Source organism: Cohnella sp. GbtcB17, from assembly GCF_019091135.1.
Taxonomy (GTDB): Bacteria; Bacillota; Bacilli; order Paenibacillales; family Paenibacillaceae; genus Cohnella.
The window spans coordinates 86,468-139,289 of record NZ_JAGXJW010000016.1 but is presented as its reverse complement, the minus strand read 5'-3'; the positions used below and the strand labels follow the sequence as shown (position 1 = coordinate 139,289).

42 protein-coding genes (1 of these 42 only partly in view) are annotated in these 52,822 nt (G+C 59.7%); 27 read left to right on the top strand and 15 right to left on the bottom strand.

The window, feature by feature from the left end; genetic code table 11:
* The 7 genes from KVT38_RS11255 to KVT38_RS11225 form a co-directional block, all read left to right on the top strand.
* Positions 1-596, top strand: a 596-nt coding sequence (locus tag KVT38_RS11255) for an MFS transporter (protein ID WP_217593811.1), incomplete at its 5' end; no start/stop codon positions are given.
* A gap of 85 nt (positions 597-681) precedes the next feature.
* Entirely contained in the window at positions 682-1,656 is a 975-nt protein-coding gene (locus KVT38_RS11250; RefSeq protein WP_217593810.1) for a DUF1835 domain-containing protein, read from the top strand.
* Positions 1,572-2,648: a helix-turn-helix transcriptional regulator gene (locus KVT38_RS11245; RefSeq protein ID WP_217593809.1), complete on the top strand. Its 1,077-nt coding sequence runs from the start codon at positions 1,572-1,574 to the stop codon at positions 2,646-2,648. The genes KVT38_RS11250 and KVT38_RS11245 overlap by 85 nt, the downstream gene beginning before the upstream one ends.
* A 190-nt stretch (positions 2,649-2,838) precedes the next feature.
* The gene (locus KVT38_RS11240; RefSeq protein WP_217593808.1) at positions 2,839-3,303 is read left to right on the top strand and encodes a GyrI-like domain-containing protein; all 465 of its coding nucleotides are present in this window, start codon (positions 2,839-2,841) and stop codon (positions 3,301-3,303) included.
* Positions 3,304-3,437: 134 nt separating this feature from the next.
* The gene (locus KVT38_RS11235) at positions 3,438-6,701 is read left to right on the top strand and encodes an immunoglobulin-like domain-containing protein (protein ID WP_217593807.1); all 3,264 of its coding nucleotides are present in this window, start codon (positions 3,438-3,440) and stop codon (positions 6,699-6,701) included.
* Between the two features lie 191 nt (positions 6,702-6,892).
* Positions 6,893-8,626 carry a sensor histidine kinase gene (locus tag KVT38_RS11230; RefSeq protein WP_217593806.1) on the top strand — a complete coding sequence of 578 codons (1,734 nt, stop codon included), beginning with the start codon at positions 6,893-6,895 and terminating at the stop codon, positions 8,624-8,626.
* Positions 8,623-9,735, top strand: coding sequence for a response regulator (locus tag KVT38_RS11225; protein WP_217593805.1), 1,113 nt, complete (start codon positions 8,623-8,625; stop codon positions 9,733-9,735). The genes KVT38_RS11230 and KVT38_RS11225 overlap by 4 nt, the downstream gene beginning before the upstream one ends.
* Positions 9,736-9,801: 66 nt before the next feature.
* Here the strand turns inward: KVT38_RS11225 and KVT38_RS11220 are convergent, their stop codons facing one another.
* The gene (locus KVT38_RS11220; RefSeq protein ID WP_217593804.1) at positions 9,802-10,380 is read right to left on the bottom strand and encodes a TetR/AcrR family transcriptional regulator; all 579 of its coding nucleotides are present in this window, start codon (positions 10,378-10,380) and stop codon (positions 9,802-9,804) included.
* A 144-nt stretch (positions 10,381-10,524) separates the two neighbouring features.
* On the opposite strand from KVT38_RS11220, the gene KVT38_RS11215 reads away from it, so the two are divergent.
* Both KVT38_RS11215 and KVT38_RS11210 read left to right on the top strand, forming a co-directional pair.
* Positions 10,525-11,367, top strand: coding sequence for an SDR family oxidoreductase (locus KVT38_RS11215; protein WP_217593803.1), 843 nt, complete (start codon positions 10,525-10,527; stop codon positions 11,365-11,367).
* A gap of 71 nt (positions 11,368-11,438) precedes the next feature.
* Positions 11,439-12,476: a GNAT family N-acetyltransferase gene (locus tag KVT38_RS11210; RefSeq protein ID WP_217593802.1), complete on the top strand. Its 1,038-nt coding sequence runs from the start codon at positions 11,439-11,441 to the stop codon at positions 12,474-12,476.
* A 68-nt stretch (positions 12,477-12,544) separates the two neighbouring features.
* Here the strand turns inward: KVT38_RS11210 and KVT38_RS11205 are convergent, their stop codons facing one another.
* From KVT38_RS11205 to KVT38_RS11175, 7 genes are all read right to left on the bottom strand, one after another.
* Positions 12,545-14,209, bottom strand: a complete 1,665-nt coding sequence (locus KVT38_RS11205) for a DUF6138 family protein (protein WP_217593801.1) — start codon at positions 14,207-14,209, stop codon at positions 12,545-12,547.
* Between the two features lie 24 nt (positions 14,210-14,233).
* The gene (locus KVT38_RS11200) at positions 14,234-15,655 is read right to left on the bottom strand and encodes an HD-GYP domain-containing protein (RefSeq protein ID WP_217593800.1); all 1,422 of its coding nucleotides are present in this window, start codon (positions 15,653-15,655) and stop codon (positions 14,234-14,236) included.
* Between the two features lie 105 nt (positions 15,656-15,760).
* Complete coding sequence (locus KVT38_RS11195; RefSeq protein ID WP_217593799.1) at positions 15,761-16,603, bottom strand: DUF817 domain-containing protein; 843 nt, start codon at positions 16,601-16,603, stop codon at positions 15,761-15,763.
* Positions 16,600-16,827: a helix-turn-helix domain-containing protein gene (locus KVT38_RS11190; protein ID WP_217593798.1), complete on the bottom strand. Its 228-nt coding sequence runs from the start codon at positions 16,825-16,827 to the stop codon at positions 16,600-16,602. Before KVT38_RS11190 ends, KVT38_RS11195 begins: the two co-directional genes overlap by 4 nt.
* A 10-nt stretch (positions 16,828-16,837) precedes the next feature.
* Positions 16,838-17,311 carry a DUF2975 domain-containing protein gene (locus KVT38_RS11185; RefSeq protein ID WP_217593797.1) on the bottom strand — a complete coding sequence of 158 codons (474 nt, stop codon included), beginning with the start codon at positions 17,309-17,311 and terminating at the stop codon, positions 16,838-16,840.
* A gap of 163 nt (positions 17,312-17,474) precedes the next feature.
* The gene (locus KVT38_RS11180) at positions 17,475-18,236 is read right to left on the bottom strand and encodes an SDR family oxidoreductase (protein ID WP_217593796.1); all 762 of its coding nucleotides are present in this window, start codon (positions 18,234-18,236) and stop codon (positions 17,475-17,477) included.
* A 19-nt stretch (positions 18,237-18,255) separates the two neighbouring features.
* Positions 18,256-18,624: a MerR family transcriptional regulator gene (locus tag KVT38_RS11175; RefSeq protein WP_217593795.1), complete on the bottom strand. Its 369-nt coding sequence runs from the start codon at positions 18,622-18,624 to the stop codon at positions 18,256-18,258.
* 263 nt (positions 18,625-18,887) lie between these two features.
* Here KVT38_RS11175 and KVT38_RS11170 point away from each other — a divergent pair, with 263 nt between their 5' ends.
* From KVT38_RS11170 to KVT38_RS11160, 3 genes are all read left to right on the top strand, one after another.
* Positions 18,888-19,235, top strand: a complete 348-nt coding sequence (locus KVT38_RS11170) for a YciI family protein (protein WP_217593794.1) — start codon at positions 18,888-18,890, stop codon at positions 19,233-19,235.
* Positions 19,236-19,241: 6 nt separating this feature from the next.
* The gene (locus tag KVT38_RS11165; RefSeq protein ID WP_217593793.1) at positions 19,242-20,465 is read left to right on the top strand and encodes an RNA polymerase sigma factor; all 1,224 of its coding nucleotides are present in this window, start codon (positions 19,242-19,244) and stop codon (positions 20,463-20,465) included.
* Between the two features lie 162 nt (positions 20,466-20,627).
* Positions 20,628-21,575 (top strand): SGNH/GDSL hydrolase family protein, encoded by a 948-nt coding sequence (locus KVT38_RS11160; RefSeq protein ID WP_217593792.1) that lies wholly within the window; start codon positions 20,628-20,630, stop codon positions 21,573-21,575.
* Between the two features lie 432 nt (positions 21,576-22,007).
* Here the strand turns inward: KVT38_RS11160 and KVT38_RS11155 are convergent, their stop codons facing one another.
* Positions 22,008-22,958, bottom strand: coding sequence for a DJ-1/PfpI family protein (locus KVT38_RS11155; protein WP_254639148.1), 951 nt, complete (start codon positions 22,956-22,958; stop codon positions 22,008-22,010).
* Positions 22,959-23,039: 81 nt separating this feature from the next.
* On the opposite strand from KVT38_RS11155, the gene KVT38_RS11150 reads away from it, so the two are divergent.
* The 5 genes from KVT38_RS11150 (at position 23,040) to KVT38_RS11130 (ending at position 30,224) form a co-directional block, all read left to right on the top strand.
* Positions 23,040-24,788, top strand: a complete 1,749-nt coding sequence (locus tag KVT38_RS11150) for a sensor histidine kinase (RefSeq protein ID WP_217593791.1) — start codon at positions 23,040-23,042, stop codon at positions 24,786-24,788.
* The gene (locus KVT38_RS11145; protein ID WP_217593790.1) at positions 24,785-26,368 is read left to right on the top strand and encodes a response regulator; all 1,584 of its coding nucleotides are present in this window, start codon (positions 24,785-24,787) and stop codon (positions 26,366-26,368) included. Before KVT38_RS11150 ends, KVT38_RS11145 begins: the two co-directional genes overlap by 4 nt.
* A gap of 328 nt (positions 26,369-26,696) precedes the next feature.
* Positions 26,697-27,617, top strand: a complete 921-nt coding sequence (locus KVT38_RS11140) for an ABC transporter permease (protein WP_217593789.1) — start codon at positions 26,697-26,699, stop codon at positions 27,615-27,617.
* Between the two features lie 16 nt (positions 27,618-27,633).
* Positions 27,634-28,566, top strand: coding sequence for a carbohydrate ABC transporter permease (locus KVT38_RS11135; protein ID WP_217593788.1), 933 nt, complete (start codon positions 27,634-27,636; stop codon positions 28,564-28,566).
* 62 nt (positions 28,567-28,628) lie between these two features.
* A complete protein-coding gene (locus KVT38_RS11130) occupies positions 28,629-30,224 on the top strand; it encodes an ABC transporter substrate-binding protein (RefSeq protein ID WP_254639147.1) in 1,596 nt (531 codons plus the stop codon).
* A gap of 66 nt (positions 30,225-30,290) precedes the next feature.
* On the opposite strand, the gene KVT38_RS11125 is transcribed toward KVT38_RS11130, so the two are convergent.
* Together KVT38_RS11125 and KVT38_RS11120 are read right to left on the bottom strand one after the other, a co-directional pair.
* Entirely contained in the window at positions 30,291-31,406 is a 1,116-nt protein-coding gene (locus KVT38_RS11125) for a response regulator (protein WP_217593787.1), read from the bottom strand.
* 7 nt (positions 31,407-31,413) lie between these two features.
* A complete protein-coding gene (locus tag KVT38_RS11120) occupies positions 31,414-33,147 on the bottom strand; it encodes a sensor histidine kinase (protein ID WP_217593786.1) in 1,734 nt (577 codons plus the stop codon).
* A 199-nt stretch (positions 33,148-33,346) separates the two neighbouring features.
* Here KVT38_RS11120 and KVT38_RS11115 point away from each other — a divergent pair, with 199 nt between their 5' ends.
* Positions 33,347-37,408 (top strand): S-layer homology domain-containing protein, encoded by a 4,062-nt coding sequence (locus tag KVT38_RS11115; RefSeq protein ID WP_217593785.1) that lies wholly within the window; start codon positions 33,347-33,349, stop codon positions 37,406-37,408.
* Between the two features lie 121 nt (positions 37,409-37,529).
* Here KVT38_RS11115 and KVT38_RS11110 read toward each other — a convergent pair whose 3' ends face one another.
* Positions 37,530-37,949, bottom strand: coding sequence for an SRPBCC family protein (locus tag KVT38_RS11110; RefSeq protein ID WP_217593784.1), 420 nt, complete (start codon positions 37,947-37,949; stop codon positions 37,530-37,532).
* Between the two features lie 134 nt (positions 37,950-38,083).
* Here KVT38_RS11110 and KVT38_RS11105 point away from each other — a divergent pair, with 134 nt between their 5' ends.
* From KVT38_RS11105 to KVT38_RS11095, 3 genes are all read left to right on the top strand, one after another.
* On the top strand, positions 38,084-38,677 hold the full coding sequence (locus KVT38_RS11105; RefSeq protein ID WP_217593783.1) for a TetR/AcrR family transcriptional regulator: 594 nt from the start codon (positions 38,084-38,086) through the stop codon (positions 38,675-38,677).
* Between the two features lie 7 nt (positions 38,678-38,684).
* Positions 38,685-39,146 carry a DUF2269 family protein gene (locus KVT38_RS11100; RefSeq protein ID WP_217593782.1) on the top strand — a complete coding sequence of 154 codons (462 nt, stop codon included), beginning with the start codon at positions 38,685-38,687 and terminating at the stop codon, positions 39,144-39,146.
* Between the two features lie 145 nt (positions 39,147-39,291).
* On the top strand, positions 39,292-41,916 hold the full coding sequence (locus KVT38_RS11095) for a glycoside hydrolase (RefSeq protein WP_217593781.1): 2,625 nt from the start codon (positions 39,292-39,294) through the stop codon (positions 41,914-41,916).
* A gap of 945 nt (positions 41,917-42,861) precedes the next feature.
* Here the strand turns inward: KVT38_RS11095 and KVT38_RS11090 are convergent.
* The gene (locus KVT38_RS11090; RefSeq protein WP_217593780.1) at positions 42,862-43,956 is read right to left on the bottom strand and encodes an NAD(P)H-dependent flavin oxidoreductase; all 1,095 of its coding nucleotides are present in this window, start codon (positions 43,954-43,956) and stop codon (positions 42,862-42,864) included.
* 247 nt (positions 43,957-44,203) lie between these two features.
* Here KVT38_RS11090 and helD point away from each other — a divergent pair, with 247 nt between their 5' ends.
* The 3 genes from helD to KVT38_RS11075 all read left to right on the top strand — a co-directional run bounded on the left by helD (position 44,204) and on the right by KVT38_RS11075 (position 49,081).
* Positions 44,204-46,621 (top strand): RNA polymerase recycling motor HelD, encoded by a 2,418-nt coding sequence (gene helD, locus KVT38_RS11085; RefSeq protein WP_254639146.1) that lies wholly within the window; start codon positions 44,204-44,206, stop codon positions 46,619-46,621.
* A gap of 184 nt (positions 46,622-46,805) precedes the next feature.
* The gene (locus tag KVT38_RS11080) at positions 46,806-48,491 is read left to right on the top strand and encodes a methyl-accepting chemotaxis protein (protein WP_217593779.1); all 1,686 of its coding nucleotides are present in this window, start codon (positions 46,806-46,808) and stop codon (positions 48,489-48,491) included.
* Positions 48,492-48,616: 125 nt separating this feature from the next.
* Positions 48,617-49,081, top strand: a complete 465-nt coding sequence (locus KVT38_RS11075; RefSeq protein WP_217593778.1) for a hypothetical protein — start codon at positions 48,617-48,619, stop codon at positions 49,079-49,081.
* Between the two features lie 124 nt (positions 49,082-49,205).
* On the opposite strand, the gene KVT38_RS11070 is transcribed toward KVT38_RS11075, so the two are convergent.
* Positions 49,206-50,060: a hypothetical protein gene (locus KVT38_RS11070; protein WP_217593777.1), complete on the bottom strand. Its 855-nt coding sequence runs from the start codon at positions 50,058-50,060 to the stop codon at positions 49,206-49,208.
* 308 nt (positions 50,061-50,368) lie between these two features.
* Here KVT38_RS11070 and KVT38_RS11065 point away from each other — a divergent pair, with 308 nt between their 5' ends.
* Positions 50,369-50,866 carry an RNA polymerase sigma factor gene (locus KVT38_RS11065; protein WP_090116672.1) on the top strand — a complete coding sequence of 166 codons (498 nt, stop codon included), beginning with the start codon at positions 50,369-50,371 and terminating at the stop codon, positions 50,864-50,866.
* Positions 50,847-51,728, top strand: a complete 882-nt coding sequence (locus KVT38_RS11060) for a DUF5666 domain-containing protein (RefSeq protein ID WP_217593776.1) — start codon at positions 50,847-50,849, stop codon at positions 51,726-51,728. Before KVT38_RS11065 ends, KVT38_RS11060 begins: the two co-directional genes overlap by 20 nt.
* 41 nt (positions 51,729-51,769) lie before the next feature.
* On the opposite strand, the gene KVT38_RS11055 is transcribed toward KVT38_RS11060, so the two are convergent.
* The gene (locus tag KVT38_RS11055; RefSeq protein WP_217593775.1) at positions 51,770-52,171 is read right to left on the bottom strand and encodes an exosporium protein C; all 402 of its coding nucleotides are present in this window, start codon (positions 52,169-52,171) and stop codon (positions 51,770-51,772) included.
* A 152-nt stretch (positions 52,172-52,323) separates the two neighbouring features.
* On the opposite strand from KVT38_RS11055, the gene KVT38_RS11050 reads away from it, so the two are divergent.
* Positions 52,324-52,822: the 5' portion of a GNAT family N-acetyltransferase gene (locus KVT38_RS11050; RefSeq protein ID WP_217593774.1), read on the top strand. 20 nt of this gene lie beyond the right edge of the window; the window shows 499 of its 519 coding nt (coding positions 1-499); the start codon lies at positions 52,324-52,326; its stop codon lies off the right edge, out of view.

The window sequence follows — 52,822 nt, the reverse complement described above, 5'->3', positions numbered from 1 at the left end:
GTCATCTTCTCGGGTCGAACGGAGCGCTGCTTCTGACGGGGCTGGTGATGGACGGGGCGATGCTGCTGCTGCCGCTGTATTACCAGCAGGTGCGCGGCGTAGGCGTGCTGGATACCGGACTGCTGCTCATTCCGCAAGGGCTCGGCATGCTGGCGACGCGGAGCTGGATCGGAAGGCTGGCGGATCGGATGGGCTCGCGCAATATCGTGCTGCTGAGCCTGGCGGTGACGGCGATCGGCACGATCCCGTTCGCGCTCTCCGGAGCGGAGACGAACCACGTCCTTCTCGGCATTGCGCAGTTCGTGCGGGGCGCGGCGTTGAACGGCATTTTTATCCCGATCATGGTGTCCGCCTATGCTGGACTCAGCAAGGAGCAGATCCCGCACGCAAGTATCTCCACGCGGATCTTCCAGACGATCGGGGGCGCCTTCGGCTCGGCGATTCTGGCCACCGTCATCGATCACCGGATCAGAAGCGCGGCGGTATCCGGCATAGACGCAGTCGCTCACGCTTATCAGGCCGCGTTCTGGTGGTCGTTCGGGTTCACCGTGTTGGCGCTCGTCCCGGCCTTTATGCTGACGAAGGTCAAGAAATAAAGACGAAACGGAAGGAGCGGGCCTTCATTTTTTAACTCGGTAGTATACACTGGACTTAAGAAGGAACCGAGAAGGAGGCGCCGCCATGCTCCACATCGTCAACGGCGACAGTGTCGGCGACAAGCTGCGAAAAGGGAATATCCGCGGCGATATTCTCGTCTGGAGGGAAGTGTATCCGGCAGGTCCGACATTCGTCAAAATGGAGGAGCCTCGCGCCAGAACGGCCAGGGCGGCCTATTTGGAGAAAGCTATGGGCATTCCGGCAGACGAATATGCGGCAGCCTGCGAGTCTCAGGAGCAAACCCTGCGCAGCTTCCGCCAGTACGACGAGGTCGTGCTTTGGTTCGAGCATGATCTGTTCGACCAGTTGATGCTCGGGTATTTGCTGCATTGGTTTTCGCGGCAGGAGCTCGGGCATACGAAGCTCCATTTGCTTTGCATCGGCGCCTATCCGGGCATCGAACGGTTCCATGGCTTGGGGCAGTTGACGGTGGAGCAGTTGGAGACGCTGGGAGGTACGTGGAAGAGAATCGGACAGCGGGAGCTGGAGACGGGCAGAAGGATCTGGGAGGCATACGCATCGCCGAATGTAGAGGACCACGCAGCCATTCTTCAGGAAGACACGTCGGCGCTTCCCTTCGCTCAGGCGGCTTTTGAAATGCATTTATCCCGCCTGCCCTCCGCCGAGAACGGGCTTGGCATCATAGAGCAGACTGTCATAGAGCTTGTCCGGGACGGGACGGATGCGCCGCTCGAGCTGTTTAGGGAAGCGGGAGACCGATTATGTTTGCTGGGGATGGGCGATCTGGAATTCTGGTATCGGCTCAGGAGGATGGCGGAGCAGCCCGCCGCGCTAATCGAAATATGTCAACCTCATGCGCTGCCCGGCGATCGCGACAACGTCGTCGCATTGACGCCAAGAGGGCGGGATGTCGCAGCGGGCGTACAGGACGGGCGTTTAAAAGTTAAGGACGAATGGTATGGCGGTCTGCACCTGAACGACGATCTGACCTGGCGTTGGGACGCGGGGCGGAAGCGGTTAACGACGCAACAGCCATAAAAGGAAGGAAGAGACGCCGCATGGCCAAATGGGACAACATGCTGTCCATGCTCTGGATGCTCCGGGACGGCAGGAAGCTCACCGCCACGCAGATCGCGGACCAGCTCGAGATCAGCGTCCGCACCGTGTACCGGTATATCGACGCGCTGGGCGCAAGCGGCGTGCCGGTCGTGGCGGAGTCGGGTCATGATGGCGGCATCCGCATTTTGGACAGCTTCAAGGAGACGCCCTTGTTCTTCAACGCCTTGGAGCTGAAGGCGCTCGTGGATGCGTATAAATTCGCGCTGGGAGCCGGTTATCCGTACGCGGAGGAGTTGGAGAGCGCGCTGAAAAAGGTGGAGAACGGGCTGCAGGCGGACCAGCTTCAGGAGCTGTCCAGCCGGACAGGCGGCCTGGACGTGATCGCTCCGGCGCGGCCGCCTTCCGTCGTGGCGTCGTTAAGGGACCTGGAGCAAGCCGCGGAGGAAGGACGCACGGTCCGACTCGCCTATCGCAAAGCGAACGCGGAACAGAGCGACGAACGCGAAGTCGATCCGTACGGGCTCGCCTACGACCGCGGCGAATGGTACGCCGTCGCGTATTGCCACAGGTCGCGGGAGACGCGGACGTTCCGCGTGGACCGCATCGAGAAGCTGGAGCCGACTCAAGCAACGTTTGAAAAGCCGGCGCGCTTTTCCGCGTCCGACTACTTCCGCGACCAGTCGGAGCGGGAGCGGGATGCGGACGGACCGCTGACGGTCCTCCGCATCGAAGGAGAGCCGGACGCGCTGAACGCCGCGTGCGACCACTGGCATCTGCGGCACTACTTGACCGAGCGGACCGACCGGGATGCGCGTTTTCTGCTCGACTGGCCGACGATGAACAAGTATCTTCCAATGTACCTGATGACGTTCGGAACGAACATCCGCATCAAGGAACCGCTGGAGCTAAAGCGCAGCGTGCAAGAGCTGGCATCGCGGATCGCCGCGCATTACGAAGCTGACGCCGATTGAAGCTTGGGTCCCTTTCTTCTACCCGCCGCGGACTTGCCCGCGAGCTGATGACCCTTGCAGTGAGTTCGCGATCTGCTGCATGCAGAGAAAACGCTCCATCGCCGGAGCGTTCTTTTTAATTCCACTTTACGCCCATTCATACATTCTGTTATCTTTAATGTATGTATTTACCAAATGGGGAGGCTTTGTCATGAGTTCATACCTGGTCGACGTCGTAGAAAGAACAGAGACTCTTCTTGTGGGGCTATCCGTCGTGGAGAGCCTGAATAAGATGATGGAGACGACGATCGGCGGGAAACTGCGGGAGGAATTAGAGCGCCGCCAATCCGAAGTGGAGAACAGGGCAGGCTCCGGCATGTATCTCATTCAGGTTTATCCGACGGACGGACATTGGACGCCGGATGTCCTGTACCGGCACATTTTTGCCTACGAGGTCGAATCGTTCGCCCGGATCCCCGCGGATATGGTGAGCTACACGCTGCCCGCCGGACGGTTCATCAAGGTCGTACACAAAGGCCCCGAGTCTCAGATCGGTGAGACGTACGGCTTTATCAACGATACATACGGCGTAAGGCCCATCGATATCGAATATTGGAGCGACATTCATACACTGGAGAACGAGGATAGCCAGATCGAAATCTACGTCCCTCGTTAGCGAAGGATCAAGGGAGCTGCTGCGGCAGCTCCTTTTCGCTTCCTCCCGGGACGCATTCTTTCAGAATTCTTTCATGACGCTCTGTTAGGCTAGATAGAAAGATTGCCGAAGCAGGAAGGGAATGGGGAGTTGTAATGAAAAAAAGGCTGTTGATTGTTTTAGCCGTGTTGCTTGCGGCTTTGCCCTTGGCAGGCTTACGTCCGTTAAGCGTTCAGGCGGCGGGCTATGCGTTTGCGGGCGGGGGCGACGGTACTCCGGGGAATCCGTACATCGTGCGGACGGCTGAGGATCTGGATCATGTCCGGGACGATCTGACGGCCAGCTACAAGCTCCGGGCCGATATCGATCTGTCCGCCTACGGGAATTGGACGCCGATCGGCGATCCTGACATATTTAGCGGAACTTTCGATGGTGACGGTTATCGAATTACGGGCATGACGATTCGGTCATCGGCGGATTCTATCGGCCTGTTCGGATACGTCGACGGCGCATCCGTGAAAATCGAGAACGTTCGTCTAGAACAGGTGAACATTGAATCGACGAGCATTTTCAGCAATGTAGGAGCGCTTGCGGGTTTGTTCGGCAAAGGATCGATCGATCGCGTTTCGGTATCGGGATCGATATACGGCGAAGGATTTGCTGTCGGCGGCCTGGTCGGTCAAATAGATTTTGGCTCCATGATCGCGAACAGCGACGCGCATGTTCAATTGAGTTCGCACAATACGTTTAGGTTCGCAGGCGGACTAATAGGCGGAATGGCAGTCGGCTCCAAAATCGAGCAAAGCTATGCGACGGGCGACGTGTCGGCTACAGAAGGAGCCGGCGGCCTGGTTGGCGAGGCTCGCGGGTCGATCCTCAACAGCTATGCAACAGGCGAAGTACGGAACACCGGCACGATTGGCACCATGTCCGGCGGGCTGGCCGGACTTGCCAGCATAGGCGGTACTGTAGACAGCTACGCTGTAGGCAAGGTTGACCCGGGTGCGATCTACGAAGGCGGCTTGGTCGGTAGAAGAGAGAATTTTCCACTCTTCAGCGTGACGAACTCCTACTGGAACGCGAGCATAAATCCCGCACTCGCGACGATCGGCGGAGAGCCGGGGACGGACGGCGCCGTCAGCGAAGCCGATTTGAAGAAAATGTCCACCTATACGGGATGGGACCCGGCGATCTGGGGAACCCAGGAAGACGTGACCTATCCGCATTTAAAAACCTTTATCCCGATGGTGCGCGTTGAGGAGATCGCGCCCGTCTACAATCTTTGCGCGGGCGGCAACGAGATTGCGGTATCCGGGTATGTCCGGGACGGCAGTGTCGGAGAGCCCTTGAAGATTCGCTACGCCATCAAGGACGCTGCCAACGTCACGGTCGAAGATGCGGTGTACGATTTGGATGCGACAGGCGACAACCAGGCTTTTCGCTGGTCGATGTTGCTCGACGGGAGCGTCTATGCTGACGGAACCTACACCTTGACCGTAGAGGCAGCGGACAGTGTCACAGGCCACGAACAGTTGAAAATCGCAACGTTCGTCGTAGATTCGACCCCGCCTGCGATCACCCTTCGGGACGGCGACCTGCTGGAGGTCGAGCGCAACCACGCATTCACGGATCCCGGCGCGACCGCCCTGGATGCGAGAGATGGCGATCTAACCGCCGATATTAGGGTCAGCGGCGTGGTGGGTACGTCCGAGTTGGGTACTTATACGCTTACGTATGCGGTCACCGATGCGGCGGGCAATACGTCGACCAAGACGCGAACCGTTAAAGTGGTGCGCAGCCTTTACCCCAGCCTTTTGCTGAACGGCGATTACAACATGCAAATTGAGGTCGGCGACCCATTCGACGATCCGGGAGCGACCTCCTGGGACGAGACGGAAGGCGACTTGACCGACCGGATCGTCGTCAGCGGCAGCGTGGATACGACCCGGGTCGGCACCTATCATATTCTGTACGAAGTGGCGGACAGCACCGGGCATGGTTCCAATACGACCCGAACGGTCGAGGTCGTCGACACGAAGGCGCCAGTGCTTGCGCTGTTAGGCGCGGACCCGCTTGAACTGGAGGTCGGCTCCTCGTTCGCCGATCCGGGAGCGACCGCGTTGGATGCGGTGGATGGCGATCAGACCGCCGAGATTGCGGTGAGCGGCACCGTAGACGCGACCAAGACGGGCACCTACACGCTCACCTACCGGGTGAGCGACGCGTCCGGGAACGAGGCGACCGCGATCAGGACAGTCAAGGTCGTCGACACGAAGGCGCCAGTGCTTGCGCTGTTAGGCGCAGACCCGCTTGAATTGGAGGTCGGATCCCCGTTCGCCGATCCGGGAGCGACCGCGCTGGATGCGGGGGACGGCGATCTGACCGCAGATATCGAGGCAAGCGGTACGGTAGACGCGACAAAGGTCGGTAGCTACACGCTGACGTACAGGGTGAGCGATGCGTCCGGGAACGAGGCGACCGCGACGCGGACGGTCAAGGTGGTACAGCCGCCAGCGCAGCCGCCTGTACAGCCAAGCGCCCCCCAACTCAGCGGCAACGCCGATCTGGCGAGTCTGAGCCTGACGGCAGCCGGCGAACCGCTGGCGCTATCTCCTGCCTTCGCGCCGGGCACGAAGTCTTATGCCGCGGAAACGACCGGGGATCAGGTCGTGCTGGTTGTGAAGCCGGCACATCCGATGGCGGCGGTCAAGCTGTCGGGGGAGCGGATCGGGGAGACGACGCCCGTGCCCCTGACGATGGGTGCCAACGTGCTGACGATTACGGTTCAATCGGAGGCCGGCACGGTTCAGACCTATACGGTTACGGTTAACCGGTTGGCGCCGGACACGACTGTGCTGCCTCCGGCATGCGCATTCCAAGACATCGCGAATCACTGGGCCAAGTCTGAGATCTGCGAAGCAGCGGCGCTCGGCATCGTGGAGGGCGTCGATGCGTATACCTTCGTTCCCGACGGGCTCGTCACGCGCACTGAATTTGCGGCCATGCTGCTGCGGGCGCTGGGGATCGACGTCGACCGTGCAGTCCAGGATATAAGCGGTCTGCCCTTCGACGACCGGGCGAGCATTCCCGCGTGGGCGCGACCCGACGTCAGAGCGGCAGTGGAGGTCGGCATCCTGGACGGCTATACCGACGGTATGCTGCGGCCCGTGCGAACGGTAAATCGCGCGGAGATGGCGGCGATGGTGTCCAAGTACATGAAGTGGACGAACCACGCCGCGGCAAGCGTTCCATTTGCGGACGACGCGCGGATTCCCGCCTGGGCCAAGCCGTACGTCGAAGCCGTCCGCGCGAAAGGGATCATGTCGGGCCGGGCTGGTCAGCTGTTCGTGCCGGACGGCGTGACGACGAGAGCGGAAGCGGCCGTCGCGCTGTTGCGCCTCTGGCATTCCATCCACTAACTTCATAGAATAGAATGCCGGTTAGGGCCGGCTCGCATGTCACGCAATGACATGAAGAGCCGGTCTTTGTCATGCTGCCGGAAGGATATGCGCGGGTTGCGCGCGCTCTGTCCGTATACTATATTGAGAGAAATGGATAAGACTACCGGCTGCCTTCTCAATCTCAAGCCCAAACAAAAGGGATCCGCCGCATGAATTCACTCGCCGAACTTGTATTGATGATCGCCTCGGCGATCATGACGGGCGTCATCTTCTATTTCGTATACGGATTCAGAGAAGAGCGCGGCGTGCGCTATCTGCTCGGCCTGATCGCGTGCCGGCTCGTCTTTTCTGCCGGCGTCATCCTGGAGAAAAGCAGCGAGCTGTTGCCGGAAAAGCTGGTTTTTCGTCATATGCAGTCTACGGCGACCAACTTGATCGTTCCTTTCTTTCTTCTGTTCGTATACGAGCTGGTCGGCCGCGACAGGCTGGCCAAGACGCGTTGGAAAGTCGCGATGTTCGCATTCTTTGCGCTCTGGTCCACGCTGTCGTGGCTGGATCACTGGCTTCATGTGATTTATCGTTCGACCGCGCTCGAAGGCGGCCAACTCATCACGGTTAAATCGCCGTATTCCGCCGTTTTCGGGCTCGTCTGTTACGCCATTTTGGCCGTGTGCCTTTATTTTTTATTCCAATATTTACGGAGCATTCGCGGCGACTTTCGCAAGCCCGGGCTGTGGGTGCTGTTTCTGAGTACGTTTCCGATCGTGCTGGAGATTGGAAAATGGATCCGGCCCGACTGGTCGTCCTGGCTGCTGCCGCTATCGGTCTACTGCGGATTTACGGGGACGTTGATGCTGGCGATCATGCTGCGGATCAAGTTTTTCTCCACCGTGCCGATCGCAAGAAATATCGTGCTCGATACGATTCAGGAGAGCATCGTGATCGCGAACGCTTCCGGCAAAATCGTCGACAGCAACGCACAGGCTGCCAGATGGTTCTCGCAGATGGGACATACCGGAATCGACGGCCGGACCTTGACGGAGCTGCTCGCCCCTTGGCCGGAGTGGCTGAAGCTGTGCGCTTCTATGACGCAGGGGCGCGCGGAGGTCGCCGTCATGCTGGACGGGCAACGAAAAGCATACAGCGTAAGCGTGTACCCGCTTCGCGTGCTGCGCAAGCAAGAGCAGGGCAGCATCTCGCTGATCGTCGACATTACCGAGAAGGAACGTCACCTGCAGGAGATCGCGGAGCTGAACCGGCTGAAGGACCAGCTGTTCACGATCGTGTCGCACGATATTCGCAGCCCGCTCGCCCTGCAGTTCCAGCTTATCGAGCTGCTCGAGGACGAGATCGACGCCGTTCATCCCGATCACCGCGAGATCGTAGAGAAGCTTGGCGAGCAGATTCGCCATACGCTCGGCATGACGAACAACGTCCTGGAGTGGTTCCGCAGCCAGCGGGAAGACATGGCGCTTCATCCGCAGCCGCTCGGGTTGTCCGAAGTGGTCGAGGATGCTTGCCAGCTGTTCCGACTCCACAGCGAGGCTAAACGCATCCAGGTCTCCCATTCGATCGATGCCGATATCCTTGTGCACGCCGACCGGGAGGCGCTGGGGCTCGTTCTTCGCAACTTGCTGTCCAATGCCATCAAATTCACGGGTCCGGGCGGGTCCGTTCATGTGGACGCCCGGCGATCGAAGGACATGGTCGTCATATCCGTACGCGACACCGGCGTGGGCATGAGCGAGGAGCAGGCGCATCGGCTATTCGAGGACAAGCAGATCCGCTCGCTGCCGGGCACCTCGGGAGAGAAGGGCTCCGGTCTCGGATTGCTCGTCAGCCGGCAGTTCGTGCAGAGAAGCGGCGGGACGTTGTGGGCCGAAGGCAAGCCGGGGCAAGGAAGCGTATTTCACTTCACCATGAGGGGCGGCGCGGCGGGATGAGAGTGCTCATCGTGGACGACGAACCGGCCATGCGGCTCGCGATGAAGCGGCTGCTGTCGAAAGTGGAAGGCGTTGCGCTAGCGGGCTGCTTCGAGAGCGCGGAGGGCGTACTAGACCTCGTCCGCGAGGGGAACGTGGATCTTGCTTTCCTCGACATCCGGATCGCCGCGGACGACGGGCTGGCGCTTGCCCGCAGCTTGCGCGCGGCTCGCGCCGATCTCGATATCGTGTTTACGACGTCGCATGCGGATTATGCCATTGAAGCGTACGACGTTTATCCGCTCGATTATATGGTGAAGCCGATCTCCAGAATCCGACTGGAGCAGACGATTGCCAGAGCGGCCGGCAAGCGCTATACATCCGCAGGCGAGGCGGACGCGTCTTCGAACCGGCTGACGGTTCGCGGTCTCGGTTGCCTGGAGGCCGGCAGCAAGCAGGCGGGCGCCGTGAAGTGGATGTCCAAGAAGAGCCTGGAATTGTTCGCCTATTTGCTCGTCCATCGCGGCCGCAGCGTCGCAAAGGTTCGAATTTTGGAGGACATCTTCTCGAACATGCCTCTCAAAAACGCGGAAACGTATCTTCATACGGCCGTCTATCAGCTGAGAAAGGCGCTCTCGCCGCAAGGCCTCAAGGACATGGTCGTCTCGGCGCAGGAGCAGTACAACCTGGATCTGGAGCAAGCGGACGTCGACTTTATTCGATTCGAGCAGGGCGTCCGGCGATTGTCCGACATCGACGGGACGAACGTAGCGGTAGCCGTCGAGTTGGAGAAGCAGTATGCGGGCGGGCTGTTCGAGAACAAGTCGTACGCATGGGCGATAGCGGAGCGCGAGCGGATGGCGATCGTGTACGGCGCCTTCGCCAAGCGGCTGGCCGGCTGGCTGATGGGCCGGGAGCGATACCGTGAAGCGGCGCAGATCGCGCGGAAAGTCGTGTCCCACGATGAATTCGACGAAGACGCGAATTTGCTGCTGCTGCATCTGTTCGGCGCGATGGGCGATAGGCAGTCCTTTCACAACCACTACGCGCATTACGCGCAGCTGCTGCTTCAGGAGCTTGGGCTGCAACCCTCGGAGAAGGTACGGCAGCTTTATGAGCGATACGCATGATCTCCCCCTCGCTGGTCGAGGGGGTTTTTTGTCATGTACGCGCAGGCGGCTTCAAAAGAGCGCCGTTCAGTCCGTCGGATGGTCCGTCCGAATCAACCGCTCGACGGCGCCGGCGACGGACGCCCGCAAGGCGTCCCGGTCCTTCGCGGCTTCCGGATTAAGCGAAGGGCCGAAGGGATTCGTCGAGGCCCATGAGGTCGCGATCGTCATGATGGCCGTTAGCAGAAAAGGGGGCGGTAGCGTCGATGCTATGCGTCCGGCGCTTTGCGCCTCGCCGATTTGCCGTATTTTCTCTTCATGGGCGGATTCCCGTTGGGGCGGATTGTCCGTCTTCTGCTCCAGGTTCGCCCACATCAACAGCCGCATGACGTCGGAATGCGTCATCGCAAAGTCGAATACGTTGACCGCGAATTCGGGGAGACGGTCCGGCGAGAACGGAATTTCCTCGAACGCGCGCTCGAGGTTTTTTTGCAGGACGGTCGTAAAGAGGATTTCTTTGCTCTCAAAGTAGATGTAGATCAGGTTCTTATTGCACCCGGCGGATTTGGCGATGCGATCGACCCTGGCGCCGGCTATGCCATAGGTGGAGAACTCCTCCATTGCCGCGTCCAGGATTCGCTCGCGCGAGGCTTCGGCATTTCTCATTTTGCAATCATCCTTACCTTATATGGGACCTGCCCCTTCGTTCGTGGATAGTATACCACTTGACTAACCGGTTAGAACATTTTATATTATAACTAACCGGTTAGTTATATATAGATCGGAACCCAAGAAAGAAGGTTATCAACGATGGCACAACGGACTTGGCTGATCACGGGAATCAGCAGCGGCTTCGGCCGGCATATGACCGAGCAATTGCTGGAGCGGGGCGACCGCGTCGCGGGCACGGTCCGCAATCTACAGGCGGCGGACGATCTGAAGGCGGCATACGGCGATCGGCTGTGGGTCGCGAAGCTGGACGTGACGGATACGGCGGGTATTTATACGGTTGTGAACAAGGCATTCGAGCAGTTAGGCCGCATTGACGTGGTGGTCAGCAATGCGGGCTACGGGCTGATCGGCGCGGCGGAGGAGTTGACCGACGAGCAGATTGTCCATCAGATCAACACCAATCTCGTCGGCTCCATCCAGCTGGTGCGCGCTGCGCTGCCGCACTTGCGCGCGCAGGGCGGCGGTCGAATCATTCAGCTCTCTACGGTAGGCGGCCAAGCCGCTTTCCCGGGAGGCTCCTTGTACCATGCGACAAAATGGGGGATCGAGGGCTTTGCCGAAGCCGTGATGCAGGAAGTGGCGCCGTTCAACATCGGCGTGACCATCGTAGAGCCGGGCGGAGCGCGCACAAATTTCAGGCATCACAGCTTGAAGCTGGGGCCGCGGATGGAGGCCTACGATATCTCTCCGGCTGCGGGCGCGAGGCGGATCGCCGAGGATAAGACAGCCGTATCGATGGGAGACCCCGGGAAGATGGCCAAGATCATGATCGACAGCGTCGACCAGCATCCGGCGCCGAAGCGGATCGCGCTGGGGAGCGACTCCTACCAGGCGATCCATCGTGCGCTCACCGGCCGTCTCGCGGAGCTTGAGGCGCAGCGGGAGCTCGCCTTCTCGACGGATTTTCCAAAGGGGCAGTGACCTTCTAATCGGATTTTCCGGGACAATTCCGGTAAGGACATGCTATGCTGGATAAAAAAGGCGGAGAGCGCATGATAGAGCGTTACGAGCTGCGTCCTTTGAAGGTACCTGAAGATTATGAAGGTTTGGCGGCGCTGTTGAATACCTATTTCTCTGAGCCGATATCCGCCGAGCGCCTGAAGGAAGACGATGCGAACCTGTATGAGGTCGGACATACGTATATGGACGACAACGGGCTGCTGGCCGGCTATGACCGCACGCGCCATGTCGCCGTCGCCGAGGACGATCGGATCGTCGGCTATGTCTGGTCGTGGCGGGCGCCCTGGACCGAGTCGGGTTATCTTAACAACACGGTCGTCGTGAACAAAGAATATCGCGGAAAAGGGATCGGCAGCCAGCTTCTTCGTCATCTGGTGCAGTGGGGCGAAGGGCTGGGCGCCGTCAACCTTGTTTCGGAGATCTGGGACGACGATTCGGGGGCGCGCGCCTTCGCCGAACGGAACGGATTCGCGGTGGAAAGGCATGCCTTTCAATCCGTGCTGGAACTCGAGACCGCGAAGCCGGAAATCCTGAACGAGACCGGCCTGTTCGAGCGGCTCGAAGCGGGAGGTATCCGCATCCGGACCTTTGCGGAAGAAGGCGAGACGGAAGAAAACGAAGCAAAGATCTATCAGGTGTACCTGGAGACGCTCGCCGATATTCCGGGATTCATGGGCGAGGTGCCCGACCGGGCGGAATGGACGAAGTGGTACTTGCGGGTCGAGGGTTACGCCCCCGAACGGGTATTGCTCGCGGTGGACGTGAAGGACGGCCGGTACATCGCCGTATCGAATATTCCTTACAAGGAAGCGACCGGCGGGATGTATCACGAATATACCGGCGTCTGCCGGGAATACCGGGGCCGCAAGATCGCGCAAGCGCTGAAGATCCGCGCCGTTCAACTCGCGAAGCGGCATGGCGCCGCCTACTTGAAGACGGACAACGATTCTTTAAACGGTGCGATCCTTAAAGTCAATCAAAGCCTGGGTTATATGCCGCTGCGGGGCTCCTATCGCATCGCCGGAGACCTTCGGCAGGTCAAGGAAGCGATCGCGAATCATGACAAATAAAAAACGGCTCTTCGGACGGGCGCGCGCACAGCGTTCGCCAGAAGAGCCGTTTTTCGTTTGCTGGAGTCTTATCCGAGAAGCGCCGACAAACGCGCGAGCCCCTCCTTCAAGGGCGGCTGCGCTTGCCGGACGGCTTTGGCCAGCTTGTCCGCGCTGCCGAAGATCCGGCTCAGGGCCATCTCGCGTTCATGCCGCTTTTTATCCTGCAGGGCTTGCGCCAGCGCTTCGGCCAGCTCGGGACGGTCGATGCCGATGTTTTTGACCGGCGTCGCATCCTCGTTGCCGGCCAGCAAAATGGCGACGAGGACCGGCATCAGTTCGGGCTTTACGCCATGCGCATCGACGAACGCTTTGGCATAACCGTCCTGCGCCATCTGATGCTCCGTGTCCACCAGCGTCATGTAACGGCAGACCAGCGGGAAGTAAGATTCGCTGTACAAGCCGAGTCCGAAAACGGCGTAGGTGCCCGGCATGACCGACTTTTCGCTCGGTTCCACGTCCCGATACCAGGCGAATTCCTCCATGGCCGCTTCTGCATATTCCGCCAGCTTGGGGTAGAGTCCGGGATAGGTCAGCGCATTGGCAAAAAACTGATGCAGCTTCGACTTGGCCAGCTTCGGCATCGGCAGCGCATGCTTTTGGGTCGTTTTTAACTTCAGCTCGTAGCCCTTCGGAAAACCCTGTCGCAGGAGGCCGATGATGTAGTCCAACGCCTCCTCGTACGCTTTCTCCTCTTCGGAGCGGATACGGATCTCGATCGTCTGCGAGATGTCGTTGCAGCTGCAGTCGACCTGCGCACCCCGATACGCGCTCTCGAATTTGCCGCTTCCGATCTTCATGTACTGCGAAGCCTGATCCGAGCCCAGCCGTTCCGCCAGAACCAGATAGCGCTGCCGGGTGTCCGGCTCAATCGCCCCGACCTTCAAAGCGGCATAAAGGAAAAAGTCCATCTCGGCATCGTCCACGGCTTGTCGTTCCGGTTCAGCCTTCAGCTGCCAATCGTGCCCGTAATCGTCGGCGCCGATAAAGTACCGCGGCAGAAAATCCTCCCGCGCCCACGCCTTGAAGGCCGAACTATATTGACCCACCCACTCCTGCAGGCGCTGCGGGTAGGGCTGCATCTTATTGGACAGACGCCGGAGCAATGGATCGATCTCGGACACCCGCTGCGTCGTCAGATCGGGATTTACGAGGTGATGGGCGAAGAAGAACAAGTCGCTTGGCTTCGGCAGCACGGGCGGCTCGGATTTAATCTTCGTTTCGATAAAACGGTCCAACGACGTTCGAAGCGCTTCGAGCTTAGGCTGATTGACGAGGTGGCGCGTCAGCTTCCGTTCGGCATCGCTTTGCTCGAATTCGAGTACCAATTCCATCCGGTAATCGAAGAAGCGGGGGCCGAGCTCCTCCGAGCGGAACAGTCGATCTACGCGCTCGCACAGCGCGGGGAAAAACGCTTCGGTCAGCAGCTCGCCGGTCAGCTCCGTCATGTAAGACCCCGCTTCGATCGTGTAGGAGCTGTCGCTCCAGGAGAACGGTCTTTCCACGTCGATATAAAGGGTCCCGTATTCCGAACGCTCGACCCGTTTTCTCCAAGCGACTCGCAAATAATCTTTGATCCCCGCCTGCAAGGCGCTGAAGTTCTTAATGCCGTCGATCCTCGCACGCTCTCGCGCATAGATGCCGGCGATTTCCTTCCATACGTCATGCAAAAGGGCTTCTACAGCGTCGTTCATTTTGCTCCTCCCCCGAATTTAAGGTTACTTGGCGCCGCTTCCTTCAGGAACGAACAATTCGCCGCGCTCGCAAAGCTTGACGAAGGCCGAGACGCAATCGGGATCGAAGTGCGTGCCGCTTCCCTCGACGATGACTTGCAGCGCACGCTCCTGCGGCCACGGCTCGCGATAGGCTCTGCGCGACGTCAATGCGTCGTACACATCCGCGACGGCCAGGATTCTCGCGGGCAGCGAGATCTCCGTGCCCTTCAGCTTGTCCGGATAGCCCGTGCCGTCCCACTTTTCGTGATGGTGTCGGATGACGGACAGCTCCTCGGTCATGAAGCCAATATACTTGCACATCTCGTAGCCGGCCACCGGATGCTGCTCGATGATGAGCCGTTCGTCCGGATCCAGTTTTCCCGGCTTGTACAGAATCTCGCTCGGCGTCTGCGTCTTCCCGACGTCGTGAATGAGTCCGCCGCGGGCGAGCGCCAGCAGCAGCTCGGGATCGAGCTTCATGGCTTGGGCCAGCTGCACGCCGTACATCGCGACGCGATAATTATGGCCCGCCGTATAAGCGTCCTTCGTTTCCGTGGCCGCGATCAATTCCTGCATGCTCCCGGAGATGCTGATGCGCAGCGGACCTTGCGACGAACGGCGGTCGCCCTGCTGGACAGTCTGCGTCACGGCGACGTTCGACCGATATTGGGCGATGATGCCGTACAGCAGCAGGAGCGCGGACGCAGCGAGGACGACATGGTACAGCCACCAGGCCAGGGTCCACATCATCGTGCTGATCATGAAGCATTCCGTGATCGCCAGCAGTACCGAGCCGAAGACGATGGCGGCATGCAGAGGAAATTGGACGATCCGGAATTGCCGGTAATACCGGATAGCGGCGAACACGTACAGGAGGACGGTAAGCGCGGCCATGACATAATTCAGCGGCTCGATATCGATCGGAATGAATTCGGAAAGGTCGGGATTCACCAGTGCAACAACGTTCAACAGAACGATCAGCGTTACCCAGCCGACGACGATGCGCCGCCGATGCTTGGACAAGAGCCGAATAAAAGGTTGGTCCGAAGACAGCGTGGAGAGAAGGATCCAGGCCGAGCAGGTCGTTAACGCGATTTGCGAGGCGACGCCGGCCAGGTGGTATTGGTCGTCGATAATGAACCCAGGCGTAGACAGCGCGTGAATCAGAAAAAAACCGTTCAGCGAGAAGATGGCCAGCGCCAGCATGAGGACGCTCATGTCCCGCAGCCGAATCCCCGTCCAGCCCAGGACGATCGCGCTGATTGCCAAAGCCAGAAGCGTCGGTGAAATGACGTAAAAGTGGAAACGAGGCAGGTCCCACATCTTATCGTGGCCTGGAAAAGAGGCCAGATAGGCGTAGGCCAGGAGGAGAACGACGGACGTTATCGACATGGTGCTGATTAAAACGCGGGGTGAACGCGGCATGGTCGTTCCAACCTTTCCAATTTAAGCTAACTTCCTTCGCCTATAGCCAAAATTCGACACCTGCGTGTTGAATCCTGCTGTAGGCGACGGCCGTTAGCGTATAAATCAGAAGGCAGAATAGCGGTCGCCGGGAGCTTCGGGAAGCCGCCGACCCTTGTACAGCTTCAGCGAGGCGACGATGAGAAAACTGATGATGACGAGCAGCAGCCAGGAGCTGATCTTGCCCAGCGAGACGAGATGCCAGGCGCCGGATTGGTTCGGATATTGCCAGGCGCTGAAGAAGGTGGCGACGTTCTCGGCGATCCAGATAAAGAAGCCGATCAGCGCGAAGGAGAGGACGATCGGCATCCGATAGCGGCGGCGCCCGACTTGGTAGGTCACCCAGGCTCGCCGAAATACGATGAGCACGAGGGCGAACAGACACCAGCGAACGTCGATCCAATAATGATGCGTAAAAAAGTTCAGGTAAATGGAGGCGGCAAGCGGGACGGCCAGCCGGAGCGGCGGCCAACCTTCCAGACGAACCTGCATACGCCGCCATGCTTGGCAGAGGTAACTGGCTACGCTGGCATACATGAAGCCGCTGTAAAGCGGTACGCCGCCGACCTTCGTCCAGCCCTCTTCGGGGTAGGACCAGGACCCCATATGCACCTTGAACAGCTCCAGCGCGAGGCCGATCAAGTGGAAGACGGTGATCACCTTCAGCTCGTCGCGTGTTTCGAGTCCGGCGAGCAGCATCCAGGCCTGCATGGCCAGACAGATGATCAGCAGCCAGTCATAGCGAGGCAGCCACGGCAGGGAGAACTGCTGCGTCACGGCGAGGGAGACGAAGATGACGACGGGAAATACGCAGGATAGCGACTGCACCCAGCCGAACCGCACGAGCTGCCGCAGAACGCGGGGAATGCCGACCGAGTCGGCCGCTCTTCTCAGGCTTAGAAGATTCATCGCCCGTCCTCCTCCTCTTCATCGTCGACGTATTCGAGCAGGTCGCCGGGCTGACACTTCAGCGCCTTGCAGATCGCCGCAAGCGTCGAGATGCGGATCGCCTTCGCCTTCCCGTTTTTGAGGATGGACAGGTTGGCCATCGTGATCCCGACCCGCTCCGACAGCTCGGTCACGCTCATTTTCCGCTTCGCCAGCATGACATCGATATTGATGACAATAGCCACATCGTTCACCTCAGATCGTTAAGTCGTTTTCCGATTTTATATCGATGGCGTTCTGGAGCAGCTTCTGAAGCACGGCGGCAAAGACGGCGATCACGAATGCGGCGAACGCAACGACGAGACCGATGGCTAGGACGCCCGGCGCGTCGTCTTGATCGGCGATCCGGTAGAGAAACGGCAGGCAGGCGACATACAGGAGGCTGATCGCGCATGCGCAGTATTTGATGACGTGGAGCGCTTTGACGGACAAATCCGAGAAGGCGCTGTTGTCGTCGATATAGCGAAGCAAGCGCAGCGCCTGGAACAGCGCGGCAAAAAAGGGAATCGCCGAGGCGTACATACCTATGAATATAGGCAGATAAATCGACTTCGGATAATTCGCGGCCGCTTCGTCGAAGATCGAAGGCAGCCCGAAGAAGCACAGGGCAAGAACCGCAATTCCGATCAGGAATACGACCGCTCTCAACATGAGCGTTTTTCGTTTCATTTCCAGCACCCCGCTTAAGTATGGTGAACTGATCGTAGCATGGGATTTATCGTTTTACAATAAATTTATTTCGAATAGCAGTACATATTTGCTGATAAATGAAAACACCCAACCGCTCCGGCGCGTGCCGGAGAGCTGGGTGTTCGAGTGGACGAGGTCCGCCTTATTCAATCGCGCTTTTCGTCGCTTCATACATCTTTTCCGCGTATTGGTCGATCTCGTCCCGCGACATGCGCAGGCGGGCAACCGAGGTGCCGTAGCCGATCTCCGCCAGCCCGGCTTCAAGCCCCTGGAATATGCCGTCCGCGAAGGCATCGAGCGGTTCGCCTTGAACGTGCAGCCCGGTGCCTCCCAGATCCGTATTGACGGCAGGCGGCGCGACCTCGATCACCTCCACGGAGGTGTTCGACAGCTGAAGCCTCAGGCTCATGGTGAAGGAATGAAGCGCCGCCTTCGACGCCGAATAGATCGGCGCGATCGCAAATGGCGTAAAGGCCAGGCCGGACGTCACGTTGATGATCGCCGACGCATCTTTGGCCGCAAAAAACGGGGCGAACAGCATCGAGAGGTGAAAAGGCGCCTCGATGTTCGTGGCGATCTCCTGGCTCAATGCGGCCCAGTCGTTTTTCGCATCGGCCTTCAGCACGTTGAAGCGCAGCTGGATGCCTGCGTTGTTCACCAATACGTTGACTTCCGGATGTTCCATGGTTACCCATTCGAACAGGGCCGTACGCTCCGACTCGATAGCCAGATCGCATACGCGAGTGATGAGGTCCGGGTATTTCTCCTTCGCTTGCCGCAGCGCTTGTTCGCGTCTGCCGCAGACGATGACGCGGTTGCCCGCCTTCAGGAAACGCTCCGCAAAGGCGAGGCCGATGCCGGCGCCGCCGCCCGTGATGAGTATCGTATTGCCCGACAGTTTCATGCGCGTTCCTCTTCTCCGTTTATTTTTTTCCGAGCTGCCTGGCGTACCGTTCGATCTTGTAGTCGATGCCCTTCAAGCTTTCCGTCATCAACGCGATCTCGTCCAGCACCGCTTGCTTGTGACGGTTCATCATCTCGAGCCGGCGTTCGAGCGTACTCTCGCCCTCTACGATCCAATCCACGTATTGCTTGATGTCGCTGATGGGCATATGCGTATTTTTCAAGCACATCACGGTGCCGAGGAGCGCCATCTGATCGTCCGAAAAGATTCGTCTCCCGGCCTTGTCGCGCTCGAGTAACGGCAGCAGTCCCATTTTCTCGTAATAGCGGATCGTAGAGTCGGGAATATCGAGCGCGGCCGCCGCTTCCCCGATGGAACGGTACTTCATTTGGAGGCCTCCAAATTCATTCGATTGAGTCGACAACTATAGGATACGACTTGAACTATGGTTTAAGTCAACAGGGAGGCCGCATTGTGGAGGATTGCTGTTAAGCGTTTTGCTATACTAAGGGAAAATTCGACGGCGGATGAAGGACAACGCGGCCAACAAACTTTTTCCGATCATTTTTTTTCGGACGTGTAGAAATCGTGCGATCCGAAACGACAAGATGATGTATCCCAAATCCAACGATCTATCAGGAGGCTTATCTTATGAATTACACGTTAATGTTTTATGAGTCGCAGGAGGACTTCGCTGCCAGAACGGATCCGGAACGCCAGGAGGCTTATTTGGCAGGCTGGACGCATTATGTGCATGCGCTGCGGGAAGCGGGCGTCGTCGTGTTCGGCTCCGGGCTTTATGCACCCGAGACGGCGGCCACCCTGAAGCGCCGCGGCGGAGATATGGTCGTGCAGGATGGGCCCTTTCCCGAGACGAAGGAGCAGCTTGGCGGAATCTTCGTGCTCGACGTGCCGGATATGGACGCCGCGCTGGAATGGGCGGCCCGGGGACCGGTCGACACGGTCGAGGTCAGGCAGAACATCCCTGCGCTGAAGTAGCCGCCGATGGAATCGCATCGAATCGCCGAACAGGCGGCGCGCGAGGCTTACGGCCGGCTGCTCTCGTATCTCACGGTCCGTTGGCGCAATCAGCAGGACGTGGAGGATGCCGTCGGCGACGCCTTTCTGTCGGCGCTGGAAGCCTGGCCTATGACGGGCATTCCCGATAAGCCCGAGGCTTGGCTGCTGACGATCGCCCGCAGGAGGCTGATCGACCGCGCCCGCCGCAGCCGCGTCTCTGCCGAGGCGCTGCCGACGCTTCTGGCCATGGCCGAGGATACGCGGCTACTGAATGCGTCCGGCGCCGAGCTGCCGGACGAGCGGCTCGGCATGATGCTGCTGTGCGCGCATCCGGCGATCGATCCCGCGATGCGCACGCCGCTCATGCTGCAGACGGTACTGGGATTGGACGCTGCCCGCATCGCGTCCGCCTTCGTCGTCAAGCCTTCCACGATGAGCCAGCGCTTGACCCGGACGAAGGCTAAGATCCGCGCCGAGCGCCTCGCGTTCGAACCGGCGGATGCGGAAGAGATCCCGGCGCGTCTCGATGCGGTCCTGGAGGCCGTCTACGCCGCCTACGGGAGCGGCTGGGACGACGCGGCCGCCGCCGGTGCGCCTGGCGGGAGATTCGTCGAGGAAGCGATAGCGCTCGGAAAGCTGCTGCTTCGGTTCGTTCCCCGCGATCCGGAGGTGCACGGCCTGCTCGCACTGATGCTGCATAGCGAGGCGCGCCGAGCGGCTCGCCGCGACAGGGAAGGAAATTATGTCCCGCTCTCCGAGCAGGATTGCGCAAGCTGGGATCGGAGCTTGATCGCGGAGGCGGAGCGTCATTTGCACGCGGCTTCGCAAGCCGGCCGCATCGGGCGGTTTCAACTCATGGCCGCGATTCAGTCGGTGCATGCGCAGCGTCTGCGGACGGGACGCACGGAGTGGGAAGCGATCGCGCAATTGTACGAGGGGCTCGTCCGCGAGCAACCCGCGCTAGGCTCGATCGTCGGGCGTGCCGCGGCGGTCGCGGAGGCCTACGGCGCAGACCGAGGCCTCGCGCTGCTGGCGTCCATTCCGTGTGCGGAGGTTGCGGATTACCAGCCTTACTGGGCGCTGGCCGGTCACTTGTACAAGCGGATGCATCGGCATGACGAGGCGCGATCCGCGTACAGCCGTGCGATCGGTCTCAGCGCGGACGGAGCTGTCCGGCGGTTTTTAAGCAGCCAATCGGACGGGCTGTGAATACGGCAGTCAAAAGAACCCTTAAGCAGGACATCGCGATGCGAGTGTTGCTTAAGGGTCTTTGGATTCTTCGGTTCTTTGCGCGCCGTTCTCGTTCATTCGCCCGTTCGCGTGTATAATGGCGTTGACGATATCATTCCTTGCGAGAGTTGGGAGTTTGCCATGAAGCCATTTTACGGGAAAGACAAGCCGCTTCCGGAAGCGCTCAGAATCGCGTTTCTGGGAGACAGCATTACCGACGACGGCACTTACATCGCCTATCTCGATGCCTATTTCCGACTGCATGCCCCGGCTTCCCGGATCGAGCTGATAAACCTGGGCGTCAGCAGCGAGACGGCGTCGGGACTGAGCGAGCCCATTCATCCGTTTCCGCGGCCGTGCGTACACGACCGGTTGGCGCGGGCGCTCGCCGAGACGCAGCCTGACTGGGTCGTCGTCTGCTACGGCATGAACGACGGCATCTACCATCCGCTGTCGGAGGAACGGTTCGGCGCCTATAAAGATGGGCTGCTGCGGCTGCTCGGCCAGATCCGGCAGGCGGGCGCCAAGGCGATCGCCATGACGCCGCCGCCGTTCGACCCGGCCTCGCTGCCGGACGGCGCGCAGCGGCTGCTGCCCGAAGGCCGGCCGGAGGCGGCGTACAGCTACGAGACGCCTTTTGCCGATTACGAGCAGGTGCTGAAGCGCTACGCGGACTGGGTGCTGTCGCTCGGCGAAGACGCCGCGGACGCGACGGTGAGCATCCACGACGAGCTGCTGGCGCGCATCGCGGCGGAGCGGGCGGCCGATCCGGCGTACCTGTCGGGAGACGGCATCCATCCGTTCGCGCCGGGACATGCGGTGATGGCGCAGTCGATCTTGCGCACGCTGTTCGGCATTGAGCCGGAGCAAGCACGGGCGTTCGCGGCGGCGGTGGACGGCTCGGCGTATTTTGAACTGGTCATGCAGCGCCATCGGCTGATCAGCGCGGCCTGGAAAGAGCATGTCGGGCACACGAACCCGAACAAAGCGGAAGGGGCGCTGCCCTTGGCGGAAGCGAAGGCCGCGGCTCGCGTGCTGGAAGCGCGCATCCGGGAGCTGGCCGATGCCATGGATCCTTCTCTGGCCTGACGGCCTATTCGGCGCGGAAAGAAAGATGCCGTCTGCGGCTGCAAGCAGTCCCGATTGGGGCTACTTTGGGCCGTCAGCGGGATTCCGCGCCGCAAGAAGTCCTGATCAGAGCTACTTCGGACCGTCAGCGGAACTGCGTGCCGCAAGAAGTCCTGATCAGAGCTACTTTGGACCGTCAGCGGGATTCCGTGCCGCAAGAAGTCCTGATCAGAGCTACTTCGGACCGTCAGCGGGATTCCGCGCCACATGAAGTCCTGATCAGAGCTACTTCGGACCGTCAGCGGAACTGCGCGCCGCAAGAAGTCCTGATCAGAGCTACTTTAAACCGTCAGCGGAACTGCGAGCGGCCAAAAGTCTCGGTCAGAGCGATTTCAGGCCTTAGCGAGCCCGTTTCTCGGCAGCGTTATTAGAATTGGCGGCTGGTCGCTTGTGTTAAGAAGCTTTCGGACGCATATTGAATTCGATCGGCTCGTTGCCGGTCGCACGCCATACCGTGCCTCTTTTCTCGTACTCGAACAGCTTCTCTACGGCATTTGCAATCTGAGGCCCCAACTCGCGTTCGATCAAATACAAAGCGACGTCGAGGCCCGAAGTCACGCCTCCCCCGCTCACGAAGCGAGGGCTGTCCTCAACGACACGGGCTTCGACGGGAATGGCTCCGAGCGCGCCTAACGTACTCATGCCTAAATGATTGGTAACTGCGTGCCGATCCTTCAGTAAACCTGCCATAGCCGGCAGCAGCGTACCGCCGCAAACGGTTGCCACAGTGACCTCTTTGTTGTTGAACGCTTTTTTTAACTGCCCCGGCAAGTCTGTTTTCATCGCTTGCTTTAAGATATTCGGAATGGCGTCTGCCGAATCTCCGGCCGGCTTTCCCGAAGCGCCGGGCACCAGAATAATGCCCGGTCGATTGGGGTCCAGCTTGGCTTCTGCCTTAAGAGCCGGTCCGTTAAGGCCGCTCGGAACGGAACGCTCTCCTTCTGCGGAGACCAATTGGACGGTCATGGCTCCCGATGAATACATCCCCGCAGCGGCAAACGATTCATAAGGTCCCAATGCATCCAGCAGATCGAAACCGTCGAACAGTACGATTTGAACGTGAGTAACTTTGCTTTTGGCCGCGTCCGTCTTATCTGTTGTTTTCGCGTTTGCCGCAGGAACAACCAGACTTAGCAGGAGCGTGAGCGACATGAACCATCTAAAAAATGTTTTCATCGTTTTACCAATCCCTCTCGCTTCATAGTATGGACTGCTTGCCGGGCGCCTGAGCCAGTACCTGCCGTTCGCCGGCGGAATCCCTGGGAAAATCATAACGGACATCTCTCTCAAAAGAAGCGATAAAAAGGTCACCACTTCATCACGAGTTGAGCAACAATCTGGCATCTAGTAACCGCTCTCATTTCATTGTAAAATGGGGCAACCCGCTTCTCCGCGGGTGGACCTGAGCGAAAAGGGAGCGCGCGCATGGGAGAGTTTCGGTGGGGCCGCAAGTACATCCCGTTTACCTATAAGACGATGCTGCCGTACCTGGCGCTGGTGCTGTTGACCGATATTCTGGTGGGCTACATCGCATACACGATGCTCGTCGATTCCCGGACGGAGATGGCGGAGACGAACATTCGCACCGCGATGCGGCAGACGAGCAACAATATCGAATACCAGATGGACGAGATCACGCGCATGACGAACTCGCTTTTTCTCAATACGACGTTCCAGAACGCGCTGCAATTCAAGGGCGATACTCGAGAGAATATGCTGAAAATGAAAGACGACATCGTACCGTATATGAAGGCGCCGCTTCAGCTGTACGGCAACAAGCTGCGGCTCGTCCTGTACGCAGTCAACGAGACGATGCTCGAGATCGCCGGCGACGACATGTCGCAACCGATCGGCCGCAGCGATTATTACGTGCTGTCTGCACAGGGCGTCGCGCAGACGGATTGGTTCAAGTCCGTCTCCCCGCCGAGCAGGGACAAGCTGTGGCTGCAGATCGACACCGATCGCGAGCTCGGGAACCTCTCCTATTTTCGTAAGCTGTTCGCGGCAAACGGCGCGCAGTCGCTCATCGGCTACATTCGCGTGACGGCGAGGTTCGACGAGCTGCTCGGCAACTTCGATACGTTTCCGATCGAGCAGGGCATCGCCCTCCGGCTGAAGGACAAGACGACGGGCGCGAATCTGTACGAGCGCGGGACCGTGGCGTCGAATGCCGACGCGGGCGCCTATCTGGTCATCAGCGAAGACATTCCCGACTCCGGCTATGCGATCGAGACCTGGGTCCCGCACCGGTATCTGAACAAAGACGCGAGCAAGATGCGCAGGGTGATCGGCGCGGTCTGCGCGATCAGCTTCGCGGTGATGGCGCTTATCGGCTTCCTCGTCGCGCGGCTGTCCGGCAAAAAGATGAAGCGGATCGTCACGCTCGTACGGTCGTTCCAGGAGGGCAACTTCTACAAGCGGATCGGGTTCGCCGGCAACGACGAGTTCGTCTACATCGCCGACGCGTTCAACCAGATGGCCCAGAGCATCCAGGAGCTGATCCGGGACGTTTACGAGCAGGGCATGCAGAAAAAGCAGGCGGAGCTCGACGTGCTTCAGGCGCAGATCAGCCCGCATTTCCTGTACAATACGCTCTCAACGATCGGCAGTCTGGCGAATATGGGCGAGGCCGACAAGGTGACGAAGATGGTGCAGGAGCTTTCCAAATTTTACAGGCTGACGCTCAACGAAGGGCAAGTCTATATTTCTCTTGAAGCGGAAGTGGAGCAGGTCAAGGCGTATCTGGACATCCAGCGGGTCAAGTATGCGGACGCGTTCCAGGTGTATCTCGACATCGATCCGGACATCTTGCATGTGCGCATTATCAAGCTGGTGTTGCAGCCTTTCGTGGAAAATATATTCAAGCACGCCTGGTTCGGGGAGTCGATCGCCATCCGGATCGCGGGCAGGCGGCTCGGTGGCGAACGCATCGAGCTGAAGGTCATCGACAACGGCATCGGCATGCGGCCGGACACGCTCAAAAGGATGCGCTCGAGCGAACCGAGCGCGGGAGGCTACGGCCTGAGAAACGTGGAGGAGCGAATCAAAATGAGATACGGCAGCGACTTCGGCATCCAGATCGGGAGCTATTACGGCGCGGGTACGACGGTCGAGCTTATTTTGCCGATGGAAAACGCGGAAATTCGGGAAGACAAGGAGCGCGGCGATCAATGACGGATAACGATATCAATGTGCTGCTGGTTGACGACGAAGCGGTCGATCTGGAATGGCTGAGGCGCCGGGTGGCCGGTCACGAGCAGCTTGCGGGCGCCAGCGTGCGTACGGCCTCGAGCGGATTTGCCGCGCTTAACTTGATGAAGCAGCAGCGGATCGACATCATCCTGTCCGACATCCGCATGCCGATCATGTCCGGCACCGAATTTGCGCGGCAGGCCAAGGAGATCAATCCGCAGGTGTCCATCGTGTTCATCAGCGGGCACGAGGACTTTGGCTATGCGAAGCAGGCGATCCAGCTGAACGCGCACGGCTATCTGCTCAAGCCGGTAGAGGACGGCGAGCTGAATGCGACGTTGACGGAGCTATGCGGCAAAATCGAGCGGGAGCGGCGGCAGCATACGTCGCTCGCCGAGACGCTGTCGCTTGTTAACCAGGAGCTGCTGCTGCGCTGGTTCAACGAGTCGGCGCCGGGCGACGTCGAGTCGCATATCCGCAGCTTCCTCGCGCCGATGCTCCAGGCAGGCACCGCGGTCGCTATCGCCGAGATCGACGACCTCGCGTGGAAGAAGGTCGACTCGACCGCAGAAGAGCGTCGCGCATGGCTCGCCGGGGCGGCCGCTTTTATACGCCGGTTCGCGCAGGAACGCAGCATGGGACTCGTCATCGACGCCTACGACAGCCGCTTCGTCCTGCTGGCCGCCGTGCCCGAGCCTTCTTTTTCCACGCTGCTCGAAGAGCTGATCCGCGCTTTTTATGTCGAGTTCGGCTTCTCCGTCACGATCGGGACCGGGATGTACACGAACGCGTTCGACCAGCTTCACGACTCCTATCGGCAGGCGCAGGCCGCGCTCAGCATCAAATGGATCGTCGGCAAAAACCGGCTCATCAAGGACGCCTCGCAGTGGCGACCGAAGGAGCGGATCGCGCCCAATCTCGAGGAGATCGTCGACCGGATGCTGAAGGCGATGCTCGAGTACGACCTGACTGCAATCGACGACTGCCTGCTGCAGCTGTTCGACGGCGACCATCCGCTCTCGCAGAAGCACGAGATTTACGATCTTATCATCCGCATCACGTCCAAGCTTCACGCGGATCTGCGGCAGCTCAACGAGCATCTGTACGAAATCCTCAACTGGGACGCCCATCAGCCGCTCATCCTGTTCCAGTTCGAGACGGTGCACGATATATTGTCCTGGCTCAGAAGGCGGTTTTTCGAGCTGTCCGAGCTGCTCTACCTGAAGCGGCAGCGGCAGAAGCGCAAGCTGATCGACGACATTACGGCGTACGTGAAAGACAGGCTGGAGCAGAAAATCACGCTCAACGAAGTGGCCGCGCATTTTAACTTTACGCCGAATTACCTGGGTCAGCTGTTCAAGGCCGAGACCAACAGCCTGTTCAGCGACTTCCTGAACGACCTGCGCATGAAGCGGGTGTGCGAGCTGCTGCAGGAGCCGACCAAGAAGGTGTACGAGATCGCGGAGCAGGTCGGTTACAAAAACATCATCTACTTCAACCGCCAGTTCAAGCAGCACATGGGCATGTCTCCCGGCGAATATCGCAAGAAGCACAATATTTGAATCGACCCCCTGAATCGACCCCCCCTTCACGAGACTCCGGTTCCCGCGGGAACAGGGGCCTCCTTTTTTTCTAAGGCAGCATATCGCTGCGGGAGCCGCTAGCGGCAGCGAGTGAAGCTAAGCCCCGAGTGCCACGCGCCGCCGGAACCGATAGCGGCACCGCATGCCGCTAAGCCGAGCGAGCAACGCGCCGACGCATCCGACGCCCCGAGCGTAACGTTTTCACCTCCATCGTTGAATTTGTATTATCTTTAGTTGTTCCGCTGAATTATGCCGCTTCGCTCCGCCTTCTATAATGAGAGCTACAGAGGAGAGAGGGGGAGCGGAGATGCGACTGCGCAGCTTCTGGCACGATGTGAAAAAGTACAAAATGTTCTTGTTGATGCTGGCCCCGGCGGTCATCTTCTATCTATTATTCGCTTATATCCCGATGGCGGGCATCGTTATCGCGTTCAAGCGGTACGACTACGCCGGCGGCATTTTCGGCAGCGCGTGGAACGGACTGGACAATTTCCGCTTTTTCTTCGATTCGGGCAACGCCTGGCAGGTGACGCGCAACACGGCGCTGTACAATATCGCGTTTATCGTCGTGAACAACGCCCTGCAGATTTTCGCCGCGATCCTGCTGTTCGAAGTCGGGGGCAAGTGGTTTCGCAAAATCATTCAGTCGTCGCTGTTCCTGCCGTACTTCATCTCGTGGGTCGTCGTCGGCGCCATCGCCTACAACCTGCTGAACTACGACATCGGCACCGTGAACGCCATGCTCCGAGGCCTCGGACTCGAGCCGGTCGACATTTACAACACGCCCGCCTACTGGCCGTTCCTGCTGGTGCTGGTGTCCGCCTGGAAGGGGCTCGGTTACGGCACGGTCATGTATCTGGCCGCCATCACGAGCATCGACACCGAGATGTACGAGGCGGCGGAGATCGACGGTGCGAACATTTTCCAGCGCATCCTGAAGGTGACGATTCCGAACCTGTACCCGACGATCATCATCCTGGTGCTGCTGGCGGTCGGCAACATTTTCCGCGGAGACTTCGGAATGTTCTACAACATGGTCGGCAACAACGGGATGCTGTTCTCCGCGACGGACGTCATCGACACCTTCGTCTTCCGGTCGCTCATCACCTCCAACGACATCGGCATGTCGGCCGCGGCCGGCGTCTTCCAATCGGTGCTCGGCTTCGCCACGATCATGGCGGTCAACTATGCGGTACGGCGGTACGACAAAGACCGCGCGCTATTCTAAAGAGGAGGCTAGTGACATGAGCGCAACGGAGCTGAGTGCGGACAAGTCGTTCGCTAAAACCTCGGGCGTCAAAAAGACGGATCAGAAAATATTCGCAGCCATCGGGTACGGGGCGCTGACGATCATGGCGCTGCTCTGCCTGCTGCCGTTCCTGCTGGTCGTGTCGTCGTCGCTGACGAGCGAGAACCGGATCATTACGGCGGGGTATCAGTTTATACCGACGGATTTCTCGGTAGAGGCGTACAGCATTTTGTTCAAATACCCGACCGAGATGATCCAGGCCTACCTGGTGACGATCGGGGTGACGATCGGCGGCACGCTGCTTGGCCTGTTCCTGACCTCGATGACGTCCTACGCGCTGTCGCGCAGGGACTTCAAGTGGCGCAACGGCTTTTCGTTCTTCTTTTTCTTCACCACCCTGTTCAGCGGCGGGCTCGTCCCGTGGTACCTGCTCATCGTGAACTACCTGCACATGAAGGATACGGTGCTCGCGCTGATCGTGCCGCTCGTGCTCAACGTTTTTTACATCATCGTCATGAAATCGTTCCTCGGCGGCATTCCGGAGGCGATCGTCGAGTCGGCCAAGATCGACGGCGCGGGCGACTTCCGCATCTACGCGCAACTGATCCTGCCGCTCTCCAAGCCGGCGCTTGCGACGATCGGGCTGTTCCTGGCGCTGGCCTACTGGAACGACTGGTACAACGCGCTACTGTTCGTCTCCGACGAGAAGCTGATGCCGCTTCAGTATTATTTGTACAAAATGCTGGGCAACATGGACGGCATGCGCAAGGCGATGATGGGTGCAGGGGCGGTCGTCACGACGGCTATCCCGACCGAGAGCCTGAAGATGGCGATGACGGTCGTCGCGACGGGGCCGATCCTTCTGGCATATCCGTTCGTGCAGCGATACTTCGTTCAAGGCCTCACGATTGGCGCGGTAAAGGGATGAATACGGGGCGACCCGGTTTATCGATAGAGCTTGATACGACTACCATTAGGGGGAAGATCGGCATGTTGAGAAAAAGCAGATGGACGATGTTCACACTGTTGTTCGCTTTTGTAATGATCATGAGTGCATGCGGCAACAATGACAAAAATTCCGGGTCGTCCGCAAGTTCAAGCGCCGAGCCGTCAAAGAGCGCATCGGCTTCATCCTCGGCCGCTAGCGGCAGCGCCGCCGCGCCGTCCGAAGGTGCCGTCGATACGTCCAAGGAAGTGAAGCTCAAGATGATCTTCGTCGGACCGAAGCCGGTCGACTACGATTCGGTGTTCGCCGAGCTCAACAAGAAGCTTAAAGAGAAGATCAACGCGACGATTGAAGGCGAATTCCTCGACTGGTCCGACTGGGCGCAGAAGTATCCGCTCAAGCTGGCCGCCGACGAGAACTTCGACCTGATCTACTCGGCCAACTGGGCCGGCTACAACGACCAGGCGCTGAAGGGCGGCTTCCTTGAGCTCACGGACGATATGCTCGCCAAGTACGCGCCGCAGGCATGGAAGAACATGTCCAAGGTCAGCTGGGATCAGGCAAAGGCCAACGGCAAGCTGTACATGGTGCCGCAGAACCGCGGAGAATCCGTGGAGAAGCTGATCCTGTACCGCGAAGATCTGCGCAAGAAATACAACCTGCCGGCCATCGACAGTCCTGAAGCGTATGCCACGTATTTGAAAACGGTTGCCGAAAAAGAAAAGGGCATCGTGCCGTTCACGCCGGAGACGGGCGACTGGAAATTCCACAACCTCGACCGCGTGCTGCTCAAACAGCAGAACGAGTGGAACATGTTCGATCTCGATATGCCGTTCGCCTTCAAGCTGACGGACGAGAAGGGGCAAGTGTTCAACGTTTACAACACGCCGGAATTCAAGCAGCTGGCAACGTACTACAAGGATCTTGCGGACCACAACGCCTGGTCGAAAAACGTCCTGAACAGCAAAAACGACCATCAGGCGGACTTCAAGGCGGGCAAGACGGCTTCGATCACGCATAACAACGGCACGCTCGGCGCGCTGATGGCATTGATGCGCCAGGAAAATTCGCCATACGAAGTCGCGCTGGCGGACATCAACCAAGGCAAGAAGAAGTCGGTGGCGATCTCCACGCAAAACGGCACCTCGGTGCATGCGACATCCAAAAATCCGGAGCGCGCCCTCATGGCGATCGACCTGCTGCAGAACGACAAAGAGCTGCACGACCTGGTCATGTACGGCATCAACGGCGTCCACTACGAGCCGGTCGGCGACGACAAGTACAAGGCGCTCGACAAAAACCCGAACTACACGGGCTTCTCCAACTGGAGCTTCAACTCGCCGCTCAACCGCGACAACGAAGCGTTCCCGCAGGAAGCGTCGGACCTTGTCAAGAGCTGGGAAGCGAACGTGTACCACTACCCGCTCGAGACGTTCGTGTTCGACAACAGCAAGGTCAAGACGGAGATCGCCAATGTAGGCAACGTCATGCTGCGCTACGGCATTCCGCTCGAATACGGCCTCGTCAAGGACATCGACAAGGGTCTGGCCGATCTGAACAAGCAGCTGGACGCGGCCGGCATCGCTAAGATCCAGACCGAGCTGCAATCGCAGATCGACGCGTTTTTGGCTAAGAACTAAAGCTCGGGAAAATGAGAAGCAGACCCCTTCGTCTACAGGCGAAGGGGGCTGCTTCTATAAAGAGGGTCATATCAGCCGCCGGTACAGGTCGACCATCTCAGCCGAAGGCGGAATGCCCAGCTCCCGATCGAGCAGTTCCTCGTACCGCCTGTACCTGGCCTGCAGCGAAGCTCTGTCCCGCGCCGCCGCGAGCGCCTCGAACAGCAGCAGATTCGCTTCCTCGTCCAGTTCGTTGCGCTGCACGAGCTTCTTGGCGATGCGAATGCCCTGCTCGACCCGCCCGCGGTCGAGCAGCCCCCGTGTCAGGCGTCTGGCGAACGCTTCGTACAAGTCGCTCAGCCGCTCGCGCTCGGCATTGGCCCACCCATACGGCATGTCCTCGAACAAATCGCCGTTATACAGCTGCTCGAGGGCGATCGCGGCCTCTTCATTGCCCGCATCGATCGCGTGGAATTCGGCCAGCCGGTCTTCGAAAGCGATGAAGTCGACGCGGGTCCGTTCCAGACGCAGCCGATAGTGCTCGCGGTCGGAGACCAGCATGTCCTTCAAGCCGTGCGCGGAAAGCGCCTTGCGAAGCTGGTACACGGCCGTGTTCAGATACAGATCGGAGCCTCTTAATTCCCGCTCGGGAAAAACGTCTTCCAATGTACGGATCTTGGCCGCGGCATGCCCGCGATAAAGCAGCAAGTAAGCAAACAGCTCCCTGCTTTTCCGGGAGATCCATTTGACCGCCCCGCCCGCGTCGCTGCCGACCTGCAAGCCTCTCAGGGCCTCGATCGTCAACAGGCTAGGCTCGTCCGGCGGGGCGGCATGCGCTCGTTCCGCTCGTAAGCTCGCGGCTCTCGCGATCGTGTCCGCGAGGCGCTTTGCGGACACGGGCTTGACGATATAGTCCAGCGGGTAGACGCCGAACGAATCGAGCGCATATTCCTTGTGGGAGGTGACGAACACGATGTCCAGCTCGGCGTGCATCTGCCGCAGCCTCCGGGCCAACGTCAATCCGTCGTCCTCCGCGATCTGAATATCGATAAAGGCCATATCCACCGGATGCTTGGCGGCATACGCGATCGCCTCTGCGGCGCTGCCCAGCATCGCGGCGATCTCCACGCCTTCCGTCCGGGACAGCAGCAGCCTCATCGCCGTCAGCATCGCCGGTTCGTCGTCGACGACCATCACTTTCATCGTTTTCTCACCCCAAATCCGCTTCCGGCAGCGTAAAGTAGAACGTACTGCCCTGCCCCGGCGCGCTCTCCGCCCAGATTTGTCCGCCGCTGAGCTTCACGAATTGACGGCATACCTGCAGGCCGAGCCCGGTTCCTCTCTCGCCGGCCGTACCGGCGGTTGAATCGAGCCTCATCGGATCGAACAAGACCTTGGCTCGATCCTCCGCCATGCCCACGCCCCGGTCGCCGACCGATACGACGACAAGGCCGGCGTCCCGAGCGGCATGCACCCGTACGGATCCGCCGGGATGGGAGTATTTAATCGCGTTGGTCACCAGATTGCGGACGATCAGCGCGAGCGCTTCCCGGTCCGCATACACCGCAAGATCGCCCTCGATCTCCACGAATATGGCGATCCGTTTGAACTCGCTTTTAATGTTCAGCATGCGGCAGACTTCGCCGACCTCATTCGCCAGCCGCAAGGCCCGCGGGTGAAGGAGCAGGCCGTCCTTCTGGCTGCGATACCAGTCGAGCAAATTTTCGATCATATTATACGTATTGTGCACCTGCCCGCTGAGCGCATCGATCGCATCCTGCTGATCCCTGCCGAGCATCGGCTTGTCCGCTTCCAGCGATTCGAGCAGGCTCAGCTGAACCGCCAGCGGATCGCGAATATCGTGAGAGACGACGGCGAACAGGCGGTCCTTCAGCTGATTGAGCTGGACGATTTGCTCCAGCCTTCTTTGCTTGTCCGTGATATCGAACAGCACCGATACGGTACCCTGCCTGTCCTTTCCCCGAGGGGCCAGCGGATACACCCTGACCGAATAGACGCGCGCTTCCCCGTTCTCCAAGGCGTCGATCTCCAGCTCGCCCGCTTCCATTCGCTCGCAGATGCGAAGCCACGCCGGCCATGGGGCCAGCAGCTCGGCGATCTGCCGCTCCGCGAGCGGACCGGTCCCGCTGCCGGCGAACAAAGGCTCGACATACTTGTTGCTGTCGATGACGCTGCCGCTACGGTTCACGATCAGAATCCCTTCTCTCATCGTCTCGACGACGATGCTGCGGGCCAGCGGCACGATGGAGAACAAGCGGTACCGAATCACGATCCAGAGCATCGCCATGCCCAAAAAGCCGCAATACACCGAGGCAGGCAAGATCCACGGCGTTAGCGCAGGATCCGTCAGCTTGACGACCTCCACTACGGCGGGGATGCACCCGCAGAGCAGCAGCAGCAGGCCGGGCGTCCGGATGTCGGGACGAATGCGTCGCAGATAAACGAACAGAAAAAAGACGCAGGCGGCCAGCAGCAGGTAGCAGACGATGTTGAACGAGATCGCGACGACGGTTTTGCCGATCACCAGATGGGCTCCCTCGAGTATCGTGCGATCGTAGAGCAGGCGATGAAGGGGATTCGTCCATACCAGCAGCGACCAAAGCGCGAACAGGGACAGGAGCAGGCTTACGCGAAGCCTGCGCAGCGCGTTTTCTTTTCCCAGCAAATCGAGCGTAAAAAACAGAACGAGCGGCACGATGAACAGAAGCGAAGTCTGCTGTAAATTGCGAAAAAACAGCTTTGCAGACAGGCTGCCGCTCGTGATCTCCAGCATGACGCTGCCCGCGTAGACCACGCGGCAGACCATGACCCAGGCAAAATATCGGATGCCCCGCTCGCGCCTGTGCAAGAAGGCGTAGCCCAAAAACGCAAGCATGAGACATACGGAGACGAGCATGGCGACATTGGGAAGCGTTGCATTCATCGTGCGGCAATCTCCTTGCGCTGTGAGCTTCCGGTCTTTCTATTAAGTATAGCTTAAAGAGAGAGCACGTTAACAATAATTTCTATAACTAGAGGAGGCGGGAGCCGCTCGGCGGCAAGCCTTTCATAGTTCTTTCATAGGGGCATGATAGAGTACGAGGAACGGTGCCGTCAGTGCTGCGAAGAAAGGATGTTGGAGATTGAAGAAGGGTTATCTCGTTTTAATGATTTTGCTGCTGATCGTCGGGCCGCTGCTCGTACCGCCCGAGGCGAGCGCGGCAGGCGTGAAGTTTAAATCGATCGCGAGCCGTTGGAGCTTATCGCTTGCGCTGGACGAGGAAGGGACGATTTGGGGAAGGGGATATAATCGACAAGGTCAGTTCGGGGACGGGACTTCATCCGGCGAATACAGCCTCCTCAAGCGAATCGAGGTCACGGATGGCGCCGGTACGCCGGTTGCGTTTCAGCAGGTGGAGCCTGGCGCCAATCATTCTGTAGCGCTGGATACCGACGGGCAGGTATGGACGACCGGCCTGGACGAGTTCGGCTCTCTGGGCAACGGCACGTCCCCTTCTTCCCTGGCCTGGGAGAAGCTCGCCGTCTCGGACGGGAGCGGGCCCGTGAAGTTCACCCAAGTCACGGCCAACAGGGATATGACCTATGCGCTGGATGACACAGGGCGATTATGGGGATGGGGCAAGCGGCTCCATTCGGCGGATCCGGATCAAGTGCCTTCTTTGGTTCCGATTGCGGATGGCGGCAGCCCAGTCGCCTGGGCGTCGATATCCGCGAATGACTTTGATCTGTTCGGCATCGATTCGAACCATCGTCTGTGGCAGATTCAGTCGCTCGATCTGAACCCTCAAGCATATGCGTTGGACGACGGCGGCATTGTGCCCCAGTTTCAAGCGATCGCTGTGGGCGGCGGTACTGGAGACGGGGGTTTTCTTGCGCTGGGGCTTGAAGGCGACGGCGATATTTGGATCTGGGGCACCAACAATTACGGTCAGCAGGGCGACGGGATGGCCGATCCCGATACGCGATGGTCGCCGGAGAAGCTGACCATCCTGGACGGCGGCAGCCCGGTCAAATTCGTTCAGATCACCGGCGGCAATCATCACGCGCTGGCCATGGATACGCACGGCAACGTATGGGCGTGGGGGAAAAACGGCGACGGACAGCTAGGCGACGGCACGACGACAAGCGGAGCGCTCCCTCAAAAGATTGCGGTCATGGACAACGGCACGCCGATCCATTTGACGTCGGTCGCTGCGGGATACGAGGAATCGTACGGCCTCGATGCGGAGGGACGAATATGGAGCTGGGGGGGTGGACAGACCGTTCCGGCGAAGCTGGCCATTGCGTCGACGGTTGCTGTAACCGCCTCGAAGCCCGCTTCCACCTATCTCGAGGAGATCACGCTGACCGCCACGGTTAGCGGCGATCTGGAAATGCCGACCGGGTCGATCGAGTTCAGAGAAGATGCGACCGTGCTGGGTAATGTGCCCTTGGCGGGCGGGACCGCGGAGCTTGATATATCGGCGCTGTCCGTCGGATCGCATTCGATCGTTGCCTATTATGAAGGCGACGAGAATTATGTGGCGGGCGCATCGGCGGCGCTTGCGCATACAGTCGTCATGCCGGCCGCGCCGGCGATCGCGCTGACGCCTTCGCCGACGAGCGATACGTTCGATCCGGTGACCGTGTCGGCAAGCGTGCAGATCGACGGCGCAGGCAACGGACTGAATAGTCTGAAATGGCTGGCCGGCAATCGCGTCGCTTCGGACTTTGCAAGCGCAGGGACGGATATTACCGTAGCGCAAAGCTTTGATGCCGCCAGCAATGGCACCTATACGGTCTACGCAAAGGACCAGGCAGGCAGCGAAGCGGTGAAAACGATCAGTATCGTCAATATTCTGACGGCAGGCGATCCCGCCGCACTGGAGGCCGCGATCGCGGACGCGCAGCAGGCGCTGGACGACCATCCGGCGGGATCGGGCGTCGGGCAGGCGCCGGCTGGCGCGCGGAGCGCGCTGAGCGCCGCGATCGGCGTGGCGCAGGCGGTCGCGGACGACGCGGCGCATCGGACGCAGGCGCAGCTGGACGCGGCGCAGGCGACGCTGGATAGCGCCGTCGACGCGTTCGAGGGCGCCGTGATCGGCGCGGGCGACCCCGCCGCGCTGGAAGCGGCGATCGCGGATGCGCAGCAGGCGCTGGACGACCATCCAGCGGGCACGGATGTCGGACAGGCGCCGGCTGGCGCGCGGAGCGCGCTGAGCGCCGCGATCGGCGTCGCGCAGGCGGTCGCGGATGACGCCGCGAATCGGACGCAGGCGCAGCTGGACGCGGCGCAGGCGACGCTGGCGGGGGCGGTCGCGACGTTCCGGGCAGTCGTCGTAGGCGTCGTATTGACGCCGCCGGACGCCGGCTTGTACGGCGCGGGCGATGTGCTCGCGTTCAAGTTGACCTACCGGGACGAAGTGGTCGTGAAGGGCACGCCGCGCATTGCCATTGCGCTGGGCGACGGCTCCGTGACGGACGTCGTTTACGCTGCGTACACCGGCGTTCGCGGCGCTACCGTGACTTCGCTTTCCTTTACCTACGAAGTGCCGGTCGGGATGGCGGATACGGACGGCATCGAACTCTCCCCGCGTGTCGACCTGCCCGATGGAGCCAGAATTGATCAAGCGGCGGGCGGTACGGCCATGCTGATGTATGACGTGTCGGACACGAGCGCTGTGCGTGTCGTGTCGATCCCGCCTGCCCTCGCATTAAGCGCGGACACGGCTCCCGGCTCCACGGTCGCCGTCACAGTGACCGCGGGCGTCTACGGCGATTCATCGGCGGGCAATACGCTGGTCAAGCTGCTCTGGCTCGAGGGGAGCCGAACGGCGGCGGACTTCGAGGGCGGAAACGCAGGCAAGGACATTCTGGCGGCGCGCGCCTTCACGGTCGGCGCGAACGGCGTCTATACCGTCTATGCGCGAGACGCAGCGGGCAATGAAGCGGTGCAGGCCGTCAACGTGAGCGCGATCGTCACGCCATCCGGCCCGCAGGAGGGATCCGGCCCCGACCCCGCTGAGATCGAAGACCCGCTGCGCAAATACATCGTTCGATGGACGGCGGACAAAGCCGCCCGCGATACTAAGTGGAAGCAGGAGGAGCTCGCGGCCGCGGCGATTCGGCTGGATGGCCGGGCGCTGTTCGCGAGTCCCGCCGAATCCTGGACGCTGACATTGCCTTCGGACACCGTCAGCTTGCTCCTGCAGGCCAACCCGAACGGCGTGCTGCAGGTTCGCACGGGCCTGGCGGATTACGAGCTGCCTGTGACGGTGCTGGGCGACCTGTCCGATCGTCCGTTCGACGAGCTCCGCATGAAGCTGTCCCTAGCCGGCGATGCCGAACAGCACGCGGTGGCGCAAGCGGCAGAGCGACTGGGCGCAGCTGTGCAGGGACCAGCGCTTAAGCTGGAGCTGAGCCTCGTCGCGGGCGGGATCGAGCAATCGTTGTCCGGTTACGGACGATACGTCCCAGTGACGGTTCCGCGACCGGCTTTGGGGGCTCAAGGCCGGCTGTTAAGTGCGCTTTATATCGAAGCGCAGCAAACGTTCGCGCCGGTACCCGCTAGACCGGGAGATACGGACGTACAATGGAAAATCCAGGCGAACGGCATTTATGCCTTGCTGACGTACGATAAGCAGTTTGCCGACGTTCAGGGCTCCTGGGCAGAGGAAGCCGTTCGCACGCTGGCTTCCATGCTCATCGTCAAAGGCGTCGATGACGCGAACTTCGCCCCGGACGCGCCTGTGACCCGGGCAGAAATGACGGCCATGGTCGTGCGCGGGCTCGGTTTGCAGGACGAAGCCTGGACGAGCCCGAACTTCGGCGATGTCGCCGAAAACAGCTGGCATGCCGGAGCTGTGGCGGCCGCCGTGCAAGCGGACATCGTGCAGGGCGACGCGGCCGGGCGCTTCCGTCCGGATGCGCTCATCAGCCGCCAGGAAGCTGCGGTCATGCTCCTGCGCGCCATGCGGGCGGCCGGCTACGCCCCCGATTCAGGCACGCCGTCGGCGCTCGGGGCCTTCGCGGATGCAGGCCAAATTTCCGCCTGGGCCAGGGAAGCGATGGATGCAGCTGTCGCCAACGGCTTGATGCAGGGTGATCCGGCGGCACGTCTCCATCCCCAGCAGCCGATTACGCGAGCAGAGTCCGCGGCCATGCTCCTGCGCATGCTGCGCGCGGTCGGTTTCCTTGGAGACTGACTGCCTGCGCCTGGTTTACCCATCGTCATAAGCCTAAATTTAAGCCCCTCTCGCCATCGCATAGGCGGAGGGGCCTTTTTTAACTAGCTGAGGTCCGAGTAGACGGTTCGTTCCGGCACGTTTACCGAACGCCGCCTTTCGCCTCGGTCTCGATCGTCTGCTTCATCACCTGCGACCCGCGGTCGACGCGCGCCTGGATCTCGGCAGTCAGATCGTCCGGCAGGAAGTCTGTCGTCCATACGAGCCGGGCGACGCCGTCCTCGTGCGGAAACACCTGGAACGAAGCATGATGATGCAGCAGCGGGGTTCGGCTCTCGATCACGGCATAAGCCATGCGGCGAGCTTGATCGTCGACCGATAAGATATACTCGCGAACGACCGCACCGCCCAGCATTGTCAGCGTCCGTTCATGACCGTTCATTCGCGTATCCTCGGTGTACTTGGGAACAAGGCGACGATGGACGGCTCCGACGTCGCGGACGGCGTCCCATACCTGTTCGGGCGAAGCTTTAATGAGGATTTCCTTACGAATCGTTGGCAAATGATCACGCTCCTTGCGTCCAGTATATGGATGCATGAAGTTTATGGTCAAGCGCCAAACTCGTCTATTTACAAACCGCTAGTCGGTTTATATAATAACGACAAGTATGCATGCTTGAAGGAGGTTGTACGGCGATGAAGCAAGAGGCGCGCAGACAGCAAACGACCCGGCGATTGCTCGAGGCGGCCAAGGCCCTGATTGCGGAGAAGGGCTGCCAGGCGATCACGATGCAGGACATCATGAGCAGGTCCGGTATGTCCAAGGGCGCCATTTTCCACTACGTGAAGAGCAAAAACGAAATTTTTGTCTGGGTGCTGCAAGAGCGCCTGGAAGAGACGAACGCAAGCTTCATGAACGAAGTCGAGCAGGGCAGGCGCACCTTCGACGAGCCGATGCGGACCATCGGGGACAGCATCGTTGCTTACGAAAATCCGCAAGACGTCACGAACAAGGTGCTGCTCTACCTGCTCGGCAAAGAAGACGATCCCATGGTCGCGGAGGCGCTGCGGCAATATTACGAGCGATCCGTTCAGCTGTCCCAGACGTGGATCGAGACCGGCCAGCGGTACGGCGTCATTCCTGCGACGGTGGACGCGGACAAGGCGGGAGACCTGTTCACGCTTATGACGCTCGGCCTGCGCATCCGTTCCAGCATCCCGCAGGCGCAGACGAGCTTCAAGGGCGAGGATTTAACGGCTTTTATCCGGGATATTTTGACGAGAGGATGAGGAACTCATGCATGGATGGTTAGTGCTGCACTTGATCGGCGTCGTATTGATGGTCGGCAATATCGCGACGGCGGCCTTCTGGAAAGTCAGGGCGGACTTGACCGGCAACCCGGTCGTCATCCACCAAGCCGCCAGAAACGTCATGGCCGCCGACTATGTTTTCACCATTCCCGGTCTCCTGTTGATTCTGGTCTCGGGCATCGTCATGGCGGCGCGGTCCGGCGCTTCGCTGTCAGGTCTGAACTGGCTGACCGTGTCGCTGATCCTGCTCGCGGCCACAGGCCTGATCTGGCTCGGACTGCTCATTCCGCTGCAGCGCAAGCTGATCCGATCGAGCGCGCGGAGCGTAGAGACGGGCACGATCGCCGAAGACTACCGCCGCGCTTCGCGCCAGTGGGCGATTTACGGCATCGCCGCGACGTTGCTGCCGATCGTTATTTTGTACCTGATGGTGATGAAGGGTTTTTAGAAGTCGACCGCGATTTTTCAACCAAATACGAAAATCGATCATGTTATCTCCCCTCCCGCCGCTGTCATACTGACATCAGCCGACTCCTCCTATTCAGCTGCCGCGACGACCCGTCGGCATTCCACGAATCGAAGGGAGAAGATTGATGAAGTTGACACGCAAGGCCAAAAGCAGGTTGCTCGCCGGTCTCTGTCTGGTCCTCTTGCTCATGCCCTCCGCTTTCGCTTTTCCGAATCAAGCCTCCGCTACCGCCGTACACACCGTCACGATCAACCCGAATACCGTCGTCCAATCCGATTATAAGGGCGTCGGCGTCAACCTCATTCCGAGCGCGCTCATGGCGAAGTCCAGGGAGCAGGGGTACACGACCGCACATTGGGAAATGGACAAAGAACGCATTCTGGCGATGAAGCCCAAGGTGGCCCGCGTCTGGTTCCAGATCGACTGGATGGAGCCGGCCAAGGGGTCCTACTCCTGGGACAATCTGAAGATGCAGGCGTTTTACCAATACCTCGACGTCCTGAAGAGCGCGGGGACCGAGGTCGAACTGAATTTCGGCTGGAAAAACGGTTCGACGATCCACAGCTGGTTCCCGATCGCAGGAAGTACGACGCCCTACGAGAGCGCACCGGCGGATCTGGACGCGTTCGCCACCTCGGCATCGGCCGCCTTGCAGCAGTTGATCTCGGTCAGAGGCTACACGAATATCAAGTACATGACGTTCTACAACGAGCCCAACGGCTCGTGGGACTTCGAGGCGCCGGGCGATCAGAAGCTCTATTACGCTAATATGGTCAAAAAAGTGCATGACCGACTCGTCGCCGACGGCCGCCGCAGCCTGGTGAAGCTGTGGGGACCCGAAGAGACGGGGGCACCGGACTGGACGCAGTATATGAAAACGAATATCGACAGCTATCTCGACGGCTACAGCTTCCACGTATACGGCGAACCGTATGCGACACTTAGCACGGCAATCTCCGCCCGTACCTCAGTGGTCGGCGCCAAGCCGGTGTACCTGACCGAGTTCGGCTGGGCGAGCGACAACGACAGCGGCTGGGACTCCGGCTACGCCAACACCGTCATCAAGTCGGCGAACGAAGGTGTGAACGGCGCGCTCATCTGGCAGTTGAACGGCGGCTACTCGACCGATCCGGACGGCAGCACGAACGGCAACTACGACCTTTACGACGCGCTGTACACGGGATTGACGCCTAAAAAAGCATTTTACGCCGCGGGGTTGCTAGCTCGGTACATCCCGGCGCATAGCTCGGTCGTCTCCGTCAGCACCGGCTCCGCCGACATTCGGGCGGCCGCCTTCAAGACGAGCGGCGGCGACTACACGATCGTGCTGGAGACGAAGGCCGGCACCGATCGCAGCGTCACGTTCAACTTCAGCGGCGTCAACGTCGGCAAGACGTTCCGCAAGCACGTCTACCAGGACACGGTCGCGCTGAACGCCAATGCCACGATCCCAAAGTCCGTCGCGAGCTTCGCCGCTGGCACTTCGTTCACCGACGGCGCGATCGACGCGAACTATAACGTGATCGTCTATACGACGCTGCCGGCGCAGACGCAGGTGGAGGTATCGCCGGTCAATCCGACCGTAACGGCAGGCCAATCCGTCACGCTGGCCGCGAGCGTCGTCGACAATACCGGCGGCGTGACCTGGAGCGTCGTCGGCAGCGGCAACGGCACGATCTCGAGCGGGGGCGTCTACACGGCACCGCGCGTCATCGGCAGCAAGCTGGTCGCCGTGAAGGCGGCGAGTACGGCCGATCCGTCGAGCTACGGCATCGCGCTCGTCCGGGTGAATCCGGACGGCTCCGCGCAGCCCGCCAACGCCGGATTCGAATCGCCCGCCACGACGGGCACCGTCGTCGGTCCGACGACCGCCGGCTGGACGTTTAATTCCCGGGCGGGCATCCAGCGCAACGGCAGCGTCTTCGGCGCACTGGACTATGCGCCCGAAGGGCTGCAGACCGCCTACCTGAAGACCGACGGCGGCGTGGCGGGCGAGTTCAGCCAGAGCGTGGCGCTGGCTGCGGGAACTTATACGCTGAGCTTCAAGGCCGCTCAGCGCGCGAGCTTCGGCGGCGCCCAGTCGTTTAACGTCCAGGTCGACGGCGCGGTCGTCGGTTCGTTCACGCCTTCCTCGGGCGCGTTCGCGCCTTATGCGACAGGGACGTTTGCGGTGTCGGCCGGCAGCCACGCGATCAAGTTCGCCGCTACGACGACCGCCGGCGACAACACCGCGTTCATCGACGAGGTCATGTTAAACCCGGCGACCGTCGTCCCCATCGCAGGCGCCGGCTTCGAGTCGCCGTCCGTCGCCGCCGCGTCGACCAAGACGGCTTGGGGACCGGCTACCTACGGCGGCTGGACGTTCAACAGCCGCGCGGGCATCCATTACAACGGCAGCGTGCTGGGTCCGTCCGCCGTTGCGCCCGAGGGCGTGCAGACCGCTTATCTGAAGACGGACGGCGGCGTACCCGGCGAGTTCAGCCAGAGTGTGACATTTCCGTCGGCCGGCACCTACAAAGTCACCTTCAAGGCGGCGCAGCGCACGAGCTTCGGCGGCGTTCAGTCGTTTAACGTCCTGTACGACGGCGCCGTCATCGGCTCGTTTACGACGACAGCCGGGACGTACGCCTCGTTTGCGACCGCCAACTTCGCGGCGACGGCCGGCAGCCACACGATCAAGTTCCTGGCCACGACGACGTCCGGCGACAATACGGCCTTCATCGACGACATCGCGATTACTGCGGCGTGACAGGGAAATAACCAAACGGTACGAAGCGGATGACTGCCGCTGCTTCGTATCGTTTTTGTTTGGTGTGGTGTTGGTACACAGAATAGCTCAACATTGAGCTATTCCCGCCCGCGCCCACCACCCAAGCCCGCCCTCCACTCACGCAACACACAGAATAGCTCAACATTGAGCTATTCCCGCCCGCGCCCACCACCCAAGCCCGCCCTCCACTCATGCGATACACAGAATAGCTCAAAATGGAGCTATTCCCGCCCGCGCCCGCCTCCCTAGCCCGCCCTCTACTCACGCGATACACAGAATAGCTCAAAATTGAGCTGTTCCCGCCCGCGCCCACCACCCGAGCCCGCACGCTACTCACGCGATACACAGAATAGCTCAAAATTGAGCTATTCCCGCCCGCGCCCGCCTCCCAAGCCCGCACGCCACTCACGTGATACACATAATAGCTCAAAATTGAGCTATTTTCGCCCGCGCCCGCCTCCCAAGCCCGCCCTCTACTCACGCGATACACAGAATAGCTCAAAATTGAGCTATTCCCGCCCGCGCTCGCCTCCCTAGCCCGCGCGCCACTCACGCGATACACAGAATAGCTCAAAATTGAGCTATTCCCGCCCGCGCCCACCACCCAAGCCCGCCCTCCACTCACGCGATACACAGAATAGCTCAAAATTGAGCTATTCTCGCCCACGCCCACCATCCAAGCCCGCCCTCCACTCACGAAACACACAGAATAGCTCAAAATTGAGCTATTCCCGCTCACGCCGACCACCCAAGCCCGCCCTCCACTCACGAAACACACAGAATAGCTCAAAATTGAGCTATTCCCGCCTGCGCCCGCCTCCCTGACGAATGAGTCACGCACGAGGCTTAAGAAAAAGCCGGGCGTCTGCGCCTCCTGAAGCGGAGCAGGCCCGGCTTATGCAGTTGCGGATAATGCGCCCAAGCTCAGGCCTCGCCCGACCCGGCGAGGCCGCTCAGCTTCCCGATGGCGGCCTGCGCTTCCGCGACCATTCGTCTTACGATATCGGCTGCCGCCTGTCCGGTTGCCAACCGAAGGCCTTGTCCCGCCCAAAGCGACATGAGTGAGGGATCGTCCGCTTGGGCGGCGGCTTGACGGATGTCCCTGGTCAGCGCATTTTGAATCGGATAGTCGGGAATGGCGCCCGGATAGCCGCGCATGTCCCGCATGAAATCCGTACGAATGCCTCGCGCCGCTTTGCCCGAATACGCATCCGTGATCGCCGTCGCGTCCTCGGCGGATGACAGGACCAGCCGCTTGTGTGCCGCATGGGCGCCGCTCTCCGGGCTCGCGAGGAAGGCCGTGCCCATCTGCACGGCGGATGCCCCGAGCGCGAGACACGCCGCCAGACCGCGCCCGCCCATGATGCCGCCTGACGCGATCACCGGGACCGACACCCGGTCCGCCAACTGCGGCACGAGCGCCAGCGTGCCGATCAGCGCATCCCCGGCTTCGCCCAGAAACGTGCCGCGGTGCCCGCCGGCCTCGGCCCCCTGGGCCGTGACGGCATCGACTCCCGCCGCCTCGAGCTGGATGCCTTCCTCCACGGTCGTCGCCGTCCCGACGATGACGATGCCGCGGCGCTTCATCGCCGCGATCGCTTCGGCGGACGGGATGCCGAAGGTGAAGCTGAATACCGGCACTTCCTCCTCCAACAGCACCTGCACCTGATCCTCGAACGATACGGCATAAGGGGGCAGCGCGGGATTCGGCGCGATGCCGAGCCTGGCCCGGTAGGTATTCAGGTGCGCGTTCATTACGGCGATCTCGTCCGCCGTCGCCTTCGCTCCCGCCCGCTCGGGCACGAACAGATTCACGGCGAAGGGCCGATCCGTCCGCCGCTTGACGTCCCGAATCGCCTCGCGGATCTGCGTCGGCGACCAATAGCCCGCGCCCAAGCTGCCCAGTCCGCCGGCATTGGACACCGCGGCCGCCAGTTCGGGCGTAGCGGGTCCGCCGGCCATTGGCGCTTGAACGATCGGATGGGCGATGCCCAGCTTGCGTGTGAACGACGTCTCCATTTTCATATCCCCTCCGGCAGTTCGTCCTCTTCAACGAGCGATAAAACAAAAAAACCGGCATATCGCCGGTATATGTATTATTCGATTGCGCAGCAAGCAAAGCCGTGGTATGATAAGAAACCACTGACTTTTTTAAGAACGAAACACAGTTATCGCATGTTACCTTCATAATAATCATATCATGCGGGTCTGTGGTTTGTCAAACGTTCTTTTTCTACCCATCGACGGAAGGGAGAGGGATCGGAAAATGATTAACGAACGGGATTGGAAGCAAGAGCAAGCGCGGCTGGACGAGGTGACGGAGAAGCTGCGGGCAAGGATCGCCGAGCTGGAGCCGGAAGCGGATGGCTTGCGGAATCAGGCGGGAGACCTTCGCAAGCGGTTCTGGGAAGAAGTGACGGTGAACACCGCCACTAACGAGGACTTCGAGGAAACCTTCTACAGCATCAAACAGCAGGAGGCGCTGCTGTCGGAGCGGGAACGAAGCTATCGTCTGCGGCTGCAGCAATGGAAGGGCTTGAACCGGCTGCTGCCTTCGCCTTATTTTGGCCGGATCGACTTTAGCGAGGATGGGCTCGGCGTCAGCGAGCAGGTGTACATCGGCGTATCGTCCTTCGTCGAATCGAACGGCCTGGAGTTCCTAGTGTACGATTGGCGCACGCCGATCGCGAGCATGTACTACGACCATTCCCCGGGCCCTGCCTTCTACGATACGCCGGGCGGCCGCGTGACCGGGACGATGGAATTGAAGCGGCAATATCAGATCCGCGAGGGCCGGCTGCTGAACGTATTCGATACGAGCCTGACGATCGGCGACGAGCTGCTGCAGCAGGTGCTCGGCCACGGCGCGGACGCGCAAATGAAGACGATCGTGGCGACTATCCAGAAGGAGCAGAACGCCATCATCCGCGACGACAAGAGCCGAATGCTTATCGTACAGGGCGCGGCGGGCAGCGGCAAGACGTCGGCGGCGCTGCAGCGGGTCGCGTACTTGCTCTACAAGCATCGCGAACGGCTCAAGGCGGACCAGATCGTCCTCTTTTCGCCCAACCCGATGTTTAACAGCTATGTGTCCACCGTGCTTCCCGAGCTCGGCGAAGAGAATATGCTGCAGACGACGTTCCAGGAGTACCTGGAGATCGGGCTAGGCGCGGGGCTGCGAACGGAGGATCCGTTCGATCAGATCGAATACGTGCTGTCGGGTGCGTCTTCCCGCGCGTACGAAGCCCGGCTGGAGGGGATCGCCTACAAGGCGTCGGCCGCCTTCCTGCATGCGCTCCGGGGCTATGCGGGCTGGCTGGGGCGGGAAGGCATGCGGTTCGTCGGCATCCGGTTCCGCGACCGCGATCTGATTCCCGCGGCGCGCATGGAGGCGCAATTTTATAGCTACGATCCGGCCGTAGGCGTGGCGAACCGCGTCGCTCTGCTGCAGGAGTGGCTGCTGAAGGAGCTGACTGCGCTTGAGCGCGAGGAGCGGGGAGCCCTGTGGGTTCAGGATGAGCTGGATTATCTAGACAAGGACGATTACGCCGCCGCATTCAGAGAGCTGCATCAGGACCGCGGCGTGTTCGACTTCGCCGAGCAGTATGAGCAGGTCCAAGAGCGGCTCCAGGGGCGCAGTCGGCGGGACGAGAGCGACTTCGACTACGCCGAACGCGAGGAGGAGCTGCTGCGCATTCGCGTCGTCAAAGCGCAGTTCAAGCCGCTGCGGCTGTTCGTCAAGCGGATGCGGTTCATCGACGCGAACGGGCTGTATGCCCAGCTGTTCGGCGGCAAGGAAGCTTACTTGAGGATGACCGGGGAGACGGAGGCGCCGGTGTTGTGGGACGACATCTGCGAACAGACGAAGGAGAAGCTTGGCAAGCTTGAGCTGTTCTACGAGGATGCGACGCCCTACTTGTATTTGAAGGAGCTTGTCGAAGGCGTGCGGATGAACACGGAGATCCGGCATGTGTTCGTCGACGAGGGGCAGGATTACTCGGTATTCCAATACGAGTTTTTGAAAAGGCTGTTCCCCAGAGCCCGCATGACGGTGCTCGGCGACTTCGGGCAGGCGATCTTCACGCAGGCGACGGAGCTGCACGGCGCCGATTCCCCGCTGATCGGGCTGTACGGCGAGTCGGACACCCGCCTCATCCGGCTCGTCCGCAGCTACCGGTCGACGCGCGAGATCGTGGCGTTCGCGCGGGAGCTGCTGCCCGACGGCCGGGAGATCGTGCCCTTCGAGCGCAGCGGGCCGAAGCCGCTGCTCTTGAGGACCGCGAGCCGCGAGCAATCCGCGGCGCGCATGGCGGCGGACGTCGCGGCGCTGCGGGACGAAGGCTACGCCTCCATCGCCGTCATCGCGAAGACGGAGGCCGAGAGCGCGGAAGCGTACGAGGCGCTGCTGGCGGCAGGCTGCCCTTCCTTGCGGCTCGTCACGAAGGAGACGCCAACGTTCGAGAAGGGGACGCTGGTGCTGCCCGCGTACCTCGCGAAGGGCGTCGAGTTCGACGCCGTGCTCATCTACGATGCGTCCGAGGAGACCTACGGCCGGGAGAGCGAGCGCAAGCTGTTCTACACCGCCTGCACGCGCGCCATGCACCGGCTGCTGCTCTATGCGGCGGGGGAATGGACGCCGTTCGTTCGGGCGTTGGATGCCTCGCTGTACGACGAACGGTCGTAATCGGTCGGTAAAATCGGGCTGAAGCTGGTGACCTCAGACTGTCGAGAAAGTCTCGGCAGTCCTTTTTTATTTTTAATCGGATTGAAAGCGCTATTTCTGGGACAAAATGTTTAGAATTGTTTTACAATTATTATTACAATATATAATAACATATGTACTTATAATACTCTGATGGAGGCGGGTTATGAATTTTACGATCCGGAAAAAAATATTGACCGGTTTTTTGGGCGTCATCCTTCTTATTGGCCTTATAAGCGCGATCTCGTACGTTCAGATTCAGCGCGTCAACGATTCCTATTCGGACCTCGTCGGCCGCCGGTCCGCGATTCTGGTGCAGGCCAAAGAAATTCAAAGCTTGGCGTCCAAAGAAAACGGCAGCCTGCGCAGCGCGCTGCTTCAGGAGAAGGGCGCCTACGGGGCGCTTGCGAAGGCGATATCCAGCCTTGACGAGGCGATTCAGACGGCCCAAAAATTGTCCGGGAGCGAAGAGACGAAGGATACGCTGCAGGAACTGGCCGCGTTGAATGCCGCGTTTAAAAAAGAATCGGACACGGTGCTCGCCTTTTTGCGGACCGATTCGGCGACGGCGAAGCAGCATTTCGTGGACAAGGCATTGCCCATCACCGTGAAGATCGGGGAGTCGGCGGACCGAATCGCCCAAGACCAATCCCGATTCATGGAGGAAGGCAGCCGGGCGAATTCGCGGCTCGTGTCGTCCGTCATTCTGACCGTGCTCGCGCTAAGCATCGTTTCCTTGCTGCTGGCAGTCGCCATCGCGCTTCTCATCTCCCGTGTCATCTCGCGTCCGATTCTGGCGCTGGTAGGCGGAGCGGAGAAGATCGCTTCGGGCGATCTGACGCAGCCGGACATTCAAGTGAAAAATAAAGATGAAATCGCCCGGCTGGCGGCTTCCTTCAACCTGATGAAGTCCAATCTGCGGCAGCTCGTCCGCGAAGTAGGCATGAATACGGACCAGGTCGCGTCCACTTCCGAGCAGCTGTCGGCCGGTGCCGAACAGACGAGCAAAGCCACCGAGCAAATCTCGGCATCGATCCAGGAGGTAGCCGAGGGCGCAGCCCAGCAAGTATCCAATGTAACTGCGGCGGCCCAAGCGGCCGAAGAGATCTCGGAGGGGATGGAGCAAGCCTCGTCCTCTATCCAGCGAGTGGCGGCGCTCAACGCCGATGCCAAAGACAAAGCGGATGCCGGCAATCAGGTCGTGGGACGGGCGGTCGCACAGATGAATCTCATGAGCGGCTCGGTCAGCGAGACGGCGGCCGTCGTATACGCCTTGAGCGAGAAGTCCAAAGCGATCCACCAGATCGCCGCGATGATCGCGGACATCACCGCCCAGACGAACATCCTGTCTCTCAATGCCGCCATCGAGGCTACGCGGGCCGGTGTGCATGGCCGCGGCTTTGCCGCCGTGGCCAGCGAGATAAGGCGGCTGGCCGAGCAGTCTACCGAGGCGGCCGGGCAAGTTCGCGAGCTGATTCAAGAGATGCAGACAGAAGCTGACAAAGCGGTACGAGCGATGGATGAGGGGACGGCCGTCGTCCGGGCGGGCATCGAGCTCGTGAACCGATCGGGCGAATCTTTCTCGCTCATCGCCGGTGCCGTCGAACAGGCGGCGGTCGAGTCGCATGAAGTCGCTTCGATCGCAGAGCAAGTGAACGCAAGCGCGCAGAGCATGGTCAAATGGATGGAGGACGTAGCCGCCATTGCCGAGCAATCGGCCGCCAATATGCAAAACGTGGCCGCTTCGTCGGAAGAACAGAACGCGGCGATGGAGGAAGTGTCCGCGTCGGCCGAAGCCCTCAGCAAAATGGCGCAGGAGCTGCAGCAATCGATCGGTCGATTCAAGGCCTGAATTGTACAAAATATACAGCAATGTTCAATACCTACCGTATCCGCCCGCCGGACGGGGTGCTAACGTAGATGACGCACCACCTATCCGAGCGGGCGCGCCCGCTCTATCCAAAGGAGCGAATTGATATGATTCAAGCAGTATGGCAACCGCGCAAAGCGCTCGCGACGCTGACCGTCCTCGGTATGCTGCTCGCCGGCGCGAGCGCCGCATCCGCGGCGACCGTGCTCGAGAGCGAGAGCAACAACTCGGCTGCCACGGCGGACGCGGTCAGCATCGGAGACACCGTGCTTGGACAGTTGAACGGACCGGGCGGCGGCGCGGACAATGATTACTTCGCGTTCGCGGCGCCGACCGGCGGCACCGTAACGGTGACCTTTTCGTCCGACGGCGGGACGAGCGAGATCGTCAATCAGTATATCTCCATCATCGACGCGACAACCGCAACGACGCTCGCCACCGGCGGCATCACGCCGACAAACCCGTCGCGGACGATTACCTTCAGCAAGACGGCGGGCCATACCTACCACGTCGTGGTCATCAAGCCGACGGGATTTCCCGCGCTGTACGGCTACCATCTCGCGATCTCCTGATTTTTTTGCGGTATTTCCAACCTTCTCCTATGTGCGGAAAAGCGCCCTCGGGCGCTTTTTCCATTTGTGGCTCAGATTGCGGACCGGTTAAACGGGAGCGCGTGCGCCCCCTCTTTAATTCCCGTTAGGATGGTCCTTCGTATAAGCGATCTAATATCCAGACCGAAGCATACATCCAAATGATCATGAGGATACCTACGGGTATGAACAAACCTTCTCGAAAGATTAACAAATGACAGATATGTCCTACATAAATCATTGCACCTATAACTGCAAAGACTGCTGCTTTCCATACCCAATGTTTCCGTAAGTAACCCCAAACCATGATTGGATATGAGATAGAAAAAAAGACTATATATAGACCGTACCGGCTTATTTTAGGGTTGGAGAGCAAAGTTGCATTAAAGCGCATAAGTCCGAACAAGTCGAGAACGCCCCAAAGAAAGAGAATCGTACAGACCGGGAACATTCCTAATAAGATATATCCGTAGTAGTATATCGTTCGAAGCCCCCGGACTAGGCGGGAGTACATCCATTTCGCAATGGCAAACATCAGGAGTAATCCAATGAATGTCATCCAGGTTCTCCACCAATGTTGACTGTATATCCCCAACGCCTTAAAAAGTTCTTCCATAACGCAGTAAAGGAAGGCAATGACCGCATACCAGGAAAACGGCTTTTGACGAACCGTCAAAAACAATGCGGATGCCGCCACGGCGGTTTGCGAGAACAGGTTGCCCACTAACGCATCATTAAAGGGATCAAGGTCTGGACTTTGGATAATCTTCGGATAATATACATAGGCATCTAGGAAAATAAGAATAAATGTCTCGAAATATAGCGGAAGACCGACAAGCGTCAAATAGAAAGCAAAGGTTCTGCAGCGGTTCTCTGAGACGTACACGGTATAAACCACTTGAAATGCGGTTGCGGCACCTAATAACAAATACCAGATCGTATTGGACCAGAAGTGGCTCATAACCGTTCCCTTTCCCATAAAGGGTATATTGCAAAAGCAAAGTAGAACTATTCTAACCATTTTTGGGGCGCAAAAAACCGGCATGGGTACTCGTTATGGTTCTTCTTTTCTGACAACGACACCTTAGAGAATGGCTGTTCCAGTAATTCTACTGGGACCGCCGTTTCTTTTTTGCATCCCTATCGGCCGTTCCGTGCGTCTATAGCGTGTAAATAGAGTCGAAAAAGCCAATCATTTTAAAAAAAATTCGCCCGCCATGAAAAATATCCGCACCCTCAGTTGTATTCAAAGGGAAAGGAGGTGCTGAGGTGTACAATTCATTTGAGCTCAATGAATCTGTGCGACGGGCCTTGGATCGCTATTCGCAAAGTCTGATCAAGATCGCCTTCGCCTACTTGAAAAATATGGCCGATGCGGAAGAGGTGGCGCAGGACGTATTCCTCGCCTATCTTCAGAAGCGCCCCGTATTCGAAAATAACGAGCACGAAAAAGCGTGGCTCATTCGCACGACGATCAACAAAAGCAAAAACATGCTCAAAGCCGGTTGGTTCAGAAGCCGCAATCCGGTTCCCGAAAACCTGAGCTACCTCCCACGGGAAGAGAACGAGGTTCTGCAGGCCGTGCTGGCGCTCGACAAGAAGTACCGGATTCCAATTCACCTGCACTACTACGAAGGCTACTCGATCCAGGAGATCGCGGACATTTTGCAGGCCAAGCCCGCCACGGTCGGGACCTGGCTCGCCAGAGGACGGATGCTGTTAAAAGAGAAGATCGGAGGCGCAGAGGATGAAGCGTTCAGTATATAAATCCGCGATGTCTCATTTGAAAACGAGCGAGGACTTCAACGAAGCCACGTATCAGAAGCTAATGCGCGAAATGGAAAAATCGGAGCAGAACGGCCCGATCGATCAAACACAATCCAAGGAGATGGTTAAAATGGAAAAGGCAAAAAAGAAGACGTTGACGGGTTGGACAGTCGGGGTAGCGGCGTGTGCGGTGCTGGCGGTCGGTATTTTCGCAATCAATCAGAACGGTCCGACGAAGGATTCGGTCGCTTCCCCAACAGTTTCTCCGTCGGCGACGGCACAGCCCACATCGGTCGTGTCCGAACGGCCGCCGATCCTGGGCAAGGTCCAGGTCAACATCGACGGCGTTATCACCGAAGTGAGCGCGGACGGCAAGAGCTTTAAGGTCGGCGATCTGTGGGTAGAAGTCACGGATCAGACGAAGCTGGGCAGCAACGAGCCGACGGCGACCGCCCCGTCCGAGGAGCTGCTGCAAAAGGAGTTCAAGGTCGGCAACATCGTGTCCGGCTTTACCTCTCAGGACGTCTCGTCCGGCCGCGTGACGGCTGACGTCATCTACAACAATATGGCACCTGCGAAGGAGGAAGCGCCGATCAAAGGGAAAGCGATGGTCAACATCGACGGCGTTATCTCGGAAGTAAGTGCGGACGGCAAAAGCTTCAAGGTCGGCGACCTGTGGGTGACGATCACGCCGGACACCGCCATGGGCATCGACGGCCCGACGGCCGCAGAACCGTCCGAAGAGCTGCTGCAAAAGGAGTTCAAAGTCGGCAACATCGTGTCGGGCTACACAAGCGAAGACGTGTCTACGGGCAAAGTGAACGCTACGCGCATTTACAACAATATGGCGCCGCAGCAGTAACGCAAAAAAGGCAGTCCGCGAGGACTGCCTTTTTTGCGCGATTAGACGGTGTAAACGGCGGCGCTGAGGTTGATCGGTCCGATAACGGTGGCGGTCAAGGCTGCGGACAGCTTCTCGATCGACAGCGTGTAGGCATGATGTCCGGGCGTCGCGTTGTCGAAGGCTTGGAGCGTGACGACGTAGAATTGCTCGAAGCCGGCCTCGATGCCTTGGCGCGAGTAGTAGATCTCTTGTCCGTCGCGGAAGAGACGGAACAATACGCTACCGGTGCCGATGTCGCCGCGAAGGCCGACAGAAGCCGTGAGCTGGACCGTGTTCGGGATCGAAGGGACGGCCGCGATGACGGTGGCGAGGCCGACGCCTTGCGGCGTCTGAGGCACCGGGATTTGCACGCCGTCCGTAATCGGAGTGACCGACGTTGCATTGTAAGTGACGACTGACATTGTTGTTCACCTCCCTGCGTTAGAGATAGAATAGAATATGACAGGCTGTCGGCGTCGGAATGGACAAACCGCTCACGATAAAAGCACCATTTTTAAATGCAAGACGATGGGCCGAGTAGGATGAACGGCAGGCAAACGGGAGGTTGTTCGAAATGGCGCAAGAAGCGTGGGCATGCCGCCCGGTTACGATTGAGGATGCACAGACCGTGGCGACGCTGGCCTCGGAGATCTGGCACGAATATTACGGGGCGCTTCTGTCCCTTGAGCAGATCGTGTATATGGTGGACAAGTTCCAGTCGCCGGGCGCGATTGCGGATCAGATTGCGCATCAGGGCTACGAATATTATCTGATGCAGGCCAACGGCGCCAACGTCGGATATATGGCCGTTCAAGCGAAGGACGGGAAGCTGTTTTTGAGCAAGCTGTACGTGCTGAAGGCGCAGCGGGGACAAGGCTATGCGAGCCGCACCATGGATTTTCTGATGCGGCTGTGCCGCGAGCGCGGTCTTGGCGCCATCTGGCTGACCGTCAATCGGCACAACGAAGCTTCGATATCGGTGTACGAAAAGAAGGGCTTCCGCAAAGTGCGCGAGCAGGTCGCGGATATCGGGAACGGCTACGTGATGGACGATTATATCATGGAGAAAGAAA

Excerpts from the sequence above, each read along its gene's own strand:
- KVT38_RS11225 (WP_217593805.1), top strand. The coding sequence starts at position 8,623 with ATGAGAGTGCTCATCGTGGACGACGAACCGGCCATGCGGCTCGCGATG.
- KVT38_RS11120 (WP_217593786.1), bottom strand. The coding sequence starts at position 33,147 with ATGAATGCAACGCTTCCCAATGTCGCCATGCTCGTCTCCGTATGTCTC.
- KVT38_RS11235 (WP_217593807.1), top strand. The coding sequence starts at position 3,438 with ATGAAAAAAAGGCTGTTGATTGTTTTAGCCGTGTTGCTTGCGGCTTTG.
- KVT38_RS11100 (WP_217593782.1), top strand. The coding sequence starts at position 38,685 with ATGCATGGATGGTTAGTGCTGCACTTGATCGGCGTCGTATTGATGGTC.
- KVT38_RS11215 (WP_217593803.1), top strand. The coding sequence starts at position 10,525 with ATGGCACAACGGACTTGGCTGATCACGGGAATCAGCAGCGGCTTCGGC.
- KVT38_RS11145 (WP_217593790.1), top strand. The coding sequence starts at position 24,785 with ATGACGGATAACGATATCAATGTGCTGCTGGTTGACGACGAAGCGGTC.
- KVT38_RS11130 (WP_254639147.1), top strand. The coding sequence starts at position 28,629 with ATGTTGAGAAAAAGCAGATGGACGATGTTCACACTGTTGTTCGCTTTT.
- KVT38_RS11160 (WP_217593792.1), top strand. The coding sequence starts at position 20,628 with ATGAAGCCATTTTACGGGAAAGACAAGCCGCTTCCGGAAGCGCTCAGA.
- KVT38_RS11125 (WP_217593787.1), bottom strand. The coding sequence starts at position 31,406 with ATGAAAGTGATGGTCGTCGACGACGAACCGGCGATGCTGACGGCGATG.
- KVT38_RS11220 (WP_217593804.1), bottom strand. The coding sequence starts at position 10,380 with ATGAGAAATGCCGAAGCCTCGCGCGAGCGAATCCTGGACGCGGCAATG.
- KVT38_RS11055 (WP_217593775.1), bottom strand. The coding sequence starts at position 52,171 with ATGTCAGTCGTCACTTACAATGCAACGTCGGTCACTCCGATTACGGAC.
- KVT38_RS11240 (WP_217593808.1), top strand. The coding sequence starts at position 2,839 with ATGAGTTCATACCTGGTCGACGTCGTAGAAAGAACAGAGACTCTTCTT.
- KVT38_RS11165 (WP_217593793.1), top strand. The coding sequence starts at position 19,242 with ATGGAATCGCATCGAATCGCCGAACAGGCGGCGCGCGAGGCTTACGGC.
- KVT38_RS11245 (WP_217593809.1), top strand. The coding sequence starts at position 1,572 with ATGGTATGGCGGTCTGCACCTGAACGACGATCTGACCTGGCGTTGGGA.
- KVT38_RS11180 (WP_217593796.1), bottom strand. The coding sequence starts at position 18,236 with ATGAAACTGTCGGGCAATACGATACTCATCACGGGCGGCGGCGCCGGC.
- KVT38_RS11210 (WP_217593802.1), top strand. The coding sequence starts at position 11,439 with ATGATAGAGCGTTACGAGCTGCGTCCTTTGAAGGTACCTGAAGATTAT.
- KVT38_RS11170 (WP_217593794.1), top strand. The coding sequence starts at position 18,888 with ATGAATTACACGTTAATGTTTTATGAGTCGCAGGAGGACTTCGCTGCC.
- KVT38_RS11155 (WP_254639148.1), bottom strand. The coding sequence starts at position 22,958 with ATGCCAGATTGTTGCTCAACTCGTGATGAAGTGGTGACCTTTTTATCG.
- KVT38_RS11075 (WP_217593778.1), top strand. The coding sequence starts at position 48,617 with ATGATTCAAGCAGTATGGCAACCGCGCAAAGCGCTCGCGACGCTGACC.
- KVT38_RS11150 (WP_217593791.1), top strand. The coding sequence starts at position 23,040 with ATGGGAGAGTTTCGGTGGGGCCGCAAGTACATCCCGTTTACCTATAAG.
- KVT38_RS11185 (WP_217593797.1), bottom strand. The coding sequence starts at position 17,311 with ATGAAACGAAAAACGCTCATGTTGAGAGCGGTCGTATTCCTGATCGGA.
- KVT38_RS11105 (WP_217593783.1), top strand. The coding sequence starts at position 38,084 with ATGAAGCAAGAGGCGCGCAGACAGCAAACGACCCGGCGATTGCTCGAG.
- KVT38_RS11250 (WP_217593810.1), top strand. The coding sequence starts at position 682 with ATGCTCCACATCGTCAACGGCGACAGTGTCGGCGACAAGCTGCGAAAA.
- KVT38_RS11230 (WP_217593806.1), top strand. The coding sequence starts at position 6,893 with ATGAATTCACTCGCCGAACTTGTATTGATGATCGCCTCGGCGATCATG.
- KVT38_RS11205 (WP_217593801.1), bottom strand. The coding sequence starts at position 14,209 with ATGAACGACGCTGTAGAAGCCCTTTTGCATGACGTATGGAAGGAAATC.
- KVT38_RS11200 (WP_217593800.1), bottom strand. The coding sequence starts at position 15,655 with ATGCCGCGTTCACCCCGCGTTTTAATCAGCACCATGTCGATAACGTCC.
- KVT38_RS11090 (WP_217593780.1), bottom strand. The coding sequence starts at position 43,956 with ATGGAGACGTCGTTCACACGCAAGCTGGGCATCGCCCATCCGATCGTT.
- KVT38_RS11175 (WP_217593795.1), bottom strand. The coding sequence starts at position 18,624 with ATGAAGTACCGTTCCATCGGGGAAGCGGCGGCCGCGCTCGATATTCCC.
- KVT38_RS11095 (WP_217593781.1), top strand. The coding sequence starts at position 39,292 with ATGAAGTTGACACGCAAGGCCAAAAGCAGGTTGCTCGCCGGTCTCTGT.
- KVT38_RS11060 (WP_217593776.1), top strand. The coding sequence starts at position 50,847 with ATGAAGCGTTCAGTATATAAATCCGCGATGTCTCATTTGAAAACGAGC.
- helD (WP_254639146.1), top strand. The coding sequence starts at position 44,204 with ATGATTAACGAACGGGATTGGAAGCAAGAGCAAGCGCGGCTGGACGAG.
- KVT38_RS11195 (WP_217593799.1), bottom strand. The coding sequence starts at position 16,603 with ATGAATCTTCTAAGCCTGAGAAGAGCGGCCGACTCGGTCGGCATTCCC.
- KVT38_RS11140 (WP_217593789.1), top strand. The coding sequence starts at position 26,697 with ATGCGACTGCGCAGCTTCTGGCACGATGTGAAAAAGTACAAAATGTTC.
- KVT38_RS11135 (WP_217593788.1), top strand. The coding sequence starts at position 27,634 with ATGAGCGCAACGGAGCTGAGTGCGGACAAGTCGTTCGCTAAAACCTCG.
- KVT38_RS11080 (WP_217593779.1), top strand. The coding sequence starts at position 46,806 with ATGAATTTTACGATCCGGAAAAAAATATTGACCGGTTTTTTGGGCGTC.
- KVT38_RS11070 (WP_217593777.1), bottom strand. The coding sequence starts at position 50,060 with ATGAGCCACTTCTGGTCCAATACGATCTGGTATTTGTTATTAGGTGCC.